This is a genomic window from Prosthecobacter sp., from assembly GCF_044236155.1.
Taxonomy (GTDB): Bacteria; Verrucomicrobiota; Verrucomicrobiia; order Verrucomicrobiales; family Verrucomicrobiaceae; genus Prosthecobacter.
In genome coordinates, this window is the sequence record NZ_JBIIHA010000057.1 from 1 (window position 1) to 47,276 (window position 47,276).

Here is a 47,276-nt window from a genome sequence, read left to right on the forward strand (position 1 = left end):
TCGACTTCGGAAAAATGCGCGACGCCATGCACGACATCGGCTGGCACGACGCGTGGGTTCACATCGAGGGCACGCAACTCCCGAACGGCGTCGAGCAGGACATCCGCTTCGATGCGGACTTCCTCCGCAAAACCTTCGCAAGCTGAGCCGCCGAGCAATGACACAGCACCCCATGAAACCGACCCTGACACTCCTCACCGCCCTCCTGCTCGCGCCAATGGCCCACTGCTTGGAGGAAGGAGATTGATTTATGTTATCACCTCCCCCGGTTCTGCCTTCGGAAATCCTGCGGGGACATGCCGACGACTTGTTTGAAACGCTTCGAGAGATGGAAGGCGTCGTGGAAGCCGAGGTCGGCGGCGATGGTGGCGAGGTTGTGGTTGGTTTCGAGAAGCTGGGAGCAGGCGCGGAGCACGATTTCGTCGGCGCGGAACTCGCCGGGGCTTTTGCCGGTCATTTGCACGAAGCGTTTGCGAAAGGCGCTGTAGGACATGCCCATCGAGCGGGCGATCTCTTCCAACGAAGGATCGGTGAGGCGACCAGTGCGCAGCTTCTGCTCCGCTCTCTCCCGCCATTGCAGTGTTTCGGTGGTTTGGGTGCGCTTGTCTTCAAACTGAAGCGCATCGGCCAGCCATTGCTGGAAGTGGCAGATCCGCGCGAGGTCGGACTCAGCAGGGGCTTCTGGCGAGGGCTGGAGGATGCGGCGCAGGCGATCCGTCCAGTAGTTGAGCGGGTTGAGTTCAAGGTGGCGGCTGCGTTCACCAGGAAATCCACTGCCTTGCCAGGTATCAAACAGGGGGCCGCGAAACCAAAGGAACAGCTCGCTCCAGCGCTCACCGGGTTTGGGTCCGTAGCTTTGATTCACGCCGGGCACAGCCCAGATGAGGGAGCCGGGTTGAAGGGTGCAACGCAGGCCCGTTTCGTCCATGTAGCTGGCTTTGCCTTCCAGGGTGAGCACGAGCAAAAAGTGCGGTGTGGGGCGCATGAACTTCGGCGGCGGCGCGTGAGCGTAGGTGGCCTGACTGCCCCATTTGGTGCCTGCATAGACGATCTCCCCCAGCGGCGAATGGATGGGGCGTGTGGCGTTCACATTCCAGGGGCCTGGAGTGCTGAAGTAGAGGTTGGGATCGGCTTCGTTGCTCATGTCAGAATCTACATGCATCTGGTCATTCTTTCAATTCAGAGAGCATGGATCCCGGCGTTCTTTTAGAGACAATCCATCCATGAAAGCCTATTTCCATTCTTTCGCCGTGCTGCTGCTCACCGCGCTGCCAGCGCTGCACGCGGCCGAGAAGCCGCCGCAGCCTATCGCCACTCTCATCGAGCAGAACTGCACCGATTGCCACGATGCGGAGACGAAGAAGGGCAAGCTCGATCTCACGGCGCTGACGTTTGATTTGGCTGATCCAAAAGCCATGGACCGATGGGTGCAGGTGTTTGATCGGGTGGAGAATGGCGAGATGCCGCCGAAGTCGGAAGACATGAAGCCTGAGAATCGGAAGGCATTGCTGGTGGCTTTGGAGTCGTCGTTGTATGCGGCGAGCACGGTGGCCACGGCGCAAAAGGGACGCGGACCAATACGGCGGCTCAATCGCATCGAGTTTGAGCAAAACTTGCGAGACCTTCTCGCGCTGCCGCATCTGGATATTCGCGACATGTTGCCTGCGGATCGCGAGTCGCATCACTTCGACAAGGTCGCGTCCACGCTGGACATCTCGCATGTGCAGCTCACGGGGTATCTGGATGCGGTGGAGTCGGCGTTGCGGCAGGCTGTGGTGACATCAACTGCGCCGCCTGCGTCGAAAAAGACGCGGGTGGTTGGCAAGCAACTCGGCCCGCGCCGCACCACGGGTGGTGTGGAGTCGCTGTTCTATGCGCGGGATGGTAAGGGCTTCGATTTAGATTCAAAGAACTGGGCCGAACCGAAGGAAACCGAGCCCGATCCGGGCATCGAGTTCGCGTTGTTTCGTTCACCGGGATGGCCGTATGCGGTGTATCCGAAGAACGTCATCGCCAGCGCCACGGGCGAGTATCGCGTGCGATTCGCCGCGCGGTCGGTGCTGCAAACGGAGGGTTTTCTTCTCCAAAAAGGCAAGCGGCCCGTGCCCATGAACTTCCGTGCACGCAAGCCGACGAACCACGACATCGCTGAGGACGTGCGCGTGACCGGCGGCATCATCGACGTGCGACCCGAGGGCGGCGTGTATGAAACGACGGTCTATTTGCTCGCGGGCCAGACCATCGAGTATGGGATGCTCGGCCTGCCGGTGCCGCAGATCGATGCGCAGGGCAAGACGGGCCACTATCGCTATCCGCCATTCCCGGAGGGCGGGCAGCCGGGCATCGCGTTTCAGTGGCTGGAGATGGAAGGCCCCATCGCGCCAGCATCTTGGCCGCCCGCTTCGCATCGCGTGTTGTTTGATGACCTCGGTGCCGACGTCAAATCAGCCAAGCCCGCCGAGGATGCGAAACGTCTGCTGCGGCGTTTCATCGCCCTCGCCGCACGCGAACCCGTGCCGGAGGCGGCGATTCCGCCGTTTGATAAACTCGTGCTCGATGCTTTGCAAAACGGTGCGCCACTCGCCGAGGCATTGCTGGCAGGTTATCAGGCCTTCCTTTGCTCCGATCTGTTTTTGTATCTGCGCGAGCCCATCGCCACAGACGATCACTTTGCCATCGCGAACCGGCTCTCGCATTTCATCACTGACTCTAGACCGGATGCGGCGCTTTCGACTCTCGCGTCGCAAAAGAAGCTGCGTGATCCCGCAACGTTGCGCACGGAAACGGACCGGCTGATCTCCAGCGCGGGCTTCGACCGCTTCGTGAATCACTTCACCGATTGCTGGCTGAATCTCCGCGAACTCCGCCGCGATGACCCCGACATCCGGCTCTATCCTGAGTATCGGCTCGATGATTATCTCGTGGAGTCGATGGGCATGGAGACGCGCGCATTCCTCACCGCGATGCTTCGCGAGAACCTGCCCGCCTCTTCGCTCATCAAGAGCGAGTTCGCACTCGTGAATGATCGACTCGCACGGCACTACGGCCTGCCTGAGGTGAGGGGCTCCGCACTTCGTCGGATTGATCTGCCGAAGGACAGTGCCTATGGCGGGCTCATCACGCAGGGCTCCGTTTTGAAAGTGTCCGCGAATGGCACCAGCACCTCACCCGTGCTGCGTGGCGTGTGGATCATGGATCGTCTCATTGGTCAGCATCCGCCGCCGCCACCACCGGGTATTCCTGCCGTAGAACCGGACATTCGCGGTGCAAAAACCATCCGCGAACTCATCGCCCAGCACACGAAATCCAAAACCTGCGCCACCTGCCACGCGAAGTTTGATCCCGTCGGTCTCGCTCTGGAAAACTTCGACATCCTTGGTGCCTGGCGCACGCGCTATCGCGGCACCAGCGATGGCGAACGCATCACCGGCATCGACCGCGCCGGTCACGACTTTGCCTTCACCCTCGCGGGCAAAGTGGATGCCAGCGGTCAACTCGCTGATGGTCGTCAGTTCGCCAACATCCACGACCTAAAAGCCCTCTTCGCCGCCAACTCGCGCCAGCTCGCACGGAATCTCCTGCACCAGTTCACGCTGTATGCCACAGGCACCCCCGTGCAGTTCTCCGACCGCCGCGACATCGAAGCGATGCTCGATGCCTGTGCTCAGGACGGCTACCGCGTGCGGGATCTCGTGCACGCGCTGGTGCAAAGCCCAATCTTCCTTGGAAACCCGAAGTCATGAACGCCCCTCACATCGCCACCGCCTCCTACCTCATGCCCCGCCGCACCTTCCTGCGCGGCCTTGGCATCACGCTCGGGCTTCCGATGCTCGAATGCATGACACCCGTCTTCGCGAGAGCTGCGCAAGCGCCGATGCCGAAGCGCATGCTGGTCATCGCGAACAATCTCGGCGTGCTGCCGAAGAATTTCTTTCCGACGACAACTGGCCGCAACTACGCGCTCTCGCCTTACCTTGAGGTGCTCGCCGAGGTGCGGAATGAGTTCAGCGTGTTCAGCGGCCTTTCGCATCCCGGCGTGAACGGCGGACACAGCACGGACAACTGCTTCCTCACGTCAGCACGCGGCGCATTCAAAGCCGGATTCCGCAACAGCATCTCGCTCGATCAATACGCCGCCGAGAAGCTCGGCCAGGTGACGCGCTTCCCCTCGCTAAACCTCGGTGTGAACATCGAGAAAGCGAACCGCAGCCTTTCGTGGACGCGCGATGGCGTGCTTCTGCCCGCCGAGGATAGCGCCACCGCTTTGTTCAACAGGATGTTCGTTCAAGGCAGTGCCGATGAGGTGAAAAAACAACTCCTCCGGCTCAAGCAACGCGGCAGCATCCTCGACACACTCAACACCGAGGCCGGACGTTTCAGCCGCACTCTCGGCAGCACGGATAAAGCCCGCCTCGACCAATACCTCACCTCCGTGCGCGAAGTGGAGCTACGCCTTCAAGTCGCCAGCGAATGGGAGCAGCGCCCCAAGCCCGTCGCCACGCAGCCCGCGCCGTCCGACATCAACGACAGCAAGCTCTTCTTCGAGAAGTTCGACCTCATGCTCAGCATCGCGCAGCTCGCTTTCGAATCCGACAGCACCCGCATCGTCACGCTGATGGTCGATGCCTTCAAAACGCCCGTGTTCTCTCTCCCCGGACAAAAAGCCACCACCGAGACCTATCACAACCTCAGCCACCACGGACAGAACGAGGAAAAGGTAAAGCAACTCGAAGCCGCCGACCGCCAGCACATGGCGCTGCTGCGCAAACTCATCGGCAATCTCGCCGCCAAGTCCGAAGGCGGCCAGCGACTGCTCGACCGCACCATGGTCCTCTACGGCAGCAACCTCGGCGACGCCAACATCCACGACAACACCAACCTCCCCATCCTCCTTGCCGGCGGTGGCCTCCACCACGGCCAGCACCTCGCCTTCAAACGCGACAACAACAAACCGCTCAGCAACCTCTTCGTCACCATGCTGCAAAACATGGGCATCGAGACCGACACCTTTGGCAGCAATGCCGGAACCTTGAACGAACTGAAAGCATGAAATCCACACTCACAGTCCTCCTCACCGTTGCCCGAGTCTCACTTCCCCGTCTGAGAAGAAAAATGTGACCGTCCTGGCCGCTCGTGGAATTAACCTCATGACATGGCACAACCTGACTTTGACCAAGCGCGATTCATCGCGGCGCTGACCCGGCATCAACCGGCGTTGGAGGCGTTTTGTCATGCGCAGTTGGCGAACCGACAGGATGCGCAGGAGGCTTTGCAGGCGACGTGTGTGAAGCTGTGGGAGAAGGCGGCGGACTGGGATGCGGAGACGGAGTTTTTGCCTTGGGCGTTTGCGGTGGCTCGGTTCACGGTGCTCTCGTTCATCCGCGACCGCATGCGCGACCGACTGGTCTTTGACGAGGATGTGGTGCTGGCCATGGCGCAGGAGACGGAGGTGGCCGCAGCGGAGTTTGAGGAGCGGCGCGAGGCTTTGGGGAACTGCATGCGGAAGCTCAAGGCGGAGCAACGCGGCATCCTGCACGCGCATTACCTCACTGGCCGCACCGTTCGCGAGATCGCCACTGGCACGCAGCGCAGCGAGAGCGCGGTGAAGATGACCCTGCTGCGTCTGCGCGAACAACTCAGTCAGTGCATTCAACGTCAACTCCATCCATCCTCATGAACCCCGACGACTCTTCATCATCGCATCGCTCACTGGAGCAACGTCTGCTGCATCTGCTGCAAGCCGTCCGTGACACGCATGACACCTCCGCGCGAGCCGAACTGAACACGCTGCTGCGCGAGAATGCTGATACGCGCTCGACCATGGCGCGGCTCATGGTGGATGAGCAGGCGCTGATCAGTCGTTTGCGCGATGACAGCATCGTGGCGCTGCTGGAGCCTGCTCCAGCGGCGGAGACAGCGCTGCGCACGACTCCACGCTGGTTCGCCTGGCGTCCTCTCACCGCAGCGGCGGCGGGGATTGTGTTTGGCATGTTCTGCACGTCGGTGGTGTTTGGTTTTGGCGTGCGTTCGTTGGAAAGGGTGGTGTCGCTTTTTCAGGAGGGCTTTGAGAGCGGACCCGCGCCGTTGGTGACGGGTATGCCGCAGGAGGTGAACCTTTGGAGTGGGGATTACTCGGAGATCGTGGAGACGTATGAGGGAATGAAGCCCGCGCAGGGAACGAAGATGGCCCGCGTGCTGCGTTCCGATTTCGAAGGCAAGGCGTCTTCAAAGCCGAGCCTTCAGGGCGATCTGATGCGTGTCGTCGATGTGCGGCCTTTTTTGCGCGAGGCCAACGGCGGCGAGGTGGTGATCACGCTATCGGCTCTCTTCAATGCCGCGCCTTTCCCGGAAGCGGAGCACTATGAAGGAGCCGTCACCCTCTGGGCACTTGGCCCGCAGTTTCCCACCGAAGAAAATCTGATGGAAGACGCGCTGGCCCATAGCGTCGGCTTGTGTCGTCCCTTGGACCGCGATCCCGCCACCTGGCAAAGCACCTCCACACGGCTGCTGCTGCCACCGGGGACAGAAATGGTGCTGTTGAAGGTGTCCTTCACCCCCGTGGCCGCGAGCGGCAAGATCCAGTCACCACTGCCCGACCACGTGACCTTCGCTGGGCACTTCGTGGATGATGTGCGCGCCTCCGTCACCATTCGCAAAGCAGTGCCCCGTCATCGGAACGAAGCGCTGCCGTGAGACACGCCGATTCAGCAGGGACTCCAAGCTTTGCTCTTTCGGCATGAAACCCGCCGTCACCGTTGCCTGCTACTTTTGGAAATCAGCTTGGCAGGCTGTTTGCCGAGGCGCTTGCAGGAACTCCGGGAAGCGATGGGTTTGAGCAACGCCCACCCTGGCTCGTGAGCGCGGCATCAGCCGAGAATCCATCGGCAGGATCAAAGGCGGCTTCATCTGTCCGACCATGGGCGAACCACTGGACTAACAACCCAACTCGCGTCTGCTTGATGAACTGGGGGTTGCAATCCGCGAGCGGCTGCCGTGCAAGCTGTAAAAACTGCAAGTGACGACGGCGACAGCTTTCATCAGCGGGAGCGAACTCAGGCGTGCAATCAACGCTGACCGGGCTTCGCTTCTTCAACGGCAGTTCAGTCATGGCCTTCCACTACACCGTTTCGCCGGGGAGATACTTTGCCATCAGGCGGATGGCTTTCGGTTCCAGCGTGTCGGTTTTGGCGAGTTGCCGCGCCGCCAGCGCAACACGGCGCGCGAGTTGGGCCGGGCTGATCGCGTAACGCGTGACATCAGGGGTCGTGGATTGTAGGAAGGGATCGTCATCGCGGGAGATGACGGCCACGTCCTGCGGGATGCGTTTGCCACGTCGCATCAGGTGCATCATCACCGTTAGCACGGGCATCACACGGGCCACGACGTAGGCAGTCGGCGGATTGGGTGAGCGCATGGCCGCGTCCAGCAGGGCGCAAAGATGCGCGGTGGTGCCGTCGTGGCTCAGGACGCGCAGGTGGGCCTCTGGTCTGTCCTTCAGCGATTCGCGCATTCCCTGCTCGCTGTCCGCGTCGCCACCATAGCCACCCTGCGGCAACACGAGGGCGATGCGTCGATGCCCCTTCCGCAGCAGCACACCTCCCGCATGGCGGCAGGCGGCTTGATGATCCGCATCCACGGACGGCAGGACCACGGAAGTCGGACACGAACCGACTACGAGACAGGGCAATTGCTGGCTGATGAACCACCGAAGCATCGGCTCCTTGGCTCCCATCACCAGCCATGCCACTGCCGGGTTCTGGCTCACCAGCTTCTCCAATGCACGAACGGGTTTTGTGGAAAAACAGGCGGGGTTCACATGGTATTCCACCGCACTGCCCGCTTTGGTGAGCCTCTCTCGCAGAGCGTCTGCCAGGAACGCCACTTGTGGAGACAGTGTTAGGAATGAGTATGGAGAAATCACCGCTATCACTCGCTTGCCGGCGCTTGCACCAGGCGCGGTGCGTCTGGGCTTGATGCGGCGGCGCTGGCGCTGCGTGACTTCGAGCCAGCCCTTGCGCTGCAGTTCTTCGAGTGCGACGCGCAGCGTGGGGCGGCTGACTTGCAGGAGCTCGCACAGCTCCCGCTCTGGCGGCAAATGCTTCCGCCAGTGACCGGTGCGAATGCTCTCGCGCAGGCTTTGCACCGTTTGCGCGACGAGTGAGAGGCGTTGCGGCAGAGCAGGCGGCGGTGGGCTTTTCGCTTTCATCGTGGTCAGATACACTGACCAAGACCTTACGGTTGCCCGGCGCGACCCTGCAAGTTGAAGATAGCACCATGTTGGCCCGGCAAAGACCAGCATTAACACATGAACACCACCCAACTCATCCCCGATTACGAACGCGACGGCGTCGTGCGGATCCGCCGTCTGTTCACACCCGATCAAGTCGCCGCCATTCGCGCGGAACTGGATCGCTACATCCGCGAAGACCTCGATTCCAAACCCGCCGATGCGCGCACGCTGGAGGCGGACGGAAAGACCGTCCGCAACCTGTGGCGACTGGAGCAGCACCACCCCGCGCTCATTCCCATGGTCGCCCGTCCCGACATCGTAGCGCTCGTTAGCCGGCTCGTTCATGGCGAACCCGTGCTGTGCGGCGTGGAGACCTTTAACAAACCCGCGCGCATCGGCTCCGGCGTGCCCTATCACCAGGACAACGCCTACTTCTGCCAGACGCCTCCCGACATGCTCACCATCTGGATCGCGATGGACCCCGCCACGTTGGAGAACGGCCCGGTGTATTATGTGCGCGGCTCGCACCATCAAGGCATGCTTCCCACCAAACCCTCCGGCGTGAAGGGTAACTCGATTGGCATGGCCGAGCCTTCCACCGTGCCGCTCTCGGATCAGTTCTGCGGCCTGCTCGCACCGGGCGATGCACTCATCCACCAGTGCGAGACCATCCATCATTCCGCGCCGAACACGAGCGACCACCCACGCCTCGGCCTGCTGCTCGTCTATCGCGGCAAACACACGCAGACCGATCCGAAGCTCAAAGCCGCCTACACTGCTGCCCTCAGCGCCACGCCGCCCGCATAAATGAGCAAACGCTACCGCCAATGCATCCTCGCCACGTGCTGCGTGCCGTGGCGTGTGGACCTCACCCTCGACGAGACACAGTTCCGTGCGCATGTGCGTCATTTGATAGCCGGAGGCATTCGCGATCTCTACACCTTCGGCACCGCAGGCGAGGGCTACGCTGTCACGGAGCGGCAGTTCGATGAGATCACGCGCGTCTTCCTCGATGAAACACAAATCGAAGGCGTGCAGACCATGACTGGTCTCATCAGCCTCTCGCTGCCCACGATCATCGAACGCATCGAGCGTGCTCGCGACATGGGCGCGCGGCGTTTTCAGATCAGCCTGCCGAGCTGGGGCAACCTCAGCGATACCGAGGTGGATGTGTTTTTCCGTGAGACCTGCGGGCGCTTTACGGATTGCGAGTTCCTGCACTACAACCTCCTGCGCACGCACCGCCTCATCACGCCCGCCGAGTATGGCGTGCTCGCGCAGCGCCATCCCAACCTCGTCGCGACGAAAAACAGCACCACCGACCTCGAACGCCTCCGCGGCCTGCTCACCGAGGCCCCGCAGCTCCAGCATTTCATTACCGAAGGCGGTTTCGCGGAAGCCGCGATGATGGGCGAGTGCGGTTTCCTCATCTCACTCGCGAACACCAACCTCGCCCTCGGCCGCGCCTACTTCGAGACCGGGAAAAGACGCGACGAATCCTTCCTCAAGCCCGTGCAACGCGAGTCCGCCGAGATCATCGCCGAACTGCTCGCCTTCGCCAAAGCCGAAGCCCACATGGACGGCGCCTTCGATAAAATGTTCGTCCACCTACACATGCCTGATTTCCCTCTGCGCCTGCTGCCGCCGTATGCCGGCGTCTCCGGGGCGACGATGGAACGCTTCACGCGGCTGCTGGATGGCAAATACCCACGCTGGTCTCCAGCAGCTTGATTTCTCAACCATGAAACCCACCCTCAGACTCCTAACCGCCTTCCTCTTTGTTCAGCCACTCGTGCTCGCACAGCAAGCACCTCAGTCTGTGCCAAATGCTGTCTCCGTCGCCGGGGCGGCAACGCAGCCCGTTTCAGGTGGTCCGATCAATATCGGTTCACGCCGTGAGCTCTTCATTGACCGCCTTCTCATCGAGCGCTTGGACAACGCTTCCCTCAAACTGCACGAGCCGACCTCCGGGGGTGTCGTGATCCGGATTGACAAGCCCTGGGAAGGGCCGGGGAATTTTGGCATGTCGGTCATCGAACTCGGCGGCCGGCTCCTGATGTATTACCGCGGTTGGTCACTCTCCGACCCGAAGGATCAGAACGGCATGGCCTGCGTGGCGGAAAGTCGTGACGGCGGGGTCACCTGGACCAAGCCAGCCTTGAATCTGGTAGCCAAGCCGGAGTGGCCGGACAACAACGTCATCGCCACCGAGGACGGCGTCCCGCGGTTCGCCTTTCCCTGCGCACCTTGGGTGGACACTCGTCCAGGCGTTCCGGCGACCGAGCGGGTGAAGATGATCGAGAGCATGCCGGTGAGTGGCGAGAAGCACACGGCGATGCGCGACCCCGTCGGTCCCAAGCGGTTGGTCTTCTGGGCCTCGTCTGATGGAGTGACGTTTCGCAAGCTCGCACCTCAGCCGGAGTTCGTGAGCGACCTGCGCAACTCGTTCGATGGCGGCAACACCATGTTCTGGAGTGAGGCGGAACAACAATACGTGCTCTACTACCGCTTCTGGGATGTGTCCGCCAAGGCGCCCAGCGCGGATGTGGACCGCTTGGGCGGACGAGGATATCGCAGCATGGCCCGCACCACCTCCAAGGACCTCATGGTTTGGACGAAGCCCGTGCCGATGAGCTACGGCAACACGCCGCGCGAGCAGTTCTACATCAATAACACGCAGCCCTATTTCCGCGCCCCTCACCTCTACTTGGCCCCTGCGGCGCGATTCATGGAGGGGCGCCGGGCAATCACCCTAGAGCAAGGGGCCAGCGCCGGTCTCGTGAACGCAATTGGGTCAGCCAAGATTGATTGGACCCGCGATTGCTCGGACGCCGTCCTTCTGACCAGCCGCGCCGGGGCCACAGCCTATGACCGCACCTTTATGGAGACCTTCATCCGGCCCGGGCCGGGATACGGCAACTGGACATCGCGGAGTAACTACCCGCTGACCGGCATCCTGTCGGCGGGCGAGCAGCAGATCCAATTTTTCGTGAGCCGTCACTACTTGCAGAAGTCGTGGCACGTGGAGCGGTTGCTGTTGCGGACCGATGGCTTCGCATCAGTCAGCGTTCCTTGGGCCGGCGGCGAAATGGTCACCAAACCCGTCAGCTTCACAGGGAAGTCGCTTGAGATCAACTATCGCACCGGCGCGCCGGGCTTTGTCCGGGTCGAGATTCAGAATTCCTCTGGCAACCCCATTCCCGGTTTCGCGCTGGCTGATTGCCCCGAGGTCATCGGCGACGAGATCACGCGGATCGTCGCGTGGAAGCAGGGAACAGACGTCAGCCGGCTCGCCGGGCAGCCCGTGCGTTTGCGCTTTGTGATGAAGGACGCCGACCTGTTTGCCATGCAGTTCCGGTAATCCGTCGTGAACAAGACTCCTCAACAGCAAGAAGGCCACCGGCATGAAGTGCTAAGCCGTGAACAACGCAAGAAATCACTTTACCATGAGACCACCGCGCCGGAGAACCACGACGCCTACGACTACGCGGAGCGCATTCGTGAGCGGCTGCCGAGACGGCTTCAGGAACTCCGGGAGGCGGCAGGCTTCACCAAATACGGACTCGCTCGTGAGAGTGGCGTCAGCCGGGAATACCTCGGGAAGATCGAGCGTGGCAAAGCCAATCCGAAATTACCCGTCACCGCGCAGATCAGCCATGGACTCGGGATGACGCTGGAGCAGTTCACCGGAGAGCTGGAGGACGAGGACGACGGCGAGTGAAGCCTCGTCACCTATGATTGACTAACGGCAGCGCCGGGGGCTGTGCTCCAATGGCGAGCGTCACACCCGACGCACGCCATGAACCTCCCCCTGACATCCAAAACACGCTTTTCCGCCTTGGGTGGCCGTTTTTGCCCTCCAACCGCCTTACCGCACCAAATGGTATGGCTACCGGACGCTCCGGTAGTGCGGATGGCGACCAGGGTAGCCACCCCGCGCCCTGCGGTATCTATACCGGCGCAAAAGGTAGGCCTCCCCAGCCGTGCGGTATCCCTACCGAACGAAATGGGAAAGCTCCCCGGACCAAATGGTAGCCCTACCGCGCCGAAGGGTATCGCTACCTCCGCTGTGGGTATGGTTACCCAGCCAAAGACCCGCCACCCCGCCGCGTGCGGTATTCCTACCCCAAGCTCGACCCAACAGACCATCGGCGGCGGTGTAGGCATCCCGCACGGCTGGACCAGAACGCGAAGGCCCCAGACCCGCACTTTGGCAAGTGCGCCTACGCCCGACCGCCAACCAAGAACCAGCCACTCCGAACCAAGAACTCTGCCCGCATGAACTGGGACCAATCCAACTGGGACCAATCCAACTGGGACATCGGCACCTGGGACCAGCCGTCCGACTACTTTTCACCCCAAACCAAATCGAACAACCGCACCAAAATGAGAAGACAAACCTACTACCCCAGCCGCATCGGCGACCAAGTGAACTGGCTCGACAACTACGCCGTGAAACTGCCCATCCACGGAGCCGCCATCGGCGTCATCGCGGGCGACATCACCGCCAGCGTGAACGACGCGAAATACGCCAACTACGTCCTCGGCACCTGGCTGAGTGCCGTGCGCAACTTCTCCCCCAGCACCACCGATGCCGTGGACGACGTGCTCGCCGGTGGAGGCAGCACACCGATGGTGCTGCCCTCATTCACCGCGCCCACCTTGCCCGCAGGCGTCACCGCCGCGCTACCCGGCACGCTGACACGCATCTTCGCCCTCATCGCCAAGATGAAACTCAGCGCAGGCTACACCGAAGCCATCGGCACCGACCTCGGCATTGTCGGCTCCGCCGAAACCGAGAAAGCCCTGCCGAAGTTCAGCGCCGACCTGCTGCAAGGCGGTGGCTGCCAATGCGTGAAGCTCACCTTCTACAAATACAACCACATGGGCGTGTATATCGAAAGCCGCAGAGGCACCGGAGCCTGGGAGTTCCTCGCCATCGACACCGAAAGCCCGTATGAAGACGAGCGCCCGCTGCTCGTCGCCGGAACACCCGAAGTCCGCGAATACCGCATGCGCTTCTGGGACAAAGGCACGCCGAATGGCGACTGGACCGATGTGGTGAAGGTCACCGTCAGCCCGTGATGCCTGCGGCAGGGTTCTTGGTTCGGTGTTCTTTGTTCTTCGTTCAGGACAGCCACCGAACCAGAACCAACCATGAACAAGGAACCATGAACCAAGAACAGAAAACGCCATGCCCTTCGATCCATCCAAACCCGCGAACAACTCGCCTGCCTCCAGCGCAGAGATGCGCTCGCAACTCACCTCACTCAACGCTGACATCCAGCAACGAGCGACGATCAACGACCTGAACAACGCCATCGCCAACGCGTTGGCTCAAACGAGCAATAATAGCAACGGCGTCGGCACACTCGGCATCGGAGCCGATGGTGGCTACAACCAGCAACAGATGCAGGACCTCATCAACAAGGTGGATGAGCTGATCAACGCGCTGAGGCGGTAAGAGGCGCACGCGATTAAGGGGTGGCGATTGGATTGATGAAGGCATGGGATCACCCATGCCCGCAGGCTGCGTGCAGAAAAATGTGACCGTCGGGGATGCTCGTGGAATTACACGGAACCACGAATGCGGCGACACGCCTTCGTTGCTGCCTTCACCATGAAACCCTTGCCGCGCCTCCTCACCATCCTGCTGCTAGCACCGCTGACCTCGTTGCCCGCTGCCGAGCCAACTATCTCAGGCGTCGCCCCAGACGCTACGTTCAGCCAGATCGCGCAGCCCTCTGGGTTCACGCCCGAGATGCCGAAGCTCAGCGATGTCTGCATGAGGCTCTTCAGGCTCGATCAAAAAGGCCTTACAGCGGAGCGGATGCTCGCCGCCGGGAGCGACTTCCACATCACTCGTGGAGTCTGGTCTTACATCGAGGACGAATCCTTCATCAAGAGCGTCCGGGCCAAGGGCTGGGAGTTCCAGGGCAGCCTGGGCATGACCTTAACCGATCCCGCACTCGCCCTGCGTGACCGCGAGGGCAAACCCATCGGGACGAATGGGCAAAGCGACAAGCCTCCCTTCCGCGCCGACAACGCGAACCCGGAATACCGCCGTGTTTACCTCGAACGGGCGAAACGGTTGGTGGACCTGGGTGTCACCAGCTTCCAGCGCGATGACCCGGACGAGGGGTTTTTCGACTGGGGCAAGAAGGGGCGCCGTGATGCCATCCCCGATGCCGATTTGATGGAGTTCCACCGTTGGGCGCGCACCGAGATCGAAAAGCACGCGGGCCACAAACTGACCTTCAGCACGAACTGCCACAGCGATCCGCCCTTCATGCAGGTGTTCGACTACCGGATGACCGAAGTGCGTTTCCGATCCATGGACGGGACGAAGGAAGTCATCAGCCCGAGCCGCATCCGCGAGATCGGCCTCGCCGCGCGCAAGGAGAAGAAGCTCTTCGTGCTCACCGGCCAGGAAGACCGGCCTGCCGAGGACTACCGCTGGATCTGGGCGACGAGCTACGCCACGGGCAATCTGTATATCGTGCCATGGGACCAGTTCCAAAACGTCGTCCTCGATCCGGTCACGAGGGTGCCACGCATTCCCATTCAAAAGCTGCCCCGCATCTTCATCGCGCAAGAGAAGTTCGCCGACCTCACCGGCTTCGTCCGAGCCAATGCGGATGTCCTTGATGGCTACGAAGAGGCAGCCGTCGGCGGGTATGATCTGCAAGACACGCGCTTCGGCGACGATGCGCCCCTGCGTATCGAGGGCGGCAGCGGCAAGCTCAGCGCCTTCCTCCGCGCCAAACCCGGCGATGCCCATGCACCCGTGGTCATCCACCTCGTCGAACGGGACCAAGGCGCGACCTCGACACTCCGCCTGCCCACTGCGCGATTCTTCGGGAAGCATGCGATCAAGGTGACCCTGCGCGAGCCGCTACCCTATGACGCCGCGCTGCATGCCAAGGCCGAGAAGGACAAGAACTACCGCAGCCTCATTCGCGAAACCACCCTCACCACGACCACCGAAGGCCCATGGACTCTCGTGTCCATCCCCGCACTGAATCCTTGGGGAATTCTGAAGGTGGAGAAGCTGCCGTAATCGCCAAACCATGAAACGCGCCCTTACCCTCTTCGCCGCCCTGCTGCTCACGCCGCTGGCCGCGCTGCACGCTGCCGAAAAACCGGCACAATCCTCTCGCCCCAACATCGTCCGCGCCGATTTCGAACAGGGCTACGGCAATTGGACCGTAGAAGGCGAGGCCTTCAACCATCCCCCCACGCGGGTTCTTCCCCCCGACCGGCAACCGTTTGCAGGAATGGTTCCTATCCAGGCACCCCCCGGTTCTGATAACATCCTCCTTGATTTTCTTCCGATCTCGCAGCCGCCGGTGGGCTATGCTGGCAAGGGTCTGGCCGACAGTTGGGACCCGAGCTATGGGTATAATCTGCCGGGAATCTTGACTTCGCCTAAATTCACCATCGAGCGGCGCTTCATCCGTTTTCAGATCGGGGGATTCCGCGGAAGTCTGGAATTGTTCATCGACGGGAAAAAGGAATTCCAGATGGAGGCCGTTGGTGAACGCACCCTGCGGCCGTGGGCCATTGATGTTTCCCCCTTTCTAGGACGTGAGGGGCAGTTGGTGATCCGCGATGCCGGGTGGAAGCAATACATCGCCGTAGACGAAATCGTCGCGGACGACTCAGCTCCCAAGGGAACGCGCATGGTGGTTCATAAATCGCAATGCGTGGCACTGGACAAGCAACTGGACCTTCAAGGGATGCACTACCTGGTGGTGCCGATCAGCAATCTGGCCCCCAACGTGTCATGCTCTTTGGAAGTGGATGGACAGAAGAAGCTCGATCTGACGATGCGGCTGGCGATTGATTTTCCCGTGGACTTCTGGGCCTCCTACCCCTTGGACGAGGCGTGGAGCGGAAAAAGCTTGAGGTTAACCAGCAAGCAGCCGGTGGTCCCCAGGGAGCACGGGGAGGATTTTATGCGGCAGATCACTCTTTCCAAGCAGCCTCGAGACAAGAAAGGCATCTGCGCGGAACCCGGCCGGCCGCAACTGAACTTCACCGTCAAGAACGGTTTTAGCTGGGATCCCAACGGGTTGTTTTTCTACGCAGGCCTTTGGCACCTATTTTACTTAAATAATCCTGTGGCTCTCGAGCGCGGCAATGAGATGTGGGGCCACGCCACGAGTCCGGATCTGTTTCATTGGACGGCACAGCCACCTACCATCAGGCCTGACCTGGAGTGGCGGCCATTTACGGGTGGCGGGCTGGTGGACCACAACAATGACTCCGGCCTGCAACAGGGCGTGCATCCACCGATCTTGTTGTTCTATTTGCAGAAGGGACGTTCAGCCATCGCCCTGAAATACAGCGTCGATGGAGGGAAAACCTTCCGGCAGTATGAAAAGAACCCACTCTTCCTCACGCGTGATAAATCAGGTCAAGGCCCGATGGTTTTCTGGTATCCCAGGGAGAAAAAGTGGGTCATGGTCGTGTGTGACAAGTTGAACGGAAATAATGGATACGACTTCTACGAGTCGAAGAACCTGCTCGACTGGAAATACCTCAGCACCAAGCTGGAGAGATTGAGCGAGACCCCCGACTTGTTTCCCCTGCCGTTGGACGGGGATCAAAGCAAGATCCACTGGGTCCTTCACAGCTGCAATCGACAATACCAGATCGGTGACTTCAACGGACGGGAGTTCATTCCAGAGACGGAGAAACTGATAAGTTTCCACGGCGATTTCCTCGCGGGGCGGACCTTCGATAACGCGCCAGAAGGGCGTCGCATCCTGATTGGAGCCTTGACTCAGGGGGTGGGGTATGACTTTGAGTTCTATAAGGATAATCCCGATCTACCCGTTGCGGGCGGGATGAACCTTCCCCTGGAAGTCACGCTACGCACCTCAGCCACCGGCCCGAGCCTGTATCTGAATCCGGCGAAGGAAATCGAGACGCTGGTTTTCCAAAGGCACGACTTCAAGAACGTCTCGCTCGGTGAGCTCGCCGCAAAACTCGCCGGTATCAAGCCTGAGTTGTTCGACATCGAATTCGAATGGGACGCAGCACGGCAGGGCGATTTTCAACTCAAGGTTTGGGACCGGGAACTCTTCAGCTTCAACGCCAAGGAGTCAACCTACGAGGTTCATGGCCGGAATGGGATCACGATCCACTCAAAGTGGAGAGTTTCTCCCGTGAACGGCACCATCAAAGTGCGTCTGATCTGCGACCGGAGCATGTGCAGCTACTTCATCAACGACGGCTACGAGGCGGGGAACCGCTACCTGGCCGGTTTCCGTCCCGAATGTCAGCAGGCACTGAGTCTCGAAGGCGACGGAGCGACTGTTTTCAAGTCGTTTGAAGTTCGCGCCCTGCGACCGACGCGGAAGACTCAGGGAAAATAGGCACCAGTAAAATTGAACTCACCATCATTAAGGAAAACCAAATCATGAAAACCACCCTCCCCCTTCTCACCGCCCTGCTGCTCGCGCCGCTGGTCGCGCTCCACGCTGCCGACACAGCCACCCCGCCCGTCGGTCGAAATCTGCCAAAAGCATCGAATGCGGCCCCGGCACCCATCTGCGTCCCGGACGTCTATGAAGCCGTGCTTGGAAGACCCGTGGATCAGGCGGAAAGGGCGAGGTTACACGAGGATGCACTCAAGGGTAAAGGAGGTCACAAGCACTCGCTAAACTCGCGCAATGACATCCGCGTGGACAGGGTCTTTTTCGAACCCGGCGGTCTCGATGCCTGGGGCGATCAGGCCATCGTTTATCACGGAGGAGAATACCACTACTACTACCTCAACCTCGCGCCCGGTCGGCCTCTGAGTCACTGTGTTTCGAAAGACGGCGTGTTCTGGAAGAATGCCAAGCCCGCGTTGGAGTGCGATCCGGATATGCTGTCCTTCAATACGCCGACCATTCATAGCCAGAAGGCGGGCGGCCCCTACATTCTGCAATACACGAATTACCATCCCGTGATGGAACATGTCCGGCGCGTTGCAGTGTCAGAAGATCTTGTGGATTGGCGCAGGGCCGAGGGACTGAATTACTTTCTTCCTGGGGGCAATACCCTGCAGCGCCCGGGCTGGGGCCGCTACGAGGCCAGCTTCGTGTTGCTGGACGGCGAGGCGGGCCACGGGGGAAACCTCGCCTGGCAGGAGGAGGGTTATTCTTTCGGGGTTTCCTGCGGGCTGCATCTCCAGAAATCGAAGGATGGAATCCATTGGGAGTCGGCAGGACGCCTCAAGCTGGACATTCCGACGCCCAGCGAGAAGGCCGCGAATGGCAACCACGACACGGTCACCGGTTTCTTCCACTTCAAGGATCGTTACTTCCTCGTCTGTCCGTCCGGTCCGCGGGAACAGAGAAACTATTCGCGCGTCTATTCCTCCGACCGCGTGGACGGGACCTACCGGCCGACGCCGCAGCATTCCATCCTGGGCGATTTCTTCGCCTATTATCCCAGATTCGGCACAGGCCCCGACGGCAGCGTCCTCGCGTCCGTGGACTACAACGAGAGTCTCCACATCTGGGGAGGAGACGGGCACACGGAACATTACGTCGTCCCCATTTTCGAGAAGGTGGTGTGCGATGGCTCGGACCTGTGGCTGAAGTATTGGCCCGGCAATGATATCCTCAAGGCCCATCCTCTGCCCTTGCAGTCGGAGACCGTCGCCGACAAAGGAAGCCCTCCGCTCCGGCTGCTCTCCGACACCGTCGATTTCTCAAAGGGTGCGGTGATCGAGGGCGAGCTACGCATCCCGGACAAGAATCGGGAGCTGGATCTTGCACGGGATGCGAGAGTGACTGCAACCGCCACCGTAACTCCCGCAGACCACCCCGAAGCCTTCCTTCCTCAGAACACCGTGGACGGCAGGCTTGAGACGAGATGGGTCGCCACCGCTAAAGAGCAACCGGAGCTCACACTCGACCTCGGAGCCTCCAAGAAAATCGGACGTGTGCGCATCCAGTGGACGATCAACTGGAAGGAGACGGAGGTGGACCTGGAAGTTTCGACCGATGGGCAAAACTGGGTCGCCTTTCCGGGGAAGAAGCATGAGACGTATGTCCGCTTCGTGTCGCTCTACGAAACCCAGTCACCGGTGGAAGCTCGCTTCCTCAGGTTGAAGAATTTCAATACCAAGAGGGATGTGGTGGGCATCGGCAGCGTCAACGTTTACGAGCAGCCGTCGGAAAAGCTTGGTGCCAATCTCCAATCCCCGGGGCTCTACGTCGAATGCCAAGGAGGCCGCAAAGGCTGGGCGATCGTCCTCGATGACGCCGGCAGACTCCGCATGGGTTACCTGAACGCGGACGGCAGCAGCTACAACTACGAGGTCGAGCGGGATTTGCATCTCTACGGCCTGGGCAAGCCTGGCGAGCGCGTGAAGTTCCGGCTGATCCAGCGCGGGCGCTTCTTCCATTTCTACCTGAATGACTTCGCCATGTCATGGATCAGCCTGCGCGAGGAACCGAGCGGCAGGGTTGGCATCCTCAACAACGCCCACGGCGACCGTGTGACAGCCATCCGTGCCTGGGCCGCCCAGCAGGAATAAAGGCGATGGAACTTTATGCCTCCAGAAGTCTCTACCCTTAACCATTCAGACACCCACTCAGAAAAAGAGTAGCTATGAAACTCACCCTCACAATCCTCGCCGCTCTGCTGCTCGCGCCGCTGGCCACGATGCAGGCAGCGGATGCCGCCGCTTCGCTCCCACGAAGTTTGCCTCTCACGGAGGGCGTCGATCCTGCGGGCATTGCGAAATTCCTTGAGACGATGGAGGCGCGCCGCTTCGAGTTGCACAGCTTCATGCTGCTACGACACGGCAAGGTCGTCGCCGAAACGTGGTGGGCTCCCTATGCAGCAGAGGTGCCGCACTGCCTCTATTCCCTGAGCAAGAGCTTCACCTCTACCGCCGTCGGGTTGGCCGCAGCGGAGGGTCGGCTTTCACTGGATGACAAGGTGGTCTCGTTCTTTCCGGATTCGCTGCCACCGCAGGTCAGCGATCACCTCGCCGCCATGCGCGTGCGAGACCTGCTCTGCATGGCCGCAGGTCACGAAAAGGATCCTCAGAATGAAATGGTGAAGTCCGACGACTGGGTCCGCGCCTTCCTTGCGCAGCCGCTCGTTCGCGCCCCAGGCACGCAGTTTGTTTACAGCAGCGCAGCAACCTACATGTGCTCCGCCATCGTGCAGAAGGTGACGGGCATGACCGTGCTCGAATATCTCCGGCCCCGTCTGTTCGACCCACTGAAAATCACCGGCATGACGTGGGACACCTGCCCCCGAGGCATCAATACGGGAGGCTGGGGCCTGAGCGTGCCGACCGAGGGCCTCGCCAAGTTTGGGCAGCTCTACTTGCAAAAAGGCAACTGGCAGGGCCGCCAAATCCTGCCAGCCGCATGGGTAGCAGAGGCCACCTCGTTTCAGATCCAGCAGCCCGCCAAGCCCGGCTCGACCCGCCCAAAGGAAGAGGACGACCAGCGCCAAGGTTATGGCTACCAGTTCTGGCGTTGCCGCCACAACGCCGTGCGGGGCGATGGTGCCTTCGGCCAGCTCATCGTGATGATGCCCGATCAGGATGCGGTCGTCGTCATGACCAGCGAAAGCCGGGACCTGATGGAGCAACTTGGTGTGGTCTGGGAACATCTCTTGCCATCCTTCCATGATGCCAAGCTTCCGGCCAACGATGCCGCCCAGGAGAAGCTCACCCGACTCCTCAGCACACGCCACCTCGCACCCAGCACTGGCGTCGCCGGAGGCACAAGCACGGGCACGCAGGCTTTTGCCTTGGAAGAAAATAGCCTCGGCATCACCCGCCTCACCATCGCTAACACCGACAAAACCGTAACCCTTACCGCAAAGGTCGGTGATACCGACCACAGCATCGTCCACGGCCTCGGCGAATGGCGTATGGGCGAAACCGCCATGCCAGGAACACCAACGAAGCTCGGCGCTGGCACGCTCGCCACGCCTCTTCGAAAGGTGGCGGCCAGCGCCGCCTGGCTGGACGCTTCGACGCTCGAACTCACCTGGTGCTACCTTGAGTTCCCGCACCGCGACACGGTCACCTGCCGTTTCGATGCTGACCGCGTCACCCTCAGTTTCCTGAGCAGCATCACCGTCCTGGGCAGAGCTGCGCCCACCCGCCCCACCCTGACTGGCAGGAAAGTAGATCCATGAAAACGTTACACTCAATGAAACACACCGTCATCCTCACCGCCCTGCTGCTTGCGCCGCTAGCCGCGTTGCACGCTGCCGAGCCCGCCTCGAACCTCCACCCCTACGTCAGGGCTGGTGATCCAAACATTGGCAGGGCTTTCCGCATCGCGAGCGGTGACCTGGTGAGTAATATTCTGCCTTCGTCGGCTCATCCCTCGCCCAAAAAATGGAAGGATCTGTCGGCGCGCCTTGCGGAAATCGCGGGGACCCCTGAGATCATTCCTGAAAGAGTGGCATTCCTGACGGGTGGCATGGATTACCCTGGCAACGTTTTTCTTTTTGACTCTGCGATGTATGCCTGGGATGGCGCTGGTTTCCTCCAGCCCGATGCGGTGACCAGCTCTTTGTTCGCCACGCTGACGATGGAGAAGGACAGAAGCATTCGGTGTTATGATCCCATAGGCGGCATGTCCTGGTCCGTGGGAGCCTGGGAGAACTATCTTCATACCGGTAGCATTCCATTCCTAAAGATCGCGTTGGCGGCCACTTTGGGTGGTTTGGAGTATGGCGAGCGCACCGAGTTCGACTCAGAACTGAATCTGTTTCGGGGTCCAGCCTTCATGGCGGATGGCATTTCGCACTATCCTGACTTCTGGACAAAATCGATGCCAGGAGTCGGCCACATCATCAAGTGGCCACAGTATAATCCGGACAAGAAGGTCGCGGTAGGTCTTGGGCTGCCCATGCACGCGCTTTCCATTCAATGCATCAACTATCAGGCCTACGTGCTTGCAGCACGGATGCAGCAGGAACTCGGCTTGCCGGTGGATAAGACCCTGCTGGAAAAAGCGGCACGACTCAAGGCTGCGATCAATAAGCATTTCTGGAGAGACGATGCGGGCACCTACCGCTACATGGTGGATTCTTTTGGCGGCAGCGATCATCAGGAAGGCTGGGGCAACACGCTCGCCATTCTTTTTGGCATCGCCAGCTCCGAGCAGGCAAAACGTGTGTTTGCCAACATTCACATCACGCCGCAGGGAATTCCGGTGATCTGGCCGAACTGGCCCCGTTATGCCTCATCGGATCCCATGGCCTTTGGCCACCGGAACTCCATTTGGCCCCCCGTCAATGGAGTGTGGTCTGAAGTGGCAGCCTCAGCAGGACAGGCGGATCGCTTCACCCTGGAATTGAAAAACACAGCCGACAGGGCGTGTCGCGACAACCAGTTCGCCGAGATGTATCATCCCATCAGCGGCGAAATCTATGGCGGTGTGCAGGAAGGTATGACCGGACGAAAAGGCGCAGCCATGCAGGCTTTCATTGCAGCACGCCTGGGTGGCACCGGGGAACCAACGCCTGATGCCATCGCGAAACTCTTTCCACCCATGAAGGGCAAAGAAGGTATCAACCTCTGGCAGTCCTGCGGACGGAACACCATGAGCTCGACCGCCTATGTTCGCATGGTGTTGCAAGGCCTCTGCGGCCTGCAACTGGGCACCGAAGGCATCACTTTCAAACCGACGATTCCAAAAGGCATGAGCCCGGTGACAGCCTATGAACTGCCGTATCGCCTAGCCGAGCTGGAAATCCACATCACCGGTGAAGGCAACGTGGTGAAAAAGCTCACCGTCAACGGCCAGGAAGCACGCACCATTCCGACAACGGCCACCGGCAAGCAGGTGGTCAGGATCGAGATGACCGACGCGGACAAATGAATCATCAACTATGAAGCACACACTCACACTCACCGCCTTACTGCTCGCGCCGCTGGCCGCGCTGCATGCAGCTGATGCGCCTAATAGCCTCACGCCGAAAGTCCGTGATGCTTTGCAGCCGGTCACACTCGATAAGAGCGAGTTGTCGGGCGAGATCGGGCGACGCATCGAGGACCTGATCTACAAGAATTTCATGGTCATCGACCTGGAGCAGAAGTTCCTCGCCCCCTTCCGCAAACGCCCTCCGCTTCCCGCAGCCAAGCCTTGGCGCTACATCGGCGTGGGCAAGGTCATCGCCGCTGGCAGCCGCTTTGCCGCCTACACCGGCGACCCAAAAGTGGCCGAGCGGGTTGACCATCTGGTGTCCGAACTGATGAAAACACGCGATGCCGACGGCTATCTCGGACACATGCCCGCCGAGCCGAACGGGGGGCAGAACGGCCGCAATTGGACCCTGCACGACCAGGAATACGTCGTGCTCGGACTGCTGGAACATGCCCGCTTCCGCAACAACCCTGACTCTCTCCAGCAGGCACGCGAACTGGCCGATTACGCGATGGCGGCCTTTGCGCGGTGCCCAAAGGCGGAGTGGATCTGCACGGCAGGCCTGCCCGAAGCCCTCATGGCACTCCACCACGCCACCGGCGAGAAACGCTACCTCGACTACGCCGCGAGCGTCCGGCACGGCTACTGCCATGCCGAGATCGAGTTTTCGAGTCTTCGCGACTGGAAGAAAACGACCCTCAGGGAACGCGATACCGGCCACGTTTACGTCAACTTCGCCCGATGCTACGCCCAGGCTCAGCTCCACCGTTGGGAACCCCGCGAGGGCTCCCTGGACGCCTCCCGCTTCATCCTGCGCGAGCTTACCAAGCGTGACGGCGACCTGCTGGTCATTGGGTCGGCGGGCGACGATGAACATTTCGCGGACAGCCAGGATGGCAGCAACAAGCCCGCCGAAAGCTGCGCCACGGCCTATCTCATTCGCTGGCTCGACAGCCTCATGCGCCTCGATGGCGACTTGCGCCACGGCGACATCATGGAGCGAACGATCTACAACGTCCTATTCGCGGCCCAGGACCCAGCAGGACGAAAGACACGGAGCTTCACGGTATTCGAGGGTCCCCGCAGCTACACGGGCGACGATTTCTGCTGCCCCGGCAACCATCGCCGTATCATGGCCGAACTCCCCGAGAAGGTTTACTACCGCACCGCGGACGGCGGCATCGCGGTGAATCTGTTCACGCAGTCGAGCAAAGCCATCGAGCAGGTGGGCGGGCGCGCCGTCACGATCCAGCAGGAGACGGATTATCCCACCACAGGGCGAGTGAAGATCACCGTCACGCCAGCAGAGCCGATGGAGTTTCCGTTGCGGCTGCGCATCCCGCGTTGGTGCCCGGAGGCGACACTGGCCATCAACGGTCAGCCGCGTGCGATCACGCCCGGTCAGCCGTTTTGCGAGATTCGTCGGATGTGGAAGCCGGGTGACGTGTTGACGCTCGACATGCCGATGCCCTGGCGGCTGGTCCGGGGACGTCATCTCCAGGAAGGCCGCGCCGCCCTGATGCGCGGCCCGGTCGTCTATTGCCTTGGAGGCACGGCCAACGCCGAACTGCTGAAGCGCTTCAAGGATCCACGCGAGCTGATGATCGATCCCGCAAGCCTCGGGCAGCCGCTCGCCGACAGTTCGGTCCGCCCCGGCGGGCTGAAAGTCACGGCTAAAGCATGGGCACCGGGAAATGGCGGCCAAGGCACCGCGCCGCTGGAGGTCGTGCTGACCGAGTTCGTGGATGCGAGCGGCGTGTCCACCTACTTGCGCATTCCAGATCCAGCCAAAGCCGTCGAGGACGAACTTCTTAACCAAAACTGAGCAAAGGCCACCAATGAGACACACACTCACACTCCTCACCGCGCTGCTACTCGCATCGCTGGCCGATGTTCTACCTGCTGCCGATGCCGTTGCCCATGGCGCGGCCCCGCTGGAGGTTCTGGCACCGGACGAACTGGCGTTGGTCCGCGAGTTGGCGACGGCCACCCTCGAAACCTGCGAGGTGGCTCCGGGTGCCGTCGCCCACGACAAAACAAATACCTTGGGGTTCCGGGCCATCACGCCGGGTGGTTATCCGGCGATCTGGATCCAGGACTTCACCATGAATTTTTCCAGCGGTTTGATAGCGCGCGAGGACGGACTCCAGCACTTCCAACTGATCCTGGAAAAGCAAAACGGTCCGGAGCCAAGGGATCTGGGCCGGCAGGTGGTCATACCCGCCCATGCCATCCCCGATCATATCAACGTGGACGGCGCACCGGTGTTCTTTCCCGGCACCTACGATCCATCGGCCAACATGAATGGCGACTGGGGGTTCCGCCCGCCCAGCAACAACCAGTTTGATGTCATCTGGCTCGCCCACATGCTCGCTCGCAGTGGTGATGCCAAAGCGCTGCTGAGCCGCGAGGTGGGCGGGCGCACCGTGTATGAGCGACTGAAGCTGGCGTTTGCCGTGCCGGAGATCGATCCGGCCACACAATTGGTGCGCACCACGGCGGCGCGGCGGGCGGTCGGATTCATTTTCTATGATGCCATCGAGATGACGGGCGACCTCCTGATGGCCTCGCTGATCCGATACCGCGCCGCCCTGCACCTCGCTTGGCTCGCCACCAAGATGGACCAACCGGAAGACGCCAAACATTATGCCGACGTCGCCCAACAGATCCGCTCGCATATCCTGCCGGTCTTTGCCGACACCGACGGCACCCACGGCGGCTGGCTCAAAGCCTCCAACGGCATCTCCGGGCAGTCGGATGTGTGGGGCAGCATCTATGCGATCTATATCGGCGCGGTTGAGGGTGAGGCCCGCGCGGCTTTGCTCAGGACGATTGCGGTGGCGTTGGCCAAGCCCGGAGAGATCGAGTTCGAGGGTGCCCTGCGCCACGTCCCGCTGAGTGGCGACGCCTCGCCGACTACGATGTGGGAGAAAGCTAGACACCCGAAAAACAGGTATATGAACGGTGCCTACTGGCACGTCCCGGTCGGCTGGCTGCTGACCATCCTGCAGCCGGGGCATCCGGAGTTGGCGCAGACTGTTAAGCGGCATTGGCTCGGCCACCTGCGTGAGCAGCAGGGCAAGGTGTGGGAGTGCATCGGCTGGGATGGGCAGGCCAATAAGAACCCGTCGTTCGGTCCATCGATCACCCTGCCGTTAGGCGTTCTGAGCCGCGGGGAACTGCGCGCCGATAGGCTGTCCGCGCTGCACGCCGCCGAGCCCAAGGTCTTCGACATCACGGCCCATGGCGCTAAAGGCGACGGCACGACGTTGAATACGCAGATGATTCAGCAGGCGGTGGATGCCTGTCATGAGGCGGGCGGCGGCGTGGTGAGCGTGCCCAAGGGAGTCTTCCTCACGGGTTCGTTGCGCTTGAAGAGCGGCGTGGTCTTGCGCATCGAGAAGGACGCCATCCTGCGCGGCAGTCCGAAGATCGCCGACTACGCGGTGGAGACGGCGGAGTTGCATTGGTTCGATGCCCAAGACAGTCTAAACATGTTCAAGAGCATCAACACGCAACACCGTCCGGCGCTGATCTACGCGGAAGACGCCGAACAGGTTCGACTAGAAGGTTCGGGTGTCATCGACGGTCAAGGCGGAGTAGCCAGCAAGATTTTCCCGAATAAAGGCGATCCTCAGCGATGCATCCCGATGTTGATCCGCTTCGAGCGTTGCCGCGACGTCAGGCTCAGCGGACTCACGTTGATCGACCCGGCGATGTTCACGACGTTCTTCGCGCGGTGCACGGATATCCAGATCGAGCGCGTCATGGTGCGCAGCCGTGACTCCGCCGCCTACGGCAATGCCTTCGTCCTCGCCGGCTCACGTCGCGTCTCCATCAAGGACTGCGACGCCGACTGCAAAGACGACTGCATTGCGTTGCAGACCTTCCACCCCGACTGGCCCAACGAGGACATCGAGATCAGCGGCTGCCGCCTGACCACCCGTTGGTGCGCCATCCGTATCGGATGCGAGTCCTTCGGCGCGACGCGACGCCTAACGATGCGAGACTGCACGTTCACGGACTGCCAGGGCGGCATCAAGATCGAGTCTTCCGGCGGGCAGACGCACGAAGACCTTTCGTTTTCGAACATCGAGATGACCAAGGTTTGCCAGCCCATCATGGTGCTGGCCTCGCGCTTCGCCTTCAGCAAGCACCACCAGACGCGTCGCCCCCCGATCGGGCAGATACGGAACGTCCGCTTCGATCACATCAAGGCGGTCGTGGGTGACGGCGGAATCTTGCGAAGCAAGAGCGGATGGGAGGCCCCCTACAAGCGATTTTGTTCGGCCGTGGTGTCGGGACCGGGCAGCCGCATTGAGGACATTTCGTTTTCCGACATCGACATCACCTTTCCCGGCGGCGGCACCGCCGAGCAAGCGTCGCGTCTCGACGTGGGCGAGCTGCTCGAAGCCTTTGAGTATCTCAAATGGGCGGTTCCCTTCGACGGCGAACTGCCCGCCTCCGCTCTCTATCTCCGCCACGTCAAAGGCGTGCGTCTGGAGAACGTGCGATTCGCCGTGGAGAAGCCCGACGCCCGCGCCTTCATCGCCGGGGACGACGTGCAAGGCCTGACGCTGCAAGGCGTCGTGGGCCGCGCTCCCGCACCGGTGCCCGGCCTGGCGAAACTCGCCGATGCCAAGGACGTGACCGAGAAGAACTGCCGCGTTGACTGCGGCACATCAGTGCCGGTGCTCATCGCTCCGACGACGGACGAACTGAGCCGTCTCACTGAGCTACGCACGCGTTCCGCCGCACTCGACCGCGAAATCCAGCAGAAGGCCGATCAATTCGATGCGGAGGCCAAAAAGGACTCCAAAACCAAGTAACAACACCTCATCGCATGAAACGCCCCCTCACTCTAACTCTCGCCACCCTGCTGCTCTCGCCGCTGGCCACTCTGCACGCCGCCCCATCTCAAGACTCCCACATCATCATCGCCAGCGAGGCGGGCGCGAGGCTCGACAGTGACGTGACCAAAGGCGGCGGCACCGACGACACGGCACTCATTCAGGGCATCCTCGACCGGGCTCCAAAGCTTGGCACGCTGAAGCTCATCGTGGATGGCCCGATCCTTGTCACGGGACTCAAGGTTCACTCCAACACGACCATCGAATGCTTGAATCGTGCCTGCGGCTTCTACCTCGCGGACAACTCGAATCGCCCGCTCATCGCCAATGCGAGGCCGCAGCCGGAAGGTCGGGCGGATCGAAATCTCTCCTTCCTCGGCGGCACTTATAATGGCAACGCTGAGCACCAGGAACACACGACGAAGGAACACGGCTGGACCACCGCCTTTGCATTGCATGGCGTGGAGCAGGTGCTGTTTCGCGATGTCTCGATCACCAACTCGCGCACCTTTGCGGTGTATCTCACAAACTGGCGGCGCGTGGTGTTTGAGAACATCTACATCAACCTCGATCACATCCCGAAGCAGTCGAATCAGGACGGCATCCACGTTCAGGGACCAGGCGAGTTCCTGAGCATTCGCAATGTGCAGGGTCGCGCTTGGGATGACATGATTGCGTTGAACATTGATGACCTGCTGGGTGATTGGGACAGCGAGGGAAAGTTCGGTCGTGATCCTGCATCCATGAAGCGCTTTGGCAGTGCCGCTGGCATTGGTCCTGTGAGTGATGTGGACATTGATGGCGTTCAGGCCGACGACTGCGCCCAGGTCATCCGCATCCTCTCGCGTGCTTCGCGACTGGATCGCGTTTCGATCCGCAACGTGAAGGGCACCTACCGCGACTTTGGCGTCTGGATCACGCCCTATCTCCGCGAGGGCGGCAACATCGGAAGGCTGGAGTTTGAAAACATCGACCTGCGCCCCGCCGGTCCACGCGCCTATGACTACGTGCCGCCGTTCCTCTTTTGGTTCGCGGGCAAGATGGAGCAGGTGACGCTCAAGAACATCAGCAGCCACGCGCCCATGGACGACCGCCCGCTCGTGTGGATCCAGCCGGATGCGAAGATTGATCGGCTGCGTATCGACGGCTTGAACGTGTATGACCCGCGCAAGGAAATCGGCCACACGCCACTCATCCGCGCTGATGGCCGCATCGCCTTGCTGCAAGTGCGCGATGTCGTCGTGCAACGACCGCAAGCCACCGCGCCCGCTGGTTCCTTGATCGGCACCTCCATGGATCGCTCCGCGCTGAAAGCCTTCATGGATGCGCGGGCTGGCATCGTGACGCCTCCCGGCAAAGGCCGCCGTGGCTGGCCTGAGGGTGTCGGCTACCTCACTTCAAAGCCGCAGATTCAACGTCTCAAGATCACCGATGTCGTTGCTGAAGGCCTCGAGCACGTCCTCGATCATCAAGCCGGATCCATCGAAGCCCTCGACCTCCGTGACCTCTCGATTCCTGCTAGCACTAAAGCCCTTCATCAAAGCGGCGAGGCGAAGATTACCAAAACCCAAGGGGCATCCGCGAAATGAAAACACCCATCATGAACCGAAGACACTTTCTCCAAACTCTCAGCGGCACTGCGCTCACCTTTCCGTGGTTCTCGAACCTCGCGCTACATGGCGCGGAGGCATCGAAGGCTCCACGGCGACTGGTTTGCATCGGGCTGGATTTCGGGGTGCGACCTGAGTCGTTCTTCCCGGCGACACATGGGCCTGAGCTGGAGCTGACGCCTTTGCTCAAGCCTCTGGAGCGCTGGCGGAAGAAGATGACCGTGTTCTCTCAACTGGAGCATCCCGGCGTGCAGGGCGGGCACTATGGCGTGCATGCTTTTCTCAGTGGCGTGCGTCGCGAGCAGGCGGCGGGGTTCAAAGACGGCTGCGTCACGCTCGACCAGCTCGCGGAGGAGCATCTCGGTGGACTGACTCGGTTTCCATCGCTTTGCCTTGGTGTCGGAGCAGGTGATGCGATCTCTTGGACGCGCTCAGGCATCGCGGTGCCGAAGCTGGAGGACCCAGGCACCGCGTTTGACATGCTTTTCAAACCGCAACGCAAGTCAGCAGCAGCGGCGCGGCGTGCGGAGTTGTCGGAGAATGAATCGGTGCTCTCGCTCATTGCTCAAGATGCCAAGCGCGTGGCTCCGCATCTGGATCGATGGGATCGCGAGAAGATGGAGGAGTTCATGGGAGCGATGCGGGACTTCGAGCGAGCGAACGCCTCGAACATGGCGTGGCTCGACAAACCACTGCCTGTGACGGCTGGCCAAAAGCCTGAGTGGAAAAATGAAGGCTGCATGGACCGTGTGCGCGCGAACTTCGATGTCGCGGCGCTGGCGCTGCAGGCGGATGCCACGCGCATCATCACGCTGAACATCGGCGGTGCGTTGCCCGTGACGAACATCCCCGGCATCAATCGCGGCTATCACGATCTCTCCCACAGCGGTCAGGACCCGGACAAGCTGAGGCAATTGCACATCATCGAGTCCGCGCTGATGGCGGAGCTGGATCACTTCCTGGAGCGACTCGCTGCCATGAAAGACATCGGTGGCAGTTCCTTGCTGGACAACACCACCGTGGTCTTCGGCAGTGGCATGGGCAATGCAAGCGCCCACGCGAACACGAACCTTCCCGTGGTGCTCGCTGGCGGAGGCTTCAAGCACGGCCATCATCTCTTCTTCCCAAAGAATGGCCGCCAACAGACACCGCTCTGCAATCTCTTCGTCACGCTGCTCCAGCAAATGGGCATCGAGCGCGACAAGTTCGGATCGAGCAGCGGAAACCTCAATCAATTGCTGGTGTAGTATGCGCTTTCGCCCTTTTACTTTCCTCGTCTTAGCGTCCAGCACGCTCCACGCAGCGGACACAATCTCGCTCAAGCCCGAGGCCTTCCTTTCGCGCTATTGCCTCGACTGCCACGATGGCGATGTGCAAAAGGGTGACCGTCGGCTTGATGATCTGCCTTTGAAGGTCGGCACCGACATTGCCATCGCGGAGCGCTGGCAGGAGGTGCTGCATCAACTTCAACTCGGCGAGATGCCGCCTGCGAAGAAGAAGCAACCCACCGACGATGAGCGCCGGGCTTTGCTCGCCTGGATCGAGGAGCAACTCATTCACGCACAGACCAGCGCTCAAGATCGAGGCGGGCAGGTGGTGCATCGTCGGCTGAGCCGTGCGGAGTATTTGCATACGATGCAGGACCTCTTCGGGTTCGATGGCGACTTCGATCCCACCACCAGCTTCCCAGGTGATGAGGAGCTGGAAGGCTTTCGCAACATCGGCTCCGCCTTGCGCACGTCACGGCATCATTTGGAGCAGTATCTGAAGGCAGCCGATGCGGTGCTGGATCACGCTTACGATCTCGCAGACGTGAAGGGCAAACCCGAGGCCAAGCAATGGAAGGATAGCGCGGACAAAATGCGCGGCCTCAACGATGCCTTCGGGCTGGGTGTCATCAGTGCAGAGAAAGCGAAGGGTCCAGCCTACATTCATCTTAGCCACGGCCTACGAAATCAGGAGCTGATCTTCGACAGCAAGCTTTTCCTCAGCCGCTTGGGCGATACCGGCGTGCCGCATTCCGGTTGGTATGAGGTCGAGGTCGAAGCCACCGCCGCGAACCGTCATCACCCGTATGGCAAGGACCTCATGCTCGGAGGCATGGCACCCTACTACAAAGATATGAAGTCCTACTATGACGAGTCGCAACCCATGCAACTCGGCATCGGCCGACAAGGCGAAGGCATGAAAGGCAATGGCTGGCGACTCATCCCGCCGAACATCATTCACGCCACCGAGCTACCAGATGATCGCTACATCACCGTCCGCGCCCGCATTTGGCTGGATCGCGGCACTGTGCCTTATCTCTCGTGGATCGATGGTCCTCCCAAGGGCACACGCGGCAACTTCATCTCCACTAAGCTCTACAAATACGACCGCAGCGTGCCGAAGATCGAGAGGCACGTCTGGGAAAATCTCGCCCTACGTGCGGAGCGCGACAAGCTCTACCGACACCTCTACCAAGGCCCCGAGGTGCGCGTTCATTACTGGCAAGTCACCGGCCCCATGCGCGATGACAAACCGCATCCCGCCCGCACTCTGCTGTTCGCGAAGATCGCGCCAGATGAAAAACAGATCGAGCCCGAGCGCCTGCAAACCGAACTGCAAGCTCTCGCCAGCCGACTCTTCCGTCACGAGGTGACGGGTGAAGACATCGCCCCGTATGCAAGCGCCGTGCAAAAGCGTCTCGATGGCAAGACACGATTCGCCGACGCCGCGCGGCCTGTCTTCAAAGCGCTGCTTTGTTCCTCGGAGTTTTTGTTTCTTACCGAGTTCACTGAGGACAATCAGACAGGGGGACAATCAGACAAGGAGACCAACGGCCAACCTGTCTCCCCCTCTCCCCATCCCATTGTCTCATTGTCGCCTCATCAAATCGCCACCCGCCTCTCCTACTTCCTCACCGCTGGTCCGCCGGATGACACCCTGCGCTCGATTGCGACCAAAGGCGCTCTCGATACTAAAGCCATCATCACCGTCACCGACCGCCTGCTCGATTCGCCACGCGGGGATCGTTTCCTGCGCCTCTTCACAGAGCAGTGGCTCGGCTTGAACAAACTCGGCACCATGCCGCCCTCGAAAGAAACCTTTCCCGCCTATCACATCGACCGATTGGAGCCCGCGATGCGGGAAGAAACCTGGCGCTTCATCGCCGAACTCATCCGCACGAACAAACCCGTCACCGCGCTCGTCGATGCCGATTTCACCTATCTCAATGCCGGACTCGCGAGGCTCTATGGAATGGATCAGGCATTTGAGGAACAACTCGGGAAACGAGACGACAATGAGACAATCAGACAAGGAGACAATGAGACAACCAGCCCCAAAGATCTTGGCCCGAGCGATAGCAACCCTGTCTCCCCATCTCCCTCTCTCATTGTCTCATTGTCTCCCCATCCCACCGTCTCCCCGTCTGGCCTCTTGCGCGTCAGCCTGCCTGCCGATTCACCAAGGCGTGGATTGCTCGGCCAAGCCAGCATCCTCACCATCACCGCCAACGGCGTCGAGACCTCACCCGTGAAGCGCGGCGTGTGGTTGCTGGAGAAGCTCTTCGGCACACCGCCCAGCCCGCCACCGCCGGATGTGCCGCCCATCGAGCCCGACATCCGCGGAGCCACCACCATTCGCCAGCAGTTGGAGAAACATCGCAACGTGCAGGCCTGCGCTGATTGCCATGCCAAGATCGATCCGCTAGGCTTCGCCATGGAAGCCTACGATCCCATCGGCCACTTCCGCAGCGCCTACCCGAATGGTGCCGCCATCGACACTACCGGCGAGTATCGCGGCCAACCCGTCAACAACCCCGCCGACATCCGCGCCTACCTCACCAAGCACCCTGACCTCCTCGCGCAAAACCTCGCCCATCGCCTCCTCACCTACGCCCTCGGTCGCCCCCTCGGCTTCACCGACCAACCCGCCCTCCGCCGACTGCAAGCGGACTGGAAAGCAAAAGCTTACGCCCTTCGCGAACTCATCCATCTCATCACGACCAACGAGCTGATGCAGCAGCCGTAGATCCTTGCCTTCATGATGATGAGCGATGCAGCCTCGCCACCACCCTCCTGCTCTCGCCTGCCGCCAGCCTGCGTGCCAAACGCGAGCCCGGAGCCCAGGAAGCCATGCTGGAGGCCCTCCGACAGCTCACCGATCCGGTGAGGGCAGACGACAGCCCACGTTGACTCGCTCCTGCGCCTGCGGCATTCTCACCCTATTCATCTGCTCCCCGCCCGACACGCCGCCAGGACTCGGGCGGGGTTATTTTTTTCCCGGACCCGCATGCCAGCACTCGACAGACGGAGCCACGTTGAATACAAGAATGCCTCATGAGTCCCGCCGTCGAACGTATCCGCCAAGAGATCGACCAGCTCGCCCCGGATGAGGTTCGGGAGCTTTTCACCGATCTCCAGCAGGAGTATCCCCTGCCGTTGCTTCAGGTCGAAGAAGCGGCACCCGACCTCTCGAACCTCAGCGAGGCGGACAAGATCAAACTCGAAAGTCTGCGACGTGACATTCAGTTAGCCGCTGACTCCTTGGATCGTGGCGAGGGCAGTGAGATTGATTGGGATGCCAAGCTCGCCGCCCTCCATCTGGCTCACCGTCAGCGGCAGGGCTGAAGACAGCGCCCTCAGCCCTCATGCCGACACCTCCGGCACGTTCGGCATTACCTCGACCACATCGAGCACCGCTCCCGCCCAATCTTGCTCCCGCGCGTGACTACCAAACCAATCACTCAACTAGGCACGGCTAGCCGATTGCACGGTCGGCTTTGTGAATGTGTTTCTCCAGTTCGCCTACTTTGAGACGGAGATGGTCTGCACGGGCTCGCATGGCCGCGAGCATTACTGTCGGCTTGTCACCCATGTGAGCACCCATGCGAACGATCTCCAGTTCATCAGCTTGGGCGTCGAGCTGCATTGCTTGCGCTTCGAGTTCGAGCATGGCGACTTCGGTTTGTCCGCGCATGAGTTGGTTCTGAGTCGCCAATAATCTGTTTTGTTCCTCCACCGTCTTCCTGGAACCCTCCATCTCTTCAAGCTGGCTTAGGAAGTCGGCGCGTTGAAGGCGTATCTGCCGTTGTTGCAGCAAGATGCTGAACACAAGGCCTGCAAAGGCGAGACCTGTGAACAGTGCGTTCACGCTACCAAAGCTATCTCCGTGGGTTCCCTTATCCTCTGCGGGCTTCAACCCTTCCCCGAGGCATTGAGGCACCTTGAGCCAGAGTCCCACGATTGCAGCCGCAATGATGGCTAGCATCAGAAAAGCAAACCATGTTTGATCCAGCGGTGACTTGTGCTCGTTGTTTGCTTTGGGCATAGCTGTGAAGAGTTAAAAGGCCTTCAGCTTGTCGCCGAGGTGGTGTTTGAGGTTCCACTTCTTGGTGGTGTCCAGGGCTAGCTCCAGGCAGATAAAGAAGTGCTCTTTATGCTTCTTGAAGTGGTCCACGGTGGCGGGGTCCAGGTTTTGATCCAGGCAGATGAGGCTTTCCTTGTGCGCATTCTTGGCCAGGAAGACCTCGTTCTTCTTGAACTCGGGGCGCTTCGTCAGCGTGTAGTCCAGCATGAAGCCATTTTTAAGGAGCACTTCATCCAGCACGGTCTCCCGCTCCCATTGGAAGTGGAAGGTGGCTTCCTTGTCCCGGATGTATTGCTTCAGCGCTTCGATGTTCTCCGCCTCCGTCTTGTCCGGGTCTGGCGCGTATTCCACGCGGGGGAAGTTGGACTTGGCAAGCTTGAAGACTTTGAAGCCGAGGGAGTCGGCAAGTTGTCGCTTCTCATCATTGGGCAGCAGGTCGGCGGCGGCCTTCTGCTCGCGGGCGATGACGCGCTTCGCTCGTTCGATGGTGATGTCGCTGATCTTTTTGAATCCCGCCTTGTGCGCGGGGGAACTGGCATCCGTGAGTTCAGGAAGCTGCACTAAGATGAACTGCCGATTGCCGCCATCGGCCTTGTTGAGTTCCATCACGGCCTGCGCCGTGGTGCCGCTGCCGCCGAAGAAGTCGAGGATGAGATCATTCTTCTGAGTGGTTAGCCCGAAGAAGTCTCCAAGCACTTCTTTATCCTTCGGAAAATCGAACATCCCTTTGCCGACGAGTGATTCGACTTCCAACGTTCCGGCGCGTCCGTCCCGATAGAAGACCGAGGCGAATGGTTCCGATTGCACCTCGAACAGGTAGGTCTTGCGGCAAGGAATCGTCGTCTCGTCTGGGCCGAAGTGAATACGTGGCGGGTCTTGTGCGAGCGCATCGGTGGTTCGCTCCTCATCCCAGCGCCAGCCCGTGGATGGCTTCGCGCAGGGCTTCTTCGTCACCGGGTGAATGATGTCGTGACGAGGGCGAGACTCGCGACCGTCATCCGGTCCTGCGAAGTCAGCGGCAAAATACAATCCGCGCTTGTCCGACCAGCGGTAATGCTGATGGGCGCGGCGCGGGTCAGCCTTCGATAGCGAGGAATACCATGCCCGGATTTCTTCTTGAATCGCTTCGTGGGATTCCTCGCCCATCTTGGCGCGGATCTCGTCATACTTTGCGAGAACCTCATCCACGCCGGGCTTTTTCCTGCGCCATACGCCGTTATCCAACGCGTGTTCGCGATCTCTCACATAGACGACCGCGTATTCATGGTTACGCGCGACGAGCTTGGCATCACCCTTCTTCGATTTCTGCCAGACCAAGACGCCTGCAAAGTTTTCCTCGCCGAACACCTCGTCCATGACTCTCCGCATGTTCTGCACTTCATTGTCATCAATGCTGACAAAGATAACTCCATCTGGTTTCAACAGATACCGAGCCACCAGCAATCGGCTGTGCATCATTGAGAGCCAGTTGGAGTGGAAACGGCCATCGCTGTCGGTGTTGGTGTCCACCTTCACCCCGTCCTCGGTGACGCCGGTTTGCTCCCAGTAGGGCTTTTGGCCTTCGGCGAAGCGGTCGGAATAGACGAAGTCTTTCCCCGTGTTGTAGGGCGGGTCGATGTAGATGCACTTGATGCGCTCCCGGTAGGCGCTGGAGAGGAGCTTGAGGACTTCCAAGTTCTCACCCTCGATGATCATGTTCCCGCCCGCCTTCTCGGGGTTCACGGAGCGTGCTTTGTCATAGACGAGTGCGGCGCGGCTGGGAGTGAAGGCCTCGCGCTTGCTGGCGGTCTTCCCATACCAGCGGAAGTCATAGCGCTCGGTCTCGGAGACGAGAGCGGGATCGACGACCTTCTTGAGTTCATCCACGTTCAGCCTGCCTTCATTGGTGAAGAGATCGGGGAAGAGCTGCTTCAGCGTGGCGAGGCGCTCAGCGTTGCGGTCCGGGCTGAGCGGGAGGTAGTCGGTGAGTTTCTCGGCGGGTTCGCTCATGGTTGGGGAACTTTGGATTTGAAGTCGGTCTGGTAATCTTTCACGGGCGCGATGTAGGGGCGGTAGTCGAGCTTGGCCTCGATGCCGAGGGCTTCGAAGTGCTTGAGCGCACACTTGATCTTCCAGCGCTCGGAGTCGGTGAGGGCTTTGCGGTCGTCGATGTTGCTCGTGCTCTTGGTCTCGATGACGAAGTAATATTCTTTTTCATCGCCAGACCGCAGGTGACGGCGTTTCAGCACGAGACCGAAGTCTGGCTCATAATACTGGCCAATGGGGGTGGGGATGCGGTAGCACTTCGGCAGCTTCAGGAAGCACACGACTTCGTTGTCAGCCTCGGCGGATTTCGTGAACCCACGCTCAATGCTGCTGCTGTAGGGCACGCCGTCGTAAACGCCCCGGTTCGGAGTGTGCTCCACAGGCAGGAAAGTCTCGATCACGGTCTCAAACTCAGTGAGAGGAATGCTGTCACCCGTGGGGTGGTAGCTGAGGGTGCGAAGCATCTCGTCCAGCTCGATGTCGCGGATGAGCGCACAGGCAGCGGCCAGGAACTTGGGAGGATTCTTGGCAGCGGCGGCGAAGTTTTCGATGCCGCTGACGATCTCATACGCGGTCGGGTAAGAGAGGGCGGTGTTCTCGCTGAGTTCCTCCACCAAATCAAAGGGGGTAAACATGGCGCGGAGCTTCTCTGTCTCGCGGCCCATCTCCTCGCTGCCGATGGATTGGGCGGAAACGCTCTTGATGCGGGTGAGCACGACTTCCGCCTCGTAGTCGCCGATGACGAGCTTGTTCAGTGCTTCGATGGAGCGAGCGACCACTTGCTCCTCATCAAAGGCCACCGTGTAGTCCGTCTTGCGGGCGAGCCGCTGCCAGAAGGCTTTGAAGGCAGCGGACTCGAAATGCTTGGTGCGGGTGATCTTGTTTTTGGCATCTGCGCCTTTGTGCTTCTTCCGCAGCGGGCTGGCGGCGGTGCCGGTGCCGTAGATGTCCTTGATCTGCTCCTGATACTGCGCGGCAAAGGTCTCGTAGGTTTCGTTGGGGACGATGGTGAGGAGGTTGGTTTCATCTCCTTCCTTCACATCGGGAGCATCATAGATGCGCTGTCCCGTTTGATTGCGGCAGATGCGCAGGCCGCGCCCGAGTTCCTGGCGTTTCTTCACGTCGCTGTAGGATTCATTGAGCGTGGCAATGTTGAAGATGTTGGGATTGTCCCAGCCCACTCCGAGGGCGGAGTGGGAGAAGATGAACTCGCGGGGATTGGCCATGTCCAGCAGGGCGCGTTTGTCGCGGAGGATCTCGTCAAAGATCTTCTTGTTCTTGAGCATGGCGTTTTCGCTGTCGGTGTATTCATCACCGCCGGTTTTGGCGAAATAGTAGCCTTGGCATTCCTCGATCTGAGCGGCGGTGGCTTCAGTCTTGTAGAACTCGCGGTGAAGCGCGGCGTATTCCTCACGGAAGAGGATACGGATGAGACCCTGATCGCGGACGTAGTTGTCCACCTTGTCGATGAAGATGAGCGAGAGGCACTTGATGCCCTGCGCGGCGAGGATGGGTTTCTTTTGGAAGTGGCGGCGGATGAGCCACTGGAGCTGCTGGCGGAACAGGCCGGATACGTCGCCATTGCGCTCCTTGAGGATGAGTTCGACGCCGTTGGAGAACTTGAGGTGGTGCTTCTGGTCATGCAGGCTCTTCCAGATGCGCTCGATGGTGTAGTCGCGGTAACTGATGTTGCCGGATTTGTCACCGAGGTTATCCCCAGCTTTCAGCCAGTTGGTGTCCTTCCATTTGAATCCATCGCCATTCTGCCGCCAGACACTGAGCTTGGCCTTGATGCCGGTGGGCTTGGCCTGCACGTCAGAGAACTCGATTTTAAGCGTGGCTTCGTCGTTCTTCTCGGCCACGGAGAGGACTTCGATCTTCTTCACCAGCCCGTCTCGGTAGGCGTCGAAGGGCGTGAGGCGATAAAGGAGGTTTTTCACCACCTTATGCGTGGCGGAGTAGCGGAGCTTCACCAGCGGATCAAGCGTGGCGAGGCGGGCGACGGCGTTGTCCGTGTCCATGCCTTCCTGCGGCTCGTCCATGATGATGACGGGGCGGCACTTGCCGAGAGCCTGGAGGAAGGTGAGGCCCATGAAGGAGTCGTCTCGGCCTTGCTGATTGATGATGCGGTCATCGGAAGTGATGGACTGGATGGTCATCACCATGATCTGCGGCTGCGTGTCCTCAATGAAGTGCTTCAGGCGGGATAGCTTGCTACTGTCATACTCGAAGCAGGCAGGCGTAAAGCCGTAGCGGTCAGCCAAGGGCTTTTTGAAGTCCTCGACTGATTGAAGCACGCCTTCTTTAATGGCGATGGAAGGGACGAGGATGATGAACTTCGTGAGCTGATATTCTTTGTGCAGCTCGTAGGCGGTGCGGAGATAGACCAGCGTCTTTCCGGTGCCCGTCTCCATCTCAATGCAGATGTCAGGATCAGGACAGAGTTTGGCTTCCTCCTCGGAAATGCCATTCTCCGTCAGGATGACCTTCTTGTTTTCAAGAAGCTGCTCGGGCGTGAGGTCGGTGATATTGGCCTGAATGCCGAAGAGGTTTGAGTTATCAAAAGTGTTCTTCACCTGCCCATTGAGCACGCCAACAACCGCCGCGATGGCACGGCGTTGGTATTCCAAGTCTTCGAGGTCAATCTGCATGGTTTGAGGTCAGGGGTTGGCATGTGCCATCCAGCAACGTGAAGCACTTCTAAGCCGCTGTCACAATTTTTACCTTCGTAAGCGATCTTACCGCGAAAAAACCATTGCCAAAACGCGGGCAATTCCGGCACAATCCGCACCTCGAATCGCCTCATCGCCGTGCCGGGTGGCCGGAGTGAAGCGGGGCGTTTGAGAGCAACCTGCACGGGTCCCCTTCACGGGGCGGTGCCATGCCTGCTTCGGCTGATGACTACGTTCGCTCGCTCAACCAACGCATCGGGGCAGAAGTCAGGGAGCGGCGTGAGGCGTTGGGGCTGAGCGCCTACACACTCGCCAAGGCCGCAGGCGTGACCGACCAGACGATCCTGAACATCGAGCAGGGCCTGTGCCCGAACGGGGCGTGGAGCGGCACGCTGATGCGCATCGCCGTGCGCTTTGGCACGACTTACTCGGAGCTGGTAGCCGCAGCGGAGAGGCGGAAGGACTGAAGAGGAGGAGACTTGGAGACTTGGAGACTTGGAGACTTGGAGACTTGGAGACGAGGAGACGAGGAGTCTCCAAGTCTGGCCTTTCTCCCGATTTCCAAGTCTGGCCTCGGGCTAGCCAAATCCTTTTGGCTAACGGGTTTTCGGGCGTGGGCAGAGAATGGGCGGCGAAATCGAACCCATCCTGCCATGATGCTCTGTTTTCCAACCCGCAGCCGCCTGAGCGCCCCCAACGGGCTGTTTTCGCCCTTGGGAGGCGATTTCGAGGGCCCAAAGGCGCTTTTCGACCGGTTTTCGCCGCTTTTGGCCTCCAAATGGGCCGCCCCATTTCGTCCGGGGTGCTCCCTCCGGCGTCCGGGGTGGTCCATGGACGGCGCGGGGTGCCCCATCCCCGGCGGAGGGAAGACCCCGTCCGCCGCAGGGACGCCGCTCCGCCCGGCGGGGTGCTCCATCGCCGCCGGAGGGACGCCCCTCCCCAGCGCGGGGTGCTCCAGCCATCGTCCGGGGTGCCGCCCCCTTTCCCGGAGGGAAGACCCCGCCGCGCGGAGGGAAGACCCCGCAGCCGGGACTGACCCCCCCGCGAGGCGCGGGTCTGGCACCCAACCAAGCACCAGGAACCAAGAACCGAGAACAGGGAACCGCGAACCGCGAACCTCACCGCCATGAACTGGGACCAAAGCACCTGGGACAGCGGCTTTTGGGACCAGCCGTCCGACTATTTCAACCCACCCAAACCATCGAACAACCGCACCAAAATGAAACGCACCAACTACTACCCCAGCCGCATCGGCGACCAGGTGAACTGGCTCGACAACTACAGCGTGAAACTCCCCATCCACGGCCCCACGCTCGGCGTGGCGGCGGGCGATGTGACCGCGAGCGTGAACGACGCGAAATACGGCAACTACGTCCTCGGCACCTGGCTCAGCGCCGTGCGCAACTTCTCCCCCAGCACCACGGATGCGGTGGATGATGTGCTCACGGGGGAAGGCGCGGCCAACGTGGTGCTGCCCACCTTTGTCACCCCTGCGCTGCCTGCGGGCGTCACCGCGGTGCCGCCCGGCGTGCTCACGCGCATCTTTGCCCTGATCGCGAAGATGAAGCTCAGCTCGAACTACACCGACGCCATCGGCACCGACCTGGGCATCATCGGCAGCGAAGCGACCGAGAAGGCGCTGCCGAAATTCAGCGCGGACCTCGTGCAAGGCGCGGGCTGCCAGTGCGTGAAGCTGACCTTCTCCAAATACGGCCACATGGGCGTGTACATCGAAGGCAAGCGCGGCACCGGCATCTGGGAGCTGCTGGGCATCGACACCGAAAGCCCCTACATGGACGAGCGCCCGCTTCTCGTCGCAGGACAACCCGAGGTGCGCGAATACCGCATGCGCTTCTGGGACAAAGGCACGCCGAATGGCGACTGGACCGATGTGGTGAAGGTGACGGTGAGCCCGTGACCAAGCCAGACAAGGAGATGGGGAGACGATGAGACAAGGAGACTGGCTCATCGCTCCCGCATCGGCCTTTGGCACCGTCTCCTCCTTTCCAAGTCTCCGAGTCTCATTGTCTTTTGAACCGCCATGCCCTTCGATCCCACCAAACCCGCGAACAACTCGCCGAACTCATCGGCAGAGATGCGCAGCCAACTGACCTCGCTCAATGCTGACATCCAGCAGCGGGCGACGATCAACGACCTCAACAACGCCATCGCGAACGCCTTGGCCCAAACGAGCGCCAACAGCAACGGCGTCGGCACCATGGGCCAGAGTGCCGATGGCAGCTACCAGCAGTGGCAGATGCAGATGCTCTTCGACAAGCTGGATGAGCTGATCAACGCGCTGCGGCGGTAGAAGGCATCTGGATTCGCGTGTCTTCAGTAGAGCAGGCCGAAGGAGACAGCCCCGAGCATCACCGCGTTCGCGCCGAGATGTATGCCAACTCACGCGGCTGAAAGGTGATGGAAATCGATGACCTCGCCGGTGTCAGCGGAAAAAGTGTCGCCGAGCATCCCGAAGCCAAGCGCATGATGGCCGACGTGAAGCGCGGGCACATCCAGGCGCTTGTTTTCTCGAAACTTGCCCGCCTGACCCGCAATGCGAAAGAGCTGATGGAGTTCAGCGACTTCTTCCAAGTTCATCAGGCAGACTTGGTTTCTCTGAGCGAGAGCATCGACACCAGTTCCCCAGCCGGTCGGCTCTTTTTCAACCTCGTCGGCTGTATGGCTCAATGGGAGCGCGAAGAGATCACCGACCGGATCAAAAGCTCGGTCCTCGTCCGGGCCAAGATGGGCAAGCCCCTCAGTGGCAAGGCTCCCTACGGCTATATGTGGAAGGACAAAAAGCTCGTCGTGAACTCGGAGGAAGCCCCCATTCGTCGGCTGATCTACGAGCTGTTTGACGAGCACAAGCGCATCAAAGCGGTGGCCCGAATGCTCAACCAGCGCGGATACCGCACCCGGAACCAGAAGAAATGGTCGGACACCGCCGTCCGCTTCCAGCTTCGCGATCCTACGCCCAAGGGAATCCACCGCCGGAACTACACCACCAACAACGGCGGGAAGAAGCTCGTCAACAAACCGGAGAGCGAGCACATCTTCAACGAAGTGGAGGCCATCGTCTCCGCCGAGCTATGGGAACGCTGCAATGCCCATTTGGATGCCCGCTACATGAAGCGCGAGCGCAGGCCATCCAAACTGCCAGCGCACATTTTCAGCGGCTTCGTGACCTGCCACTGCGGAGCCAAGATGTATGTCCCGATGCGCACCCCAAAATACACCTGCCAGAAGTGCCGCAACAACATCGCCTGCCAGGACTTGGAGGAGATTTTTATGGAGGAGGTCAAAGGCTACCTCGTAAAACCCGAGAACGTCCAAGCCTACCTCAAGAAGGCGGGAAATGCCCTTTCGGAAAAGCAGACTCTCCTCGCCCAACGGCAAAAGGAAGCCGAGAAGCTGACTCAGGACACCGAGCGCATGCTCCGACTCTACCTGGACGGCAACATCGGAGCTGAGGACTTCAAGAAGTTCAACCAGCCCCTCAGCGACCAACGCAGCCAGCTCGATGAAGAACTGGCCCGGCTTCAATCCGAGGTCGATGTTCTCAAGGTCGACAACCTCTCAAGTGAACAGATGGTAGCCGAAGCCCTCGACCTGCACTCCCGCTGGCCTGAAATGACCTTGGAGGAAAAGCGACGTGTAGCTGAACTGATGGTCAGAACCATTGTTGTCGGGGACGGCGAGATCGAGTTCAACCTCGTGCAGCTTCCCAGCTATCAAGAATTCACAAATTGGCAAAATACGTATCTTCGTGCGAATACGGCGGGGCGCAGCAGCAGAGGAATCGAAGGGTCTGCGCGGCGGTGATTTGATGCCAGGCTCCGGGTGGAATGAGGATGGCGTCGCCGGAAGCCACAGGACGCTCTTCGCCGTCGATCTCCATGGTCCCCTGCCCTTCGAGGATGAAGTAAAACTCCTCACTGAGCTTGTGATAGTGGCGTTCGGTCGGTTGGCCAACGGGGACGGTGGCTTCAGCGAGGCTTTGGTTCTGCACTGGGGCGTTCGTGCGGTCGAGGATGCTGCGGATGGTGCTGCCGTCTTTCGTGGTGAAGGGCGTTTGCGCGGAAAGCGGGTTGATGGTCATGCGCGGACTGTGTTACTGCTGGCCTCACTTATGGCGAATGGATTTCCTCTCGAAAACTGCCGCGCGGTCATCACCGGAGCCTCTTCCGGGCTTGGCGCGGAGTTTGCTCGGCAACTGGCTCCGCATGCGGACTTGCTCGTGCTGGTTGCGCGGCGTGCTGATGCACTGGAGGAGGTTAAAAAGGGGCTGGCGGGGCAAAAAACGCGGATTTTTTGCTGCGCGGCTGATCTAGCGACGGATTCGGGCCGTGTCGCAGTGCTGGAGTTTCTCGATGCGAACGGTTTGAAGCCGAACCTCCTTGTCAACAACGCGGGGATGGGTGATTACGGCTGCTTTGCGAGCTCTAGCACGGACAAGACGCGGGCGCAGATCGAGTTGAACATCACGACGCTGACGATGCTGACGCATGCGATGCTGCCGCGTCTGGAAAAGCCGGCGGGTGTGCTGAACGTGAGCTCGCTGGCAGGCACGCTGCCGATGCCGAACCTCGCGGTGTATGGGGCATCGAAGGCATATGTGACGAGCTTTTCCGAGGCGCTGACGGTGGAGTTGGCACCGCAAAGCATCACGGTGTCCTGCGTGTGCCCAGGACCTACGCCGACTAACTTCAGCAAGACTGCGCGGAGGCCTGACGGCACGGATACGAACCGCGAGGGCCAGGAGCTGCTGCGCATCCCGCCCTCCAGGGTGGTGAGCGAGGCACTGCATGCGCTGAGGACGGCGAGAAGCTGTGTTTATCCCGGCACCGGCGTTTCCATCGCCTCGCGCGTCTTTCGTCTGATGCCGCGCTCGCTCATGCGCATGATATTGCGCCGACGGCATGCAAAGGAATCATGATTGCGCGATCACGGCGGAAGGATTTAGAGTCCGCGCGTGCGCTGTCCTGCCTGCCGAGCCCCCGCGATGGAAAATGACGCTGCCTGCCGGCAGTGTGGCTTTTCGCTGGAGGCGGCGGACCGGGCATTTGGCATCGCTCCGGCGTTGCAGGGCCCTGTGGCGGATGTCGCCGGAGTGCTGGGATCTTTTGCCCGGCAGCGCGTGATGCGTGTGATCGCGCAGGTGGAGCGGCGGTTCCCTCAACTCGCCATCGCGGCGGTGCTGATGGATGTGCCGCAGCAGGCGCCGCTGGTGCCTTACGCGTTCTGGATCTTCAACCGCAGCCAACTTTCCAGCGCGGTCGAAAAAGGCGGGGAGAACAGGCTGGTGATGCTGCTGATCGACACGAACACGGACCGTGCGATCGCAATGGTCGGCTACGGACTGGAACCATTCATCCAGGAGGTGCCGCTGCAATCCTGCCTGCAGGCGGCGTTGCAACCGCTGCAACGCGGACGCCACGCGCAGGCCATCGAGTCTTTCACGCGGGAGCTGGACCGGCAGCTGTGTGAACTGTGCCGCCAGGTGCCGAAACAATTCGGCCTGGCAGAGGATTCACAATGGCTGGATGCCAGCGCGCCGGAAGAAGAGGCCGTCGGCCTCGCGGAGAGCTTTTACTGACCCACATCATGATGAAACGCCGGCATATTCTTCACCTTGGCCTGTTGAGCACGGGTTCCGCGCTGCTGCCCGCCGCTGAATTTTTGCCGCAAAGCACGACTTTCATCGGAGCCGACAGGTTTCAACAGATCGTGGCCCGCGCTCTGGCGGAAAACTGGGCCGGGCTGCCGATGGGCGAACGCGTGGCTCGCTTCGGGCTGGCGATGCGGGGGACGAAGTATGTCGCATGGACGCTGGAGATCGATGATCGTGTGGAATCCCCCTCTGCAAACTTCAACGGGCTGGATTGCTGGACGTTTTTCGAGACCGCGCTCGGTCTGGCGCGCATGATCGCGAAAAGGCAGCGCAGCTACACGCCCTCCGACCTGCTGCAGCAGATTGAGTGGACGCGATATCGCGGCGGGGTCTGCAACGGAAACTATCTGGACCGCATTCACTATCTGGATGAGTGGTTCACGGACAACGCGGCGCGCGGAAACATCCGCAATGTGACCGGCAGCGTCGGACCGTTGGTGCGGCTGACAGGCCGGGCGAATGACGAGATGTCGTTGAATCCAAGGCTCTATCGTTACCTGCAGGCGAACCCCGCTCTGGTGCCCGCCCTGAGCCGGATCGAGAAGCAATTGGAACGCGTGCCGTTTGATTTCATACCGAAGGCGCAGGTGGCGGGCTGCGAGCCGCGCATCCGGAGCGGCGACATTCTCGGCATTGTGACAAACCGCCCGCATGTGTTCTGCTCACATGTCGGCCTGGCCGTGCGCATGGAGGATGGCGTGTGCCGATTCATGCATGCGTCAGCCACTCAGAAAAGAGTTATCGTGGACAAGTCCGTCCACGAATACCTGAATGCATTCAAAAGCCACGCGGGGATCGTCGTGGGCAGGCCGGTTTGACACCGCCCGCCCATCACCGGCCCCTTACTTGTCGAAGAACGAGTCCTCTTCGCGGTCACCGACCTTTAGATAGCGGTAGAACACCTCGAGTTGCAGAGTGCAGAGGCACTGGCGGTAGATTTCATCCGCGGCGTCTCCAGCGGGCCAGTTGGGTCGGCCGCGTTTGAAGGAGCCATCGGGCTGCTGGGCGCTGAGGATCTGCGGGAGGAACTGCTGGTTGTAGAACTTCCAATCGTCGCCGCCCTGCTGGAAGAACGCCTGGGTGTAGTAGTACCAGCAGTACAGATTGCAGTTCTTGTTCCAGTCGAGCGGTTCGGCGGTGATGAAGTCGCGCAGGAACTTGATGCCTTTCTTGATGGGTGTGGTCTTGCCCTTGGCCATCGTCTGCAGGCCGAGGATGCCGACACCGGAGAGAGACCACTGGTTGTAGTGGGCGTCACGGTTGGCATTACCAAAGCCACCGTCCTTGGTCTGTTTGTCCTCGAGATATTTGGTCATCTTGGTGATGGCACCGTGAAGACCATCAATCTTGAGGCTGGTGTTCTTGGCGGCCTTAAGCGCCTGGAACTGCCAGCCGGCCACGGAAAGGTCCTCACGGCTTTTTTTGCCGGCATAGAAACCTGTCTCAGTATCATAGACCCAGCTTCCGCTGTCCTGCTGGTTGTCGATGATGATCTTCACGCCTTGCTCAAAGGCTTCACGCATGCCGGGAAGGGACTTGGAGCCAAGACGGGCCAGCGTGTACATCTCTCCGAGCGCATAAGTCGCGATGCCATGCTCGTACACCGGCGCGTTGCCTTTGGTTCCCTGGCTGAAGAGCTTGTTCTTGTTCGCCTTCTGCGTTTCGATGAGGAACATGATGCCCTTCATCACATTGTCGCCAAAGAACGGAGACTCCGGCGTCTCGCAGCGGCCCAGGTAGCACAGCAGCGCGAGACCGGTCATGGCACACTTGTTGGTGCGGCCCCAGGAGCCGTCGGCGTTCTGCTTGCCCTTCAGCCACTCCAGCGACGCGCTCACCGCCGCCTCACACTCCGGCGTGCCGCCATTCTGACGCAGCTTCTCCAGGCGCTCCTGCGTCGAGCAGCGGCTCCTCATCGACGGTGGCAAAGTCACAAAACCCGCCGCTCCGCCCATCC

The 47,276-nt window shown here is 60.6% G+C and carries 35 protein-coding genes; 28 read left to right on the plus strand and 7 right to left on the minus strand.

The features are described 5' to 3' along the window. Positions 1-256: 256 nt before the first annotated feature. The gene (locus ACILSE_RS22540; RefSeq protein WP_395719700.1) at positions 257-1,144 is read right to left on the minus strand and encodes a helix-turn-helix domain-containing protein; all 888 of its coding nucleotides are present in this window, start codon (positions 1,142-1,144) and stop codon (positions 257-259) included. 79 nt (positions 1,145-1,223) lie between these two features. Between ACILSE_RS22540 and ACILSE_RS22545 the strand changes: the two genes are divergently transcribed. From ACILSE_RS22545 to ACILSE_RS22560, 4 genes are all read left to right on the plus strand, one after another. Beyond that, on the plus strand, positions 1,224-3,743 hold the full coding sequence (locus ACILSE_RS22545) for a DUF1588 domain-containing protein (protein WP_395719701.1): 2,520 nt from the start codon (positions 1,224-1,226) through the stop codon (positions 3,741-3,743). Then, positions 3,740-5,050, plus strand: a complete 1,311-nt coding sequence (locus tag ACILSE_RS22550; RefSeq protein WP_395719702.1) for a DUF1552 domain-containing protein — start codon at positions 3,740-3,742, stop codon at positions 5,048-5,050. The genes ACILSE_RS22545 and ACILSE_RS22550 overlap by 4 nt, the downstream gene beginning before the upstream one ends. Positions 5,051-5,152: 102 nt before the next feature. Continuing rightward, positions 5,153-5,677 carry a sigma-70 family RNA polymerase sigma factor gene (locus tag ACILSE_RS22555; RefSeq protein WP_395719703.1) on the plus strand — a complete coding sequence of 175 codons (525 nt, stop codon included), beginning with the start codon at positions 5,153-5,155 and terminating at the stop codon, positions 5,675-5,677. Next, complete coding sequence (locus ACILSE_RS22560) at positions 5,674-6,693, plus strand: hypothetical protein (RefSeq protein WP_395719704.1); 1,020 nt, start codon at positions 5,674-5,676, stop codon at positions 6,691-6,693. The genes ACILSE_RS22555 and ACILSE_RS22560 overlap by 4 nt, the downstream gene beginning before the upstream one ends. A gap of 424 nt (positions 6,694-7,117) precedes the next feature. Here the strand turns inward: ACILSE_RS22560 and ACILSE_RS22565 are convergent, their stop codons facing one another. Further along, on the minus strand, positions 7,118-8,206 hold the full coding sequence (locus ACILSE_RS22565; protein ID WP_395719705.1) for a substrate-binding domain-containing protein: 1,089 nt from the start codon (positions 8,204-8,206) through the stop codon (positions 7,118-7,120). A gap of 99 nt (positions 8,207-8,305) precedes the next feature. Here ACILSE_RS22565 and ACILSE_RS22570 point away from each other — a divergent pair, with 99 nt between their 5' ends. The 17 genes from ACILSE_RS22570 to ACILSE_RS22650 all read left to right on the plus strand — a co-directional run bounded on the left by ACILSE_RS22570 (position 8,306) and on the right by ACILSE_RS22650 (position 34,212). Then, positions 8,306-9,037: a phytanoyl-CoA dioxygenase family protein gene (locus ACILSE_RS22570; protein ID WP_395719706.1), complete on the plus strand. Its 732-nt coding sequence runs from the start codon at positions 8,306-8,308 to the stop codon at positions 9,035-9,037. Continuing rightward, positions 9,038-9,961 carry a dihydrodipicolinate synthase family protein gene (locus tag ACILSE_RS22575; RefSeq protein WP_395719707.1) on the plus strand — a complete coding sequence of 308 codons (924 nt, stop codon included), beginning with the start codon at positions 9,038-9,040 and terminating at the stop codon, positions 9,959-9,961. Positions 9,962-9,971: 10 nt separating this feature from the next. Beyond that, a complete protein-coding gene (locus tag ACILSE_RS22580) occupies positions 9,972-11,591 on the plus strand; it encodes a hypothetical protein (RefSeq protein WP_395719708.1) in 1,620 nt (539 codons plus the stop codon). Between the two features lie 6 nt (positions 11,592-11,597). Further along, on the plus strand, positions 11,598-11,951 hold the full coding sequence (locus tag ACILSE_RS22585) for a helix-turn-helix domain-containing protein (protein ID WP_395719709.1): 354 nt from the start codon (positions 11,598-11,600) through the stop codon (positions 11,949-11,951). A 557-nt stretch (positions 11,952-12,508) separates the two neighbouring features. Then, entirely contained in the window at positions 12,509-13,315 is an 807-nt protein-coding gene (locus ACILSE_RS22590) for a hypothetical protein (RefSeq protein ID WP_395719710.1), read from the plus strand. Between the two features lie 109 nt (positions 13,316-13,424). Continuing rightward, a complete protein-coding gene (locus tag ACILSE_RS22595) occupies positions 13,425-13,694 on the plus strand; it encodes a hypothetical protein (RefSeq protein ID WP_395719711.1) in 270 nt (89 codons plus the stop codon). 156 nt (positions 13,695-13,850) lie between these two features. Then, positions 13,851-15,290, plus strand: coding sequence for a hypothetical protein (locus ACILSE_RS22600; RefSeq protein WP_395719712.1), 1,440 nt, complete (start codon positions 13,851-13,853; stop codon positions 15,288-15,290). A 10-nt stretch (positions 15,291-15,300) separates the two neighbouring features. Further along, positions 15,301-17,613, plus strand: coding sequence for a glycoside hydrolase family 32 protein (locus ACILSE_RS22605; protein WP_395719713.1), 2,313 nt, complete (start codon positions 15,301-15,303; stop codon positions 17,611-17,613). A gap of 44 nt (positions 17,614-17,657) precedes the next feature. Beyond that, a complete protein-coding gene (locus tag ACILSE_RS22610; RefSeq protein ID WP_395719714.1) occupies positions 17,658-19,769 on the plus strand; it encodes a discoidin domain-containing protein in 2,112 nt (703 codons plus the stop codon). Positions 19,770-19,843: 74 nt separating this feature from the next. After that, positions 19,844-21,397, plus strand: a complete 1,554-nt coding sequence (locus tag ACILSE_RS22615) for a serine hydrolase domain-containing protein (RefSeq protein WP_395719715.1) — start codon at positions 19,844-19,846, stop codon at positions 21,395-21,397. Positions 21,398-21,411: 14 nt separating this feature from the next. Continuing rightward, the gene (locus tag ACILSE_RS22620) at positions 21,412-23,094 is read left to right on the plus strand and encodes an MGH1-like glycoside hydrolase domain-containing protein (RefSeq protein WP_395719716.1); all 1,683 of its coding nucleotides are present in this window, start codon (positions 21,412-21,414) and stop codon (positions 23,092-23,094) included. A gap of 10 nt (positions 23,095-23,104) precedes the next feature. Continuing rightward, positions 23,105-24,964, plus strand: coding sequence for a beta-L-arabinofuranosidase domain-containing protein (locus ACILSE_RS22625; protein ID WP_395719717.1), 1,860 nt, complete (start codon positions 23,105-23,107; stop codon positions 24,962-24,964). A 151-nt stretch (positions 24,965-25,115) separates the two neighbouring features. Further along, positions 25,116-27,968: a glycoside hydrolase family 28 protein gene (locus tag ACILSE_RS22630; protein ID WP_395719718.1), complete on the plus strand. Its 2,853-nt coding sequence runs from the start codon at positions 25,116-25,118 to the stop codon at positions 27,966-27,968. Positions 27,969-27,982: 14 nt separating this feature from the next. Beyond that, positions 27,983-29,578, plus strand: coding sequence for a hypothetical protein (locus tag ACILSE_RS22635; RefSeq protein ID WP_395719719.1), 1,596 nt, complete (start codon positions 27,983-27,985; stop codon positions 29,576-29,578). Between the two features lie 11 nt (positions 29,579-29,589). After that, complete coding sequence (locus tag ACILSE_RS22640; protein WP_395719720.1) at positions 29,590-30,846, plus strand: DUF1552 domain-containing protein; 1,257 nt, start codon at positions 29,590-29,592, stop codon at positions 30,844-30,846. 1 nt (position 30,847) lies between these two features. Next, positions 30,848-33,613: a DUF1592 domain-containing protein gene (locus ACILSE_RS22645; RefSeq protein ID WP_395719721.1), complete on the plus strand. Its 2,766-nt coding sequence runs from the start codon at positions 30,848-30,850 to the stop codon at positions 33,611-33,613. A 308-nt stretch (positions 33,614-33,921) separates the two neighbouring features. Beyond that, a complete protein-coding gene (locus tag ACILSE_RS22650; RefSeq protein ID WP_395719722.1) occupies positions 33,922-34,212 on the plus strand; it encodes a hypothetical protein in 291 nt (96 codons plus the stop codon). Between the two features lie 130 nt (positions 34,213-34,342). Here ACILSE_RS22650 and ACILSE_RS22655 read toward each other — a convergent pair whose 3' ends face one another. The 3 genes from ACILSE_RS22655 to ACILSE_RS22665 are packed head-to-tail and all read right to left on the minus strand — an operon-like array spanning position 34,343 to position 39,627. Continuing rightward, a complete protein-coding gene (locus tag ACILSE_RS22655) occupies positions 34,343-34,912 on the minus strand; it encodes a hypothetical protein (RefSeq protein ID WP_395719723.1) in 570 nt (189 codons plus the stop codon). A gap of 12 nt (positions 34,913-34,924) precedes the next feature. Beyond that, positions 34,925-36,940 (minus strand): site-specific DNA-methyltransferase, encoded by a 2,016-nt coding sequence (locus ACILSE_RS22660; RefSeq protein WP_395719724.1) that lies wholly within the window; start codon positions 36,938-36,940, stop codon positions 34,925-34,927. Continuing rightward, positions 36,937-39,627, minus strand: a complete 2,691-nt coding sequence (locus ACILSE_RS22665) for a DEAD/DEAH box helicase family protein (protein ID WP_395719725.1) — start codon at positions 39,625-39,627, stop codon at positions 36,937-36,939. Before ACILSE_RS22665 ends, ACILSE_RS22660 begins: the two co-directional genes overlap by 4 nt. 230 nt (positions 39,628-39,857) lie before the next feature. Here ACILSE_RS22665 and ACILSE_RS22670 point away from each other — a divergent pair, with 230 nt between their 5' ends. The 4 genes from ACILSE_RS22670 (at position 39,858) to ACILSE_RS22685 (ending at position 43,470) form a co-directional block, all read left to right on the plus strand. Further along, on the plus strand, positions 39,858-40,115 hold the full coding sequence (locus ACILSE_RS22670) for a helix-turn-helix domain-containing protein (protein WP_395719726.1): 258 nt from the start codon (positions 39,858-39,860) through the stop codon (positions 40,113-40,115). 659 nt (positions 40,116-40,774) lie between these two features. Continuing rightward, positions 40,775-41,566, plus strand: coding sequence for a hypothetical protein (locus ACILSE_RS22675; protein ID WP_395719727.1), 792 nt, complete (start codon positions 40,775-40,777; stop codon positions 41,564-41,566). A 123-nt stretch (positions 41,567-41,689) separates the two neighbouring features. Next, positions 41,690-41,959 (plus strand): hypothetical protein, encoded by a 270-nt coding sequence (locus ACILSE_RS22680; RefSeq protein WP_395719728.1) that lies wholly within the window; start codon positions 41,690-41,692, stop codon positions 41,957-41,959. A gap of 107 nt (positions 41,960-42,066) precedes the next feature. Next, positions 42,067-43,470 (plus strand): recombinase family protein, encoded by a 1,404-nt coding sequence (locus tag ACILSE_RS22685; RefSeq protein WP_395719729.1) that lies wholly within the window; start codon positions 42,067-42,069, stop codon positions 43,468-43,470. Here ACILSE_RS22685 and ACILSE_RS22690 read toward each other — a convergent pair. After that, positions 43,388-43,747 carry a cupin domain-containing protein gene (locus ACILSE_RS22690; protein ID WP_395719730.1) on the minus strand — a complete coding sequence of 120 codons (360 nt, stop codon included), beginning with the start codon at positions 43,745-43,747 and terminating at the stop codon, positions 43,388-43,390. The genes ACILSE_RS22685 and ACILSE_RS22690 overlap by 83 nt on opposite strands. A 30-nt stretch (positions 43,748-43,777) precedes the next feature. Here ACILSE_RS22690 and ACILSE_RS22695 point away from each other — a divergent pair, with 30 nt between their 5' ends. The 3 genes from ACILSE_RS22695 to ACILSE_RS22705 all read left to right on the plus strand — a co-directional run bounded on the left by ACILSE_RS22695 (position 43,778) and on the right by ACILSE_RS22705 (position 46,137). After that, a complete protein-coding gene (locus tag ACILSE_RS22695) occupies positions 43,778-44,584 on the plus strand; it encodes an SDR family NAD(P)-dependent oxidoreductase (protein ID WP_395719731.1) in 807 nt (268 codons plus the stop codon). 156 nt (positions 44,585-44,740) lie between these two features. Next, entirely contained in the window at positions 44,741-45,244 is a 504-nt protein-coding gene (locus ACILSE_RS22700) for a TPM domain-containing protein (RefSeq protein ID WP_395719732.1), read from the plus strand. 8 nt (positions 45,245-45,252) lie between these two features. Further along, a complete protein-coding gene (locus tag ACILSE_RS22705) occupies positions 45,253-46,137 on the plus strand; it encodes an N-acetylmuramoyl-L-alanine amidase-like domain-containing protein (protein ID WP_395719733.1) in 885 nt (294 codons plus the stop codon). Between the two features lie 24 nt (positions 46,138-46,161). Here ACILSE_RS22705 and ACILSE_RS22710 read toward each other — a convergent pair. Continuing rightward, the coding region (locus ACILSE_RS22710; protein ID WP_395719734.1) for a prenyltransferase/squalene oxidase repeat-containing protein at positions 46,162-47,276 on the minus strand (1,115 nt) is incomplete at its 5' end.

Coding starts and splice junctions, on each gene's coding strand:
- ACILSE_RS22540 (WP_395719700.1), bottom strand. CDS start 1,144: ATGAGCAACGAAGCCGATCCCAACCTCTACTTCAGCACTCCAGGCCCC.
- ACILSE_RS22545 (WP_395719701.1), top strand. CDS start 1,224: ATGAAAGCCTATTTCCATTCTTTCGCCGTGCTGCTGCTCACCGCGCTG.
- ACILSE_RS22550 (WP_395719702.1), top strand. CDS start 3,740: ATGAACGCCCCTCACATCGCCACCGCCTCCTACCTCATGCCCCGCCGC.
- ACILSE_RS22555 (WP_395719703.1), top strand. CDS start 5,153: ATGGCACAACCTGACTTTGACCAAGCGCGATTCATCGCGGCGCTGACC.
- ACILSE_RS22560 (WP_395719704.1), top strand. CDS start 5,674: ATGAACCCCGACGACTCTTCATCATCGCATCGCTCACTGGAGCAACGT.
- ACILSE_RS22565 (WP_395719705.1), bottom strand. CDS start 8,206: ATGAAAGCGAAAAGCCCACCGCCGCCTGCTCTGCCGCAACGCCTCTCA.
- ACILSE_RS22570 (WP_395719706.1), top strand. CDS start 8,306: ATGAACACCACCCAACTCATCCCCGATTACGAACGCGACGGCGTCGTG.
- ACILSE_RS22575 (WP_395719707.1), top strand. CDS start 9,038: ATGAGCAAACGCTACCGCCAATGCATCCTCGCCACGTGCTGCGTGCCG.
- ACILSE_RS22580 (WP_395719708.1), top strand. CDS start 9,972: ATGAAACCCACCCTCAGACTCCTAACCGCCTTCCTCTTTGTTCAGCCA.
- ACILSE_RS22590 (WP_395719710.1), top strand. CDS start 12,509: ATGAACTGGGACCAATCCAACTGGGACCAATCCAACTGGGACATCGGC.
- ACILSE_RS22595 (WP_395719711.1), top strand. CDS start 13,425: ATGCCCTTCGATCCATCCAAACCCGCGAACAACTCGCCTGCCTCCAGC.
- ACILSE_RS22600 (WP_395719712.1), top strand. CDS start 13,851: ATGAAACCCTTGCCGCGCCTCCTCACCATCCTGCTGCTAGCACCGCTG.
- ACILSE_RS22605 (WP_395719713.1), top strand. CDS start 15,301: ATGAAACGCGCCCTTACCCTCTTCGCCGCCCTGCTGCTCACGCCGCTG.
- ACILSE_RS22610 (WP_395719714.1), top strand. CDS start 17,658: ATGAAAACCACCCTCCCCCTTCTCACCGCCCTGCTGCTCGCGCCGCTG.
- ACILSE_RS22615 (WP_395719715.1), top strand. CDS start 19,844: ATGAAACTCACCCTCACAATCCTCGCCGCTCTGCTGCTCGCGCCGCTG.
- ACILSE_RS22620 (WP_395719716.1), top strand. CDS start 21,412: ATGAAACACACCGTCATCCTCACCGCCCTGCTGCTTGCGCCGCTAGCC.
- ACILSE_RS22625 (WP_395719717.1), top strand. CDS start 23,105: ATGAAGCACACACTCACACTCACCGCCTTACTGCTCGCGCCGCTGGCC.
- ACILSE_RS22635 (WP_395719719.1), top strand. CDS start 27,983: ATGAAACGCCCCCTCACTCTAACTCTCGCCACCCTGCTGCTCTCGCCG.
- ACILSE_RS22640 (WP_395719720.1), top strand. CDS start 29,590: ATGAACCGAAGACACTTTCTCCAAACTCTCAGCGGCACTGCGCTCACC.
- ACILSE_RS22645 (WP_395719721.1), top strand. CDS start 30,848: ATGCGCTTTCGCCCTTTTACTTTCCTCGTCTTAGCGTCCAGCACGCTC.
- ACILSE_RS22650 (WP_395719722.1), top strand. CDS start 33,922: ATGAGTCCCGCCGTCGAACGTATCCGCCAAGAGATCGACCAGCTCGCC.
- ACILSE_RS22655 (WP_395719723.1), bottom strand. CDS start 34,912: ATGCCCAAAGCAAACAACGAGCACAAGTCACCGCTGGATCAAACATGG.
- ACILSE_RS22660 (WP_395719724.1), bottom strand. CDS start 36,940: ATGAGCGAACCCGCCGAGAAACTCACCGACTACCTCCCGCTCAGCCCG.
- ACILSE_RS22665 (WP_395719725.1), bottom strand. CDS start 39,627: ATGCAGATTGACCTCGAAGACTTGGAATACCAACGCCGTGCCATCGCG.
- ACILSE_RS22670 (WP_395719726.1), top strand. CDS start 39,858: ATGCCTGCTTCGGCTGATGACTACGTTCGCTCGCTCAACCAACGCATC.
- ACILSE_RS22675 (WP_395719727.1), top strand. CDS start 40,775: ATGAACTGGGACCAAAGCACCTGGGACAGCGGCTTTTGGGACCAGCCG.
- ACILSE_RS22680 (WP_395719728.1), top strand. CDS start 41,690: ATGCCCTTCGATCCCACCAAACCCGCGAACAACTCGCCGAACTCATCG.
- ACILSE_RS22685 (WP_395719729.1), top strand. CDS start 42,067: ATGGAAATCGATGACCTCGCCGGTGTCAGCGGAAAAAGTGTCGCCGAG.
- ACILSE_RS22690 (WP_395719730.1), bottom strand. CDS start 43,747: ATGACCATCAACCCGCTTTCCGCGCAAACGCCCTTCACCACGAAAGAC.
- ACILSE_RS22695 (WP_395719731.1), top strand. CDS start 43,778: ATGGCGAATGGATTTCCTCTCGAAAACTGCCGCGCGGTCATCACCGGA.
- ACILSE_RS22705 (WP_395719733.1), top strand. CDS start 45,253: ATGATGAAACGCCGGCATATTCTTCACCTTGGCCTGTTGAGCACGGGT.